Annotated in this window: 50 protein-coding genes (1 of these 50 running past the window's edge); 28 read left to right on the top strand and 22 right to left on the bottom strand. The window is 39.5% G+C overall.

Annotation, left to right across the window (positions count from 1 at the left end):
• Positions 1-68: 68 nt before the first annotated feature.
• The 6 genes from AC21OH_RS00005 to yjgA all read left to right on the top strand — a co-directional run bounded on the left by AC21OH_RS00005 (position 69) and on the right by yjgA (position 5,484).
• Positions 69-959: a hypothetical protein gene (locus AC21OH_RS00005; RefSeq protein ID WP_491139833.1), complete on the top strand. Its 891-nt coding sequence runs from the start codon at positions 69-71 to the stop codon at positions 957-959.
• A gap of 101 nt (positions 960-1,060) precedes the next feature.
• Positions 1,061-1,579, top strand: coding sequence for a 2-amino-4-hydroxy-6-hydroxymethyldihydropteridine diphosphokinase (folK, locus tag AC21OH_RS00010; RefSeq protein WP_487370549.1), 519 nt, complete (start codon positions 1,061-1,063; stop codon positions 1,577-1,579).
• A gap of 286 nt (positions 1,580-1,865) precedes the next feature.
• Positions 1,866-2,678, top strand: a complete 813-nt coding sequence (panB, locus tag AC21OH_RS00015) for a 3-methyl-2-oxobutanoate hydroxymethyltransferase (RefSeq protein WP_486534799.1) — start codon at positions 1,866-1,868, stop codon at positions 2,676-2,678.
• Between the two features lie 78 nt (positions 2,679-2,756).
• Positions 2,757-3,629 carry a pantoate--beta-alanine ligase gene (panC, locus tag AC21OH_RS00020; RefSeq protein WP_487370550.1) on the top strand — a complete coding sequence of 291 codons (873 nt, stop codon included), beginning with the start codon at positions 2,757-2,759 and terminating at the stop codon, positions 3,627-3,629.
• A gap of 302 nt (positions 3,630-3,931) precedes the next feature.
• A complete protein-coding gene (gene rapZ / locus AC21OH_RS00025; RefSeq protein WP_486534797.1) occupies positions 3,932-4,864 on the top strand; it encodes an RNase adapter RapZ in 933 nt (310 codons plus the stop codon).
• Positions 4,865-4,974: 110 nt separating this feature from the next.
• A complete protein-coding gene (yjgA, locus tag AC21OH_RS00030; RefSeq protein ID WP_487370551.1) occupies positions 4,975-5,484 on the top strand; it encodes a ribosome biogenesis factor YjgA in 510 nt (169 codons plus the stop codon).
• Between the two features lie 167 nt (positions 5,485-5,651).
• Here yjgA and cutA read toward each other — a convergent pair whose 3' ends face one another.
• The 4 genes from cutA to dapA form a co-directional block, all read right to left on the bottom strand.
• A complete protein-coding gene (cutA, locus tag AC21OH_RS00035) occupies positions 5,652-5,963 on the bottom strand; it encodes a divalent cation tolerance protein CutA (protein ID WP_487370552.1) in 312 nt (103 codons plus the stop codon).
• A gap of 11 nt (positions 5,964-5,974) precedes the next feature.
• A complete protein-coding gene (gene purC / locus AC21OH_RS00040) occupies positions 5,975-6,691 on the bottom strand; it encodes a phosphoribosylaminoimidazolesuccinocarboxamide synthase (RefSeq protein ID WP_486534794.1) in 717 nt (238 codons plus the stop codon).
• Positions 6,692-6,829: 138 nt separating this feature from the next.
• Entirely contained in the window at positions 6,830-7,213 is a 384-nt protein-coding gene (locus AC21OH_RS00045; RefSeq protein WP_487370553.1) for a hypothetical protein, read from the bottom strand.
• Between the two features lie 118 nt (positions 7,214-7,331).
• Positions 7,332-8,240, bottom strand: coding sequence for a 4-hydroxy-tetrahydrodipicolinate synthase (dapA, locus tag AC21OH_RS00050; RefSeq protein WP_487370554.1), 909 nt, complete (start codon positions 8,238-8,240; stop codon positions 7,332-7,334).
• Between the two features lie 699 nt (positions 8,241-8,939).
• Between dapA and AC21OH_RS00055 the strand changes: the two genes are divergently transcribed.
• Both AC21OH_RS00055 and AC21OH_RS00060 read left to right on the top strand, forming a co-directional pair.
• Positions 8,940-10,232, top strand: a complete 1,293-nt coding sequence (locus AC21OH_RS00055) for a saccharopine dehydrogenase family protein (protein WP_487370555.1) — start codon at positions 8,940-8,942, stop codon at positions 10,230-10,232.
• Positions 10,233-10,859: 627 nt separating this feature from the next.
• A complete protein-coding gene (locus AC21OH_RS00060) occupies positions 10,860-11,003 on the top strand; it encodes a hypothetical protein (protein ID WP_486534790.1) in 144 nt (47 codons plus the stop codon).
• Positions 11,004-11,044: 41 nt separating this feature from the next.
• On the opposite strand, the gene AC21OH_RS00065 is transcribed toward AC21OH_RS00060, so the two are convergent.
• The gene (locus tag AC21OH_RS00065; RefSeq protein ID WP_487370556.1) at positions 11,045-13,552 is read right to left on the bottom strand and encodes a Tex family protein; all 2,508 of its coding nucleotides are present in this window, start codon (positions 13,550-13,552) and stop codon (positions 11,045-11,047) included.
• 361 nt (positions 13,553-13,913) lie between these two features.
• On the opposite strand from AC21OH_RS00065, the gene ompR reads away from it, so the two are divergent.
• Positions 13,914-14,660 (top strand): osmolarity response regulator transcription factor OmpR, encoded by a 747-nt coding sequence (gene ompR, locus AC21OH_RS00070; protein ID WP_486534788.1) that lies wholly within the window; start codon positions 13,914-13,916, stop codon positions 14,658-14,660.
• 83 nt (positions 14,661-14,743) lie between these two features.
• Here ompR and AC21OH_RS00075 read toward each other — a convergent pair whose 3' ends face one another.
• The 4 genes from AC21OH_RS00075 to ubiG form a co-directional block, all read right to left on the bottom strand.
• A complete protein-coding gene (locus tag AC21OH_RS00075) occupies positions 14,744-15,010 on the bottom strand; it encodes a DksA/TraR family C4-type zinc finger protein (RefSeq protein WP_487370558.1) in 267 nt (88 codons plus the stop codon).
• Between the two features lie 311 nt (positions 15,011-15,321).
• Complete coding sequence (locus tag AC21OH_RS00080) at positions 15,322-16,098, bottom strand: YciK family oxidoreductase (RefSeq protein ID WP_487370559.1); 777 nt, start codon at positions 16,096-16,098, stop codon at positions 15,322-15,324.
• A gap of 104 nt (positions 16,099-16,202) precedes the next feature.
• The gene (locus AC21OH_RS00085) at positions 16,203-16,910 is read right to left on the bottom strand and encodes an HAD family hydrolase (RefSeq protein WP_487370560.1); all 708 of its coding nucleotides are present in this window, start codon (positions 16,908-16,910) and stop codon (positions 16,203-16,205) included.
• Between the two features lie 62 nt (positions 16,911-16,972).
• A complete protein-coding gene (gene ubiG, locus AC21OH_RS00090; protein ID WP_487370561.1) occupies positions 16,973-17,854 on the bottom strand; it encodes a bifunctional 2-polyprenyl-6-hydroxyphenol methylase/3-demethylubiquinol 3-O-methyltransferase UbiG in 882 nt (293 codons plus the stop codon).
• 610 nt (positions 17,855-18,464) lie between these two features.
• Here ubiG and AC21OH_RS00095 point away from each other — a divergent pair.
• From AC21OH_RS00095 to AC21OH_RS00115, 5 genes are all read left to right on the top strand, one after another.
• Entirely contained in the window at positions 18,465-19,106 is a 642-nt protein-coding gene (locus tag AC21OH_RS00095) for a thiol:disulfide interchange protein DsbA/DsbL (RefSeq protein ID WP_487370562.1), read from the top strand.
• A 649-nt stretch (positions 19,107-19,755) separates the two neighbouring features.
• Positions 19,756-19,965, top strand: a complete 210-nt coding sequence (locus AC21OH_RS00100; RefSeq protein ID WP_486534782.1) for a (2Fe-2S)-binding protein — start codon at positions 19,756-19,758, stop codon at positions 19,963-19,965.
• Positions 19,966-20,622: 657 nt separating this feature from the next.
• On the top strand, positions 20,623-21,099 hold the full coding sequence (gene bfr / locus AC21OH_RS00105) for a bacterioferritin (RefSeq protein ID WP_486534781.1): 477 nt from the start codon (positions 20,623-20,625) through the stop codon (positions 21,097-21,099).
• 95 nt (positions 21,100-21,194) lie between these two features.
• On the top strand, positions 21,195-21,665 hold the full coding sequence (gene bfr / locus AC21OH_RS00110; RefSeq protein WP_487370563.1) for a bacterioferritin: 471 nt from the start codon (positions 21,195-21,197) through the stop codon (positions 21,663-21,665).
• Between the two features lie 462 nt (positions 21,666-22,127).
• Positions 22,128-23,276, top strand: coding sequence for an aminotransferase class V-fold PLP-dependent enzyme (locus tag AC21OH_RS00115; protein ID WP_487370564.1), 1,149 nt, complete (start codon positions 22,128-22,130; stop codon positions 23,274-23,276).
• Between the two features lie 241 nt (positions 23,277-23,517).
• On the opposite strand, the gene AC21OH_RS00120 is transcribed toward AC21OH_RS00115, so the two are convergent.
• Positions 23,518-25,200, bottom strand: coding sequence for an AMP-binding protein (locus AC21OH_RS00120; protein ID WP_487370565.1), 1,683 nt, complete (start codon positions 25,198-25,200; stop codon positions 23,518-23,520).
• Between the two features lie 403 nt (positions 25,201-25,603).
• Here AC21OH_RS00120 and AC21OH_RS00125 point away from each other — a divergent pair, with 403 nt between their 5' ends.
• The 3 genes from AC21OH_RS00125 to AC21OH_RS00135 all read left to right on the top strand — a co-directional run bounded on the left by AC21OH_RS00125 (position 25,604) and on the right by AC21OH_RS00135 (position 30,811).
• Entirely contained in the window at positions 25,604-27,796 is a 2,193-nt protein-coding gene (locus AC21OH_RS00125; RefSeq protein WP_487370566.1) for a 2,4-dienoyl-CoA reductase FMN-binding domain-containing protein, read from the top strand.
• 181 nt (positions 27,797-27,977) lie between these two features.
• A complete protein-coding gene (locus tag AC21OH_RS00130; RefSeq protein WP_487370568.1) occupies positions 27,978-29,246 on the top strand; it encodes an outer membrane protein transport protein in 1,269 nt (422 codons plus the stop codon).
• Positions 29,247-29,710: 464 nt separating this feature from the next.
• Positions 29,711-30,811 carry an alkene reductase gene (locus tag AC21OH_RS00135; protein ID WP_487370570.1) on the top strand — a complete coding sequence of 367 codons (1,101 nt, stop codon included), beginning with the start codon at positions 29,711-29,713 and terminating at the stop codon, positions 30,809-30,811.
• A gap of 376 nt (positions 30,812-31,187) precedes the next feature.
• Here the strand turns inward: AC21OH_RS00135 and AC21OH_RS00140 are convergent, their stop codons facing one another.
• From AC21OH_RS00140 to AC21OH_RS00160, 5 genes are all read right to left on the bottom strand, one after another.
• Positions 31,188-31,925, bottom strand: coding sequence for a pantothenate kinase (locus AC21OH_RS00140; RefSeq protein ID WP_486534774.1), 738 nt, complete (start codon positions 31,923-31,925; stop codon positions 31,188-31,190).
• A 413-nt stretch (positions 31,926-32,338) separates the two neighbouring features.
• Complete coding sequence (gene rsfS / locus AC21OH_RS00145; RefSeq protein WP_487370586.1) at positions 32,339-32,713, bottom strand: ribosome silencing factor; 375 nt, start codon at positions 32,711-32,713, stop codon at positions 32,339-32,341.
• A 314-nt stretch (positions 32,714-33,027) separates the two neighbouring features.
• Positions 33,028-33,849, bottom strand: coding sequence for a nicotinate-nicotinamide nucleotide adenylyltransferase (locus tag AC21OH_RS00150; protein WP_487370571.1), 822 nt, complete (start codon positions 33,847-33,849; stop codon positions 33,028-33,030).
• 323 nt (positions 33,850-34,172) lie between these two features.
• Positions 34,173-36,320: a phosphate acetyltransferase gene (pta, locus tag AC21OH_RS00155; RefSeq protein ID WP_487370572.1), complete on the bottom strand. Its 2,148-nt coding sequence runs from the start codon at positions 36,318-36,320 to the stop codon at positions 34,173-34,175.
• Positions 36,321-36,570: 250 nt separating this feature from the next.
• On the bottom strand, positions 36,571-37,773 hold the full coding sequence (locus AC21OH_RS00160) for an acetate/propionate family kinase (RefSeq protein ID WP_487370573.1): 1,203 nt from the start codon (positions 37,771-37,773) through the stop codon (positions 36,571-36,573).
• A gap of 561 nt (positions 37,774-38,334) precedes the next feature.
• Here AC21OH_RS00160 and lptM point away from each other — a divergent pair.
• The 4 genes from lptM (at position 38,335) to AC21OH_RS00180 (ending at position 42,156) form a co-directional block, all read left to right on the top strand.
• Entirely contained in the window at positions 38,335-38,625 is a 291-nt protein-coding gene (gene lptM, locus AC21OH_RS00165) for an LPS translocon maturation chaperone LptM (RefSeq protein WP_486534770.1), read from the top strand.
• A 113-nt stretch (positions 38,626-38,738) separates the two neighbouring features.
• Positions 38,739-40,076 carry a diaminopimelate decarboxylase gene (lysA, locus tag AC21OH_RS00170; protein WP_487370574.1) on the top strand — a complete coding sequence of 446 codons (1,338 nt, stop codon included), beginning with the start codon at positions 38,739-38,741 and terminating at the stop codon, positions 40,074-40,076.
• A 201-nt stretch (positions 40,077-40,277) separates the two neighbouring features.
• The gene (gene dapF / locus AC21OH_RS00175) at positions 40,278-41,159 is read left to right on the top strand and encodes a diaminopimelate epimerase (protein ID WP_487370575.1); all 882 of its coding nucleotides are present in this window, start codon (positions 40,278-40,280) and stop codon (positions 41,157-41,159) included.
• Entirely contained in the window at positions 41,152-42,156 is a 1,005-nt protein-coding gene (locus AC21OH_RS00180) for a tyrosine recombinase XerC (protein WP_487370576.1), read from the top strand. The genes dapF and AC21OH_RS00180 overlap by 8 nt, the downstream gene beginning before the upstream one ends.
• Positions 42,157-42,219: 63 nt before the next feature.
• On the opposite strand, the gene AC21OH_RS00185 is transcribed toward AC21OH_RS00180, so the two are convergent.
• Positions 42,220-43,161 (bottom strand): nitrilase-related carbon-nitrogen hydrolase, encoded by a 942-nt coding sequence (locus tag AC21OH_RS00185; protein WP_487370577.1) that lies wholly within the window; start codon positions 43,159-43,161, stop codon positions 42,220-42,222.
• Positions 43,162-43,398: 237 nt separating this feature from the next.
• Between AC21OH_RS00185 and rpoN the strand changes: the two genes are divergently transcribed.
• Both rpoN and hpf read left to right on the top strand, forming a co-directional pair.
• Positions 43,399-45,111: an RNA polymerase factor sigma-54 gene (gene rpoN / locus AC21OH_RS00190; protein ID WP_487370578.1), complete on the top strand. Its 1,713-nt coding sequence runs from the start codon at positions 43,399-43,401 to the stop codon at positions 45,109-45,111.
• A gap of 561 nt (positions 45,112-45,672) precedes the next feature.
• Complete coding sequence (gene hpf, locus AC21OH_RS00195) at positions 45,673-46,062, top strand: ribosome hibernation-promoting factor, HPF/YfiA family (RefSeq protein WP_486534764.1); 390 nt, start codon at positions 45,673-45,675, stop codon at positions 46,060-46,062.
• Positions 46,063-46,314: 252 nt separating this feature from the next.
• Here hpf and AC21OH_RS00200 read toward each other — a convergent pair whose 3' ends face one another.
• From AC21OH_RS00200 to AC21OH_RS00210, 3 genes are all read right to left on the bottom strand, one after another.
• Positions 46,315-46,680, bottom strand: a complete 366-nt coding sequence (locus AC21OH_RS00200; protein ID WP_487370579.1) for a DUF423 domain-containing protein — start codon at positions 46,678-46,680, stop codon at positions 46,315-46,317.
• 491 nt (positions 46,681-47,171) lie between these two features.
• Positions 47,172-48,038 (bottom strand): RNA polymerase sigma factor RpoH, encoded by an 867-nt coding sequence (rpoH, locus tag AC21OH_RS00205; protein WP_486534820.1) that lies wholly within the window; start codon positions 48,036-48,038, stop codon positions 47,172-47,174.
• 341 nt (positions 48,039-48,379) lie between these two features.
• Positions 48,380-48,856, bottom strand: coding sequence for a sulfurtransferase TusA family protein (locus AC21OH_RS00210; protein ID WP_487370580.1), 477 nt, complete (start codon positions 48,854-48,856; stop codon positions 48,380-48,382).
• 384 nt (positions 48,857-49,240) lie between these two features.
• Here AC21OH_RS00210 and AC21OH_RS00215 point away from each other — a divergent pair, with 384 nt between their 5' ends.
• Complete coding sequence (locus tag AC21OH_RS00215) at positions 49,241-51,133, top strand: M48 family metalloprotease (RefSeq protein ID WP_487370588.1); 1,893 nt, start codon at positions 49,241-49,243, stop codon at positions 51,131-51,133.
• A gap of 188 nt (positions 51,134-51,321) precedes the next feature.
• Here AC21OH_RS00215 and AC21OH_RS00220 read toward each other — a convergent pair whose 3' ends face one another.
• The gene (locus tag AC21OH_RS00220) at positions 51,322-51,771 is read right to left on the bottom strand and encodes a GatB/YqeY domain-containing protein (RefSeq protein ID WP_486534760.1); all 450 of its coding nucleotides are present in this window, start codon (positions 51,769-51,771) and stop codon (positions 51,322-51,324) included.
• 313 nt (positions 51,772-52,084) lie between these two features.
• Positions 52,085-52,300 (bottom strand): 30S ribosomal protein S21, encoded by a 216-nt coding sequence (rpsU, locus tag AC21OH_RS00225; RefSeq protein WP_007394316.1) that lies wholly within the window; start codon positions 52,298-52,300, stop codon positions 52,085-52,087.
• Positions 52,301-52,883: 583 nt separating this feature from the next.
• Between rpsU and AC21OH_RS00230 the strand changes: the two genes are divergently transcribed.
• The 3 genes from AC21OH_RS00230 (at position 52,884) to crcB (ending at position 55,358) form a co-directional block, all read left to right on the top strand.
• The gene (locus AC21OH_RS00230) at positions 52,884-53,519 is read left to right on the top strand and encodes a c-type cytochrome (RefSeq protein ID WP_487370581.1); all 636 of its coding nucleotides are present in this window, start codon (positions 52,884-52,886) and stop codon (positions 53,517-53,519) included.
• Between the two features lie 296 nt (positions 53,520-53,815).
• Positions 53,816-54,910: a tRNA (adenosine(37)-N6)-threonylcarbamoyltransferase complex transferase subunit TsaD gene (tsaD, locus tag AC21OH_RS00235; RefSeq protein ID WP_487370582.1), complete on the top strand. Its 1,095-nt coding sequence runs from the start codon at positions 53,816-53,818 to the stop codon at positions 54,908-54,910.
• A 76-nt stretch (positions 54,911-54,986) separates the two neighbouring features.
• Positions 54,987-55,358, top strand: coding sequence for a fluoride efflux transporter CrcB (gene crcB, locus AC21OH_RS00240; RefSeq protein WP_487370583.1), 372 nt, complete (start codon positions 54,987-54,989; stop codon positions 55,356-55,358).
• Between the two features lie 160 nt (positions 55,359-55,518).
• On the opposite strand, the gene AC21OH_RS00245 is transcribed toward crcB, so the two are convergent.
• Positions 55,519-56,451 (bottom strand): LysR family transcriptional regulator, encoded by a 933-nt coding sequence (locus AC21OH_RS00245; RefSeq protein ID WP_487370584.1) that lies wholly within the window; start codon positions 56,449-56,451, stop codon positions 55,519-55,521.
• A 495-nt stretch (positions 56,452-56,946) separates the two neighbouring features.
• On the opposite strand from AC21OH_RS00245, the gene nhaA reads away from it, so the two are divergent.
• Positions 56,947-57,671 carry the 5' portion of a Na+/H+ antiporter NhaA gene (gene nhaA, locus AC21OH_RS00250; protein ID WP_487370585.1) on the top strand. It continues 475 nt past the right edge of the window, so 725 of the gene's 1,200 nt are visible here — the first part of the coding sequence; its start codon is at positions 56,947-56,949; its stop codon lies off the right edge, out of view.

Genomic DNA, 57,671 nt, shown 5'->3' on the forward strand with positions numbered 1-57,671 from the left:
GCCGTAGGCGCAATCGTAGCCGTAATCGTAATACGGACAACAGCTCACCGACCACATCGACCACTGATGTGGCTCAAGTTGGTCTAGATAACGCGCAGTCTACAAAGACGGTAAAGCAGTCAAAAACGTCTCCATCTTCTAAACAGGATAAGCTCACGACAGCTAATGCAAATAACCAATACGCTAAGGAGCGTGCACAGATTGAAAAATTATCTTTAGGTAATCCTGCCGGAGATGATGGCTTTAAGAAACGTCAACCAAGCCCGCTATTCACCATTAGTGCTGATAAAATGGCTAAACAAGTTCCTGGCCAATTAAACAGTCAAATAACAGGCGATGTTGATACTAAAGATAATGCTAATAAGGATAAAAAAGCTGAAAATAAACGCCAGTCTGATTCTTCATCTAATAATGAGGTGACTAAAAAGAACGCTCAGTCTAATGATAACTCTCTGAATCAAAAAAATGTGAGTAAAGCGTCTAAGACTAAAAAGGTAGAGCAACTTGCAAACAACGTTGTTGTTTTACCAAAGTCGGAGCCTGTTCCTAACCAGCGCCGACGCCGGTTACCCTCACAACAATTATCGCAAAATGAGCAGGATAAAGTCGCTTCAATATCCTCAGTTAAGACTGATGGTAGTGATGACGCGCCTCAAACCGCTACTAATACAAAAGCGGGTAAGACAAAAGCTAGTCAGTCAAAAGCTAGTAAGACGACTGGTGCTAAGTCAAAAGCTGATAAGTCAAAAGCTGATAAGTCAAAAGCCGCTAAGTTAAAAGATAGCCAGACAATAGCTTCTAAAGAGGATAATAAGTCTCGTACCAACAAAGGTTCTAAAAAAGGGGTGGTTGCAGCTGAATCTGAACAGAGTCCTGCTACCCGATCAAAGCAAATACCTGCGATAAGGCGGCGTAGGCAACCAAGCTCTTCGTTAAGCGTGAATGAGCGCAATCAATAAGTTTGAGTAAGTATAGATAGCTTGAGATTGACTAGATATAGTTTGGTATCTTACCTTACCTACAATCATGCTTATACGCTTTAGATAGGACATTAAATAAAATGCATGATACCGCTCATAATGATAGTTCATATTATCGTTGTTATCTTGGATTGGGCAGTAACATAACCAATGAATTAGGTACGCCTGAACAGCATATTAATCATGCTATTAATAGTCTTACTGAACACGATGCCATCAGCCATGTGCGTGCTTCGTCGTTATATGTCTCGGCACCGCTAGGACCTCAAGATCAACCTGATTTTATTAATGCGGTAGTAGAGATAGACACCGTTCTCACGCCGCATCAACTATTGGAGTTATGCCAACAGCTTGAACATGACGCTGGGCGCGTACGATTGAGGCGTTGGGGAGAGCGTAGTTTGGATGTAGATATTTTATTGTATGCAGACAAACAGTTGTCATCTGAAGTGTTGACTATACCTCATCGTGGTATAAAAGAACGCAACTTTGTACTGATACCTTTAAAGCAACTAAAACCCTCACTCGTTATTGATGATGTCACAATCTCTGAGCTTGACTTAGCAAATGATTGGCAAGACCTTCATAAATTACCGTAGTTAGTCTGTTCAATGAACCAATATTTAGGGTTTGCTATATAATACCTTATGTTTATTGACTGATGTATATAGACTAATACCTTGCTGCAATCGCAGTGCTTTAAAACGTATCATACGATAGAGCTACGAACGGGTTTAGTTACTTATGTTTCCAATATATTGTATTGGACTTGAATAAGCCTCTCAATTAGACCCTCTTAATAATACAGTGTACGCCCCAACCAGTTAATGACTAATTTTAAAATAACTAATTTTGAATAGTAATAGAATATTAAAGAGCGACCTTATGATTACTTTATCGACATTAAGAAAATTTAAGAAAGAAGGCAGAAGGTTTAGCTGTCTGACTTGTTATGATGCGATGTTTGCAAAAATGATGGAAAATGCCAATGTTGACACTATTTTGATTGGAGATAGCTTAGGCATGGTTGTTCAAGGGCATGACTCTACATTACCCGTGACTATTGAAGATATAGCCTATCATACAAAAAATGTTAGTCGTAGCAATAAACATGCGCTTATATTAGCAGATTTGCCTTTTATGAGTTATGTCACACTTGAAGATGCAATAAGTAACTCTCGTAAAATTATGCAGGCTGGCGCTCATGTGATGAAACTTGAAGGTGGTGACGAGCTTTGCCCCATCGTTTCCGCGTTAACCGCAGCTGGCGCGCCAATATGCGTACATTTGGGTTTAACGCCCCAATCGGTCAACGTATTTGGAGGATATAAAGTACAAGGTAAATCAGATGAGAGTGCCAACAAGCTATTGGCGGATGTTAAAGCAGTGGTGGAAGCTGGCGCGGCTATAATTTTACTTGAATGTGTGCCTGCTCTATTGGCAAAAAAGGTTTCAGAGACTGTAGACGTGCCTGTTATCGGAATTGGTGCAGGCGCAGATACCGATGGTCAAGTTTTGGTAATGCATGACATGCTCGGCGTCACGCATGGCCGTACTGCACGATTTGTGCATGACTTTTTGACCGACCCCCGTAATCAAGAAGGTGAGCATAAGGGCAGTGTTGAAGGGGCGTTTGCCTTGTATCACCAATCTGTTATGGAAGGCAGTTATCCTAAACAGCAGCATCAGTTTAATTAGCCCATCAGTCTTTATACAGCCCCTAATTAGCATTGTCTTTAGAATATATACATTTTTTAAGTTTTTGGAATAGTTTGAATGACCCAAACCTTACCCACTATTAATGCGCTACGTCAAACCTTAGCCTCATATCGAAATAATAATAATCGTAAAACAATTGCTTTAGTTCCAACGATGGGCAATTTACATGATGGACATTTATCTTTAGTTAAGCTTGCGCAGCAACATGCCGATGTTGTGGTTGTCAGCATATTCGTAAATCCAACCCAATTTGGTGTAGGGGAAGATTTAGACAGTTATCCGCGTACCTTAGCTGAAGATACTCAAAAACTAGAAATGGTTGGAACGGATTACATTTTTGTTCCCACCGTTCAAGATATGTATCCTGTTATGCCGCCGCCTACGCAAGTTCTGTCAGGTTCTATCAGCCAAATTTTATGTGGTAAATCTAGACCCACTCATTTTGATGGGGTAGGTATCGTTGTGACAAAACTATTCAACATTGTGCAGCCTGATATAGCCGTATTCGGTCAAAAAGACTATCAGCAATTGGCTATAATACAACAGTTGGTACGTGATTTGAGCTATGATATTACTATATTAGCAGGCCCTATCGTACGTACGCATGATAACCTAGCCTTGTCTTCAAGAAATCAATATTTAACACAAAAACAGCGCCAATTGGCACCTACTCTGAATCTTGAGATTACAAAACTGGCTGATGATTTAAAACAAGGTGCTGCTAAAAATATCAAAGATTTGCAGGGGTTGATTCAGCAAACTATTCGCCGCCTCAACGAGACTGAATTTGAAGTCGATTATCTTGAAGTCCGTAACCAAGATTTAACCGAAGTTAAAGACTTAAATGAGGATAGGCATCTTGTCATTGCGGCTGCTGCTCGATTAGGTAAAGCTCGGCTACTTGATAATCAGCAACTGGTATTGGACTAAAAATATTAAGCCACATAGGGTGGTTAACATTGTAGGAATTTCCTATTAAGGTCAATATTTACTAAAGCTTGGTATAAAGTATGGATATAGTCATTTAATTCAAACTTAATTTGATTTAATATAAAATTTTTACATTAATTCATTCAATATGTAAGTAACATATCATCTAATATAATGAGTTATGTCATCATATATGACAAATCTTATTTGGCTGCAATAATTTTAAATGATTGAAGAGTTTTAATTTTAAAGAATTTTTTAAATTGGAATTTAATTTGATAATGCCTATTAGTGAGACATCTATGCCAAGCATAGAAAATAACCAACAAGGTTGTGTCATGCAATCTGATATTCATATTCTAATTATTTCCGGACGCTCAGGGTCCGGAAAGACCTCTATTTTGAATGCGCTTGAAGACCTAGGCTATCATGCGATTGATAATATGCCGTTATCATTAGTACCTGAAGCCGTGAACAGGTTAATAGATGAAGGCCTTATTAAACGTCTCGCGCTAGGGATTGATATACGAACCTTAATGGCCGATTCCTCAAGTTTTTTAAATATACAACAGACATTAGTAGAGGCGTTTGGTGAAGGTAAGGTGCAAACCCTTTATGCAACTGCTTTAGAGTCTGTATTGGTAGCTCGATATGCCGCAACAAGGCGAGTACATCCGTTGATGACATTAGAGAATGGATCATCGAGTAACCTACCCAAAGCCATTAAAAAAGAGGCTGAAATTCTAGCGCCTATTTCTACTAATGCAGACATGGTTATCGATACCAGTCAACTAAACATACACCAGTTAAAAGAGCGTATACGTGAGTATATTGGTGCGGATAATAGGGTCACTATAAATATTCTATCCTTTGGCTTCAAATATGGGGTACCTATTGATTCAGATTTTGTTTTTGATGTTAGAATTTTGCCCAATCCACATTGGGAAAGAGAGTTAAGACCCAAAACTGGCCTTGATGAAGAAGTCGACACATTTTTTACGAAGTATCCCGAAGTTGCTGAGATGCAAAATGATATTGAGAAATTTTTGTTGCGCTGGTTGCCTGATTTTTTATACAACAACAGGCACACTTTGACTATTTCTATTGGATGTACCGGTGGCAAGCACCGTTCCGTATACATAGCAGAATATCTACATCGCGCACTCAGTACTAATCTCCCCACAGATATGGTCACCTATGTTAAACACCGCGAAAAACCACGTTGGACAATTTAGTTGATAAAGTGATTCGTTTAACTTTTATAAACATTCAACTTTTATAAACATATGGTCTATACAGGCTTTATACTGTGGGTCTTAAAATAAATTAATATATTGAGATTTTTATGATTGATTGGTCCGAGCATGATATGCGGGTGTCGCGTACTGAGCTTAAAAAAGCACATGAGCGACTCCAAAAATTAGCAGTACCTTTGGCTAATATGTCCAAAAAGCAAATAAAAAAACTACCCGTTAGTGAGTTCTTTTTAGATGAGTTAATGGCTTTGACTGATATTACCAGTGCAAATGCCCGTAACCGTCAAATTAAACGAGTAGGTAAACTAATCGGTGAAGAAGATCGGCACGCGTTGGTTCAGCAGCTTTTTGACACTCGTTTTAGTCCAGAACAAGCGGTCAAGATTGAAGGATGGTATACGCGTCTTAATATAAATGACGAGAGTACGTTAAAACAGTTCTGCAAACAGTTTACTGCTGCCGAACGCAATAGTGTCTATCAGCTTTTGTTATGGATAGAGTATGCTAAGCATATGAATGATGATGAGCTTTTAGAAGAGTCCGAAGCGGATTTAAAAAGCTATATAAGAGAAGTAGCCGTATTAACTCAATTGAGCTAATACGGTCATAGCATTTATAGGCTTTATAGTCAGCGAACTACTAAACGGTTACGGTGTTAACCTCGCTCGCCCTACTATAGCAGTACTAGCAATCGGTTGACTTGTATCCATTTTAGATTTCTTTGACTATAGTAAAAATTTTGGGCTAACAACTTAAGCGAATACGGCTAAATACCCGTAACCTTAATGACATCGTACGCAGGCGTTTCATAAGGATGCGCTTGTTTTAAGGCCTCAATAACCGCTTTGATACTATCTTCAGCAACAACCATTTCTACCCGCCATTCGGTGACTTTTTCAATACTATCCTGAGTACCGATATATGGCTGGCTCCCTGCTAAAGGCTTGAACTGACCCGTTCCCTTAACTTGCCAGCAGCAGCTATCGTAGTTGCCAATCTGACCAGCGCCAGCATCAAATAAAGCAAGTTTCACTGGTTCTAGATTATCTTCTGGGATAAATACAGTGAGTTTATACATAATGCATAGCCCTATAAAGGCACACCAATACGCTGAGCGACTTCTTCATAAGATTCTATAACGTCACCAAGGCTTTGACGAAAACGGTCTTTATCCAGTTTCTTCTTAGTCTCTTTATCCCATATGCGGCAACCATCCGGAGAGAATTCATCGCCAAGTACAATACGGTCTTTAAATACGCCAAACTCAAGTTTGAAGTCAACCAACATCAAACCACCTGCATCAAAAAGCTGAGTAAGCACGTCATTAACTTGATAGGTAATCGTCTTCATTGTAGCCAATTGTTCATCGGTCGCCCAGCCTAAAGATACTGATAATGATTCGTTAACCATTGGATCACCAAGCGCATCATCTTTATAAAACAGCTCATAGGTAGAGGGCGATAGAGCTTGGCCTTCTTCTAAACCCAGACGACGCACAAGACTACCCGCTGCAAAGTTACGCACAACACATTCAACAGGTATCATGTCTAACCGTTTTACTAATACTTCGTCATCAGAAAGCTGTTCTTCAAAATGTGTCTCAATACCTGCTTCATCTAATTTTTGCATGATGAACGCATTGAATTTATTATTAACTTGACCTTTACGCCCTAATTGCTCTACACGTTCACCATTAAAGGCTGAGGTGTCATCACGAAAATGAAGAATGAGGTAGTCTGCATTGTCTGTTTCATAGACAGATTTTGCTTTGCCTTTATAAAGTAGGTCTTGTTTTTCTAATTGCATGTTCAACGTCCTATGCACGAAGTTAAGTAACAAATGAGGTTATGTAAAACTGACAGTCAATAAAACCAATCGTTTAAATTATTCAGTAAAAATATGAATCATCAGCGGCTTGAGCACTAACACTTAGTTAGAAGATAATTAGTTAGAAGGTAATTGACGATAAGGTGCTGGTAGTTCATAACGTTTACCAGCTTCATTCTCAAGCTCTAAGGTATTCGCACCAACTGATGGAGTTGGGTATAGAGGAATAAAAGGCGCTGTTTGAGTTTCGACAGGCAACTGCATAGGCTCAAGCTTTTCAGCCTTTTGATAGGCTAAGCTTCCATCTTCCACCTTCCCAAAAAGACTTTTGGTCGTTTGACAACCTGATAATAGCATAAGGCTACTTATACCTATAGCCATTGCTTTTACCACACCACCCCTACGCCTTAATGTGTGAGTTGCTGCATGACTTATTGCGCGTGTTGCGGCATGAGTTATTAAGACCGATGGGTACGCTACTTTTTTAATAGATTGAACCATGAACTGTCCTTTATCGCTTGTAATGACAAAAGTTTAAACGAGGTTAATGCGACTTTGTATTAACACGACATTAAATGAATGCTATTGCGTATGATATATTTTTAGCCTAATGCTAAGTTTAGTCAATTAAGCCTACAGCACGTAAGCCGGCGTCAACTTCATCATGATACTTTTCATCAAGCCAAACCATAGGTAGACGAATGCCTGTGTCTATTTTATCCATTTTGTGGAGTGCGTATTTTACTGGTATTGGACTTGATTCAATAAACATAAGTCTATGAAGTGGCTTGATGGATTCATGCGCTTCATTTGCAGCTTCAAAGTCGCCATTTAAGGCCGCAGAAAAAGCGATGCTCATAGCTTTCGGCACAATATTAGCAGTGACAGAGATATTACCTTTACCGCCAAACTGTATAAGTTCTAAAGCCGTCCCATCATCACCTGATAAGACATTAATACGATCACCAACTGCTTCAATAAGACGCTTACCTCGTTCGACCGAGCCTGTGGCATCTTTGATAGCAACAATGTTTTCAAAATCGGCCAAACGCTCAACGGTTTCCTGAGCAATATCAACCACAGTACGACCGGGTACGTTATATAGCATTTGTGGGATATCCACGGCTTCAGCAATGGCTTTATAATGCTGATACAACCCTTCTTGAGTGGGTTTGTTGTAATAAGGGGCAACAAGTAGCGCACAATCAGCGCCTGCATCCTTAGCTTCAGAAGTTAATTGAATGGCCTCTTTTGTATTATTCGCGCCTGTTCCAGCAATAACAGGAACCCGTCCGTCTACATGCTTCACAAAGTAGCGAATGACGTCACTATGCTCTTGCATAGAAAGCGTGGCAGACTCTCCAGTAGTGCCGACAGCAACCAAGCAATGCGTGCCTTGTTCAATTTGCCAATCGATTAGCTCAGCCAGACGTGGATAATCGACATCACCATTGGGCTGCATAGGCGTTACTAAGGCAACCATAGAACCTTGTAATTGTGATTGAAAGTCAGAATAGCGGTTACTCATAATTATGCCTTGTTATCTTTACTGATATTAGTTTACTAATATAGGTTTACTGGTATTAATATTTGAAATATATGATTACGTTATAGAATGCCCAAAATAGATGTCAAATAAACCTGTTGAAACAAGCTATTTAAACAAAATAGACATCATGGGCTATATATTGCGATTAGTGTAGCACATTCACCCTCACGCAATCATCAGCGTATTTTAGATTTAAATGTAGCTATGTAAATTAAGTTTTAAAAATAGCGCTTATCAGTACCTATTCAGTACCTATTATTAAGGTTTAATAGACTCTATCGCTCTATAAATAGCTTTGATTATTTCAAAGCTAATATGAGTATAAAAAGACTGTCAGTTTTTCCATTATTAATAACAAAGTCGAATGATAAGAAAGACGAATAAAAAATCCAATATTAAGAGACGTGTAACGAGGTTCAAACAAAATTTAGCTCATCAAAGTGGATAGGTATGGTTAAATTTAGACCTAATAGTAATTAATAATAAAAACTGAATTAGGTATCATACTATTAGTTACGAGATAATAAATAGTTACTAGTTAAATAGTTACTAGATTAACTATGAGTTGCTATATAAATTGGCTATTAAATAAGTTAAACAGATAAATAATAGAATATAGATAGAATACATAGAATTTATAACTGGGAACGAAACGTAATATAAAAAGGATGCATGAAGATGAATACTCAAAATAACTACAGTAATTCGAACGACAGTAATTCGAATAGAAAGTTTGATGTGGTTTTATATGGCGCAACAAGTTTTGTTGGCAAATTAACAGCCGAATACTTAAATAACTTTTTATCCAAAGATGAACAGAATAAAGATACTAATAAGATTGAGGTAAAGTGGGCGATAGCTGGACGAAACGCTGACAAGCTAGAACAAGTTAAAAAAGACATTGAAAACGACAACGTACAAGTTATTATTGCGGACAGTGAAGATCCCAAAAGCTTAGAAGAGATGGTTACTCAAACCAAGGTCATTATTACTACCGTTGGGCCATATATGAAATATGGTGAACCTTTGGTTAAAGCCTGTGTTGAAAATGGCACTGATTATGTCGACTTAACCGGGGAAGCCATTTTCATTAAGCAAATGATGGACAAATACCAAGACGCTGCTGAAGAATCAGGAGCACGGATTGTCAACTCGTGTGGATTTGATTCGATACCTTCTGATTTAGGAGTTTTGTTTACTCAAAAATGTGCAGAAGATACATTCGATCAACCCTGTGAAACCATCCATATGCGAGTTAAAGCAGCTAAAGGGGGTTTGTCTGGTGGTACTTTTGCTTCGATTTCAACGATACTTGAAGAAGTGGGAACCAATAAAAAGACACGTAAATTGGTCGCCAACCCATATGTCTTAAATGACGATCCTGAGCGTCCTAATGTGCGCCAAAGCAGTGTAAAAATGCCTGAGTTCGATGAAGAGAATGATCGCTGGCTCGCTCCTTTTATTATGGAGTCGATAAACACACGTATTGTACACCGCAGTAATCAGTTACGTGATTACGAATATGGCAGAGATTTCAAATATGATGAAGCGATGTGGATGCCGTCTGGACTCAAAGGCCGACTAATGAGCTATGGTTTGGTTGCAGGACTTGCTGGATTTTCAGCAGGTATTATATTTGAGCCGACTCGCGACGTCATTAATAATAAGATTTTACCTCAATCTGGTGAAGGCCCTAACAAAGATGAACGTGACAACGGTTATTTCGATGTACGCTTCTTTGGTAAGACCAATCAAGGGGATGAAATACGTACAAAGGTTACAGGTGACAAAGACCCGGGTTATGGTAGTACTTGCCAGATGTTGTCACAAAGTGCGCTATGCTTAGCGCAAGACATATCCAAGGATGATGTAACCGGTGGGTTTTGGACACCGGCGTCTGCTATGGGCACGTCATTACTTGATAGGTTACAGGCGCATGCTGGTATTAAATTTACCAAGCTTTCCTCATAGCTTAATACAGCCCCTGGGGATTAGTTATGCTAGATAGTAATCATAATATGAAGTATTTATTGTACCGCGGGCTAATATTCTAATTCACATTAAAGACTGTTAATTATTTAGCAGTCTTTTTTTATGGCAACTTTGATTAATTATTAGTTTACCTACTACTTCTGTTTTCGTCTTTATTAAATTGAATATAGTTTTAAAAGGGTTTATGCATCGAATGGGTCATTGATTCTAATACGATATTTTATGACATGAATGAGTCATTCAGTTTAAATAATCTTTTAAAATTCCAAACATATGTACATAAAACAACAATTTGTAAGAGTATTAAAACATTCTTATCAAAATGAAACCTTTAATCTATTATTTAGATCTTAAAGATCTTGCTGTGATTGTACGTACAAAATATATCTATAAAAAATATGGTTATAAATTAATCGTAGTACGCTCATTTACAGAGAATATCGCTACTTAGCCTATATTGATTTTATTGCTAGGTTTAATTCAAAGATTCATAGCTGTTGAATTATTCGCTTTAAAGGAGGGGTTACAACAAAGGCATGACACGAGTAGTATGCTTTTTATTCATATAATACCTGCTCTAACGATTAAAACTATAGAGGATTAATTATGAAATTGAATATTTTAACAGCAACAATTTTAGCATCAGGCGCTGCTGTATTTGCAAGCTCTGTCAACGCAGCCGTGACCACTGATAACCATGGTAAAGACAGCTATGAACAAGCTGTCTTTTTTATGCAATTTAACTCTTAGCTGGTATTTACGACCAGCTTAAAGAAGTCAGAATCAAGCACTTAGTTTGTTTTCTTAAGTCCTGCTTCTTTAAGTAGCGCACCCAATGACCCGATTTTATTAGTATCAGTGGTAGGTTTAGCGGATTTATTCTGCTTAGACTTATCTGAACGGGCATTTGATGAGCGTCCACTGCTGCTACGATTTGATGACTTAGGTTTGCCACGGCGTACAGGTTTATCAGTGCGAGTCGCTTGGGGCTTTGGACGCTTTTCAACGGTGCTTTTAACAGCAGCATCTTCTGATTTCATGCGAAATCCAATACGATTGCGCTTCTCATCGATAGAGATGACACGTACATTGACGATATCGCCTGGTTTTACCAAGTTAATTGGATCTTCCACAAAGTCATTAGCCATTTCTGATATGTGGACCAAACCGTCTTGATGAACGCCCACATCAACGAAGCAGCCAAAACCTGTGACATTAGTGACCACACCTTCAAGCTCCATACCTTCTTCTAAATCTTTGATACTGTTTACATCGTCTTTAAATTGAGCAGTCTTGAATTCAGGGCGTGGGTCATGTGCAGGTTTTGCAAGCTCTTGTTTAATCGCTGTAATGCTAATGTTGTCATCATTGGCAGCTTCTAAGTTATCGGTGGGTAATGTATTAATAATACTATCATTGCCCAAAACCTCAGAGATGTCTTTACCAGACTTCTGTAATATCTCCTTCACCAAGTGATAGCTTTCTGGGTGCACCCCTGTAGCATCTAAAGGCTCTTCACCATCGCGAATACGCAAAAATCCAGCGGCTTGTTCAAAGGTTTTGATACCTAATCTTGGTACCCCTTTTAACTGCTCACGGTTGCTAAAAGCACCATGCTCTTTGCGATAATTAACAATTTGTTGTGCAACATTTCGATTTAAACCCGCAATATGCGCCAAAATAGCTGGACTGGCAGTATTTACGTCAACACCTACCGCGTTTACACTATCTTGAGTCACTTTATCTAAACTATCTGACAATTGGGTTTGGTTAACATCGTGTTGATATTGACCAACACCAATGGCTTTTGGTTCTACCTTAACCAGCTCTGATAAGGGGTCTTGTAAGCGTCGAGCGATAGAGACAGCGCCGCGTACAGAAACGTCTAGGTCGGCAAGCTCTTCGCTAGCAAGCTCACTTGCTGAATATACGGAGGCACCAGACTCATTAACCACTACGGCCGTGGCTTTAATGTCCTTATCCTCTGCGATAAGCTCTTTAATCATCGCATCAGTTTCACGACTTGCTGTGCCATTACCGATTGCTACTAGCTCTACATCATAGGTCTTAAGCAGCTCTGAGATAGTTGTTTTGGCCTCATTCATTTTATTATCAGGTGCAAATGGATAGACAGTGGCGGTAACGGCATTGCCTTCGTTATCTTGCATAACATGGCCTTGAGCGTCTATAACAGTAATCTTAACACCATGACGAATACCAGGATCTACCCCAAGTATGACTTTACGGCCAGCAGGTGCTGCCATTAATAGATGTTTCAAGTTGTTTGCGAAGACATCGATAGCATTCGCTTCCGCGGCTAGGCGTTTCTCAGTTAGTAATCGATGTTCTAGATGAGGACGCCACTTGTCTTTCCATAAGCTTCTTGCTGCACCTAATAAAAATTCGCGGCGTGCATCTGGTTGCTTGGCGTCTATTTGCAAGTAGCTGATAATTTTTTCGATAAAAGGCGTATCTTCGCCATCTACTTTGAGTACTAAAACGTTTTCTTGGCGTCCACGCAGCATGGCGAGCAATCGGTGATTAGGAAGGCGTGATAAGTTTTCACTGTGCTCAAAATAATCTGAAAATTTCTCACCCACCTCACGCTTATCTTCATGAGCTAAGCTTGAATTAATAGTGGCTGTTTTAGCAAAGCCTGTGCGTAATGAATCCAAAAGCTCAAGCTGTTGTGTCCAGTTATCAATAATGATCGCTTCAACACCCGCCAGCTGCTTTTCAGTATCTGAAAAATCAACATCAATGACGCTACCAGTTTCATCGGTAATGGTTTCTGGTAATGTGTATTTACTCAGCGCGTCAAGCGGCGTAACTTCATTATCAAGAAGGTCATTAGCGACACTATCCAGACCAGCAGCACGCGCTTTAGCCGATAAAGAGCGACGGCGTGGACGATAAGGAAGATATATGTCTTCAAGCTCAAGCTTAGACGTTGCATTGTCTATACGAGCTTTTAACGCAGCCGTCAAATTGCCTTGGCTTTCAAGTAAGTCCAATATCTTAGCGCGGCGGGTTGCCATATCACGTTCATAATTTAACCCCTTTTCTAGGGCACGTAACTGACTGTCATCCAAACCTTGCGTTTTTTCTTTACGATATCGGGCAATAAACGGCACGGTGGCGCCCTCATCATAAAGCTTCACGAAAGCGTTAACTTGGGCAGGCTTGATGCCTAAATCTTTAGCAAGCTTGTTATGAATGTTAGCGATAACGTCAGCTGTAAGTGCAGAGGTATTTTGGCTAGAAGAAGAGTTTGAGTTATTAGTATCGGTTTGATTCATATCCGCATCGAAAAATTGATAAGTTAGGCTCGCATTATAGCAAAAGCTGGCTTAATAAAAACGATTTTACTGATTAATATGAATTTTATCATCATTAAGCGTATTTATTAACAAACACATACAGCTTTACTATCTAATAAGTATGTTATTTTTCCCACAATCTTATACACTGGAGAGTAGCGATTATGAATTGTTCAGATTGGTTCAGAATGACTCATAAAATTTAAAAGGTTATTTTCAAGTACGACGAATTTTCTAAATTTATATTTTACCTTCCAATCAATTTTATATTTAATTAATGACTTGAAGAGCTAGCGATACAGTGAGTAAGTCAACAACTATAAACGCAATAGGAAAGGATATGTCAGACAATAAAATCAATATTACAGATTCTTTAACCCATCGTATATTAGTGGTCGATGATGATGCACGACTGCGCTCATTGTTGCAGCGTTTTTTAGAAGATGATGGATTCGTCGTGCGCACTGCTCACGATGGCAGTCAGATGGACAAACTGATGCAGCGGGAGCTATTTTCTCTTATCGTCCTTGACCTTATGTTGCCAGGAGAAGATGGGATTAGTATTTGCAAACGCTTACGTGAGGATAATAGTGACATCCCTATTATTATGTTGACGGCTAAGGGTTCAGATAGTGATCGAATTGCAGGACTAGAGGCAGGCGCAGACGATTATTTACCTAAGCCATTTAACCCTAAAGAGCTATTAGCGCGTATCAAAGCGGTTTTACGTCGTCATAGTCGAGAGCTACCTGGTGCGCCCTCTCAGCAAGTTGAAGTGGTCGAATTTGGCCCTTGGACACTAGACTTATCTACCCGCACACTAAAACGTGATGGCAATGTAGTGACGTTAACAACGGGTGAGTTCTCTGTATTAAAAGCATTGGTACAGCACCCTCGCGAGCCATTGACTCGTGATAAATTAATGAATCTTGCACGCGGCCGCGAATGGGGCGCTATGGAGCGTTCAATTGATGTTCAGGTCTCAAGATTGCGCCGTCTTATTGAAGACAACCCATCGCAAGCGCGATATATTCAAACGGTGTGGGGAGTAGGGTATGTATTCGTTCCCGATGAAGAAGATGCTTAGAGCATGAATCTAAGATAGTTAAGTATTTGAACTATAGATTCAAGCAAACCGGCATACATATTATAAGCTATCTAAATTATAAGCTATCTAAGTTGACTGTCTTTACTGCCACGGCGATTAAATAATTCTTGAGCTTGGTTTTCTGCTTCAAGTTCGCTTTGGCAGCCAACACAATGCTGAACGCCGGGCAGAGCTTGTCTGCGTGCTTCTGGAATGCGTTCACCACATTCATCACAAAACTCTAGACTCACACCAGTAGGCAATGCCCGTCGTGCACGCGCCAATCCATCATTGACAGTAGCATCCATCTGTTCATGTTCTGCGCCATCTCGCGCCCATCCACCAGCCATAATATACTCCTTCGATATTTATTTTGCTATCGATTTATTAGTGTGATTCTATATACATTGGGGCTTTGCGAGAGTGTATCAAGGTCGTTAACGAAGTCTCAATAGTTGTATTACTCTATAAGAACAATATTAATTCTTAAAAATAATTTATCATTGTCAAACTCGCTGAATATACTAAGTAGTATTTGCGCGCGTTACCTCGATAGGCTGATTTGAGCTTTGATATAGAATAAATCCGTAAAAAAAGAGCGAAAAGTGTTTAACTTTTTGCTCTTTTTGTTTTCGCTTTTTTTGAATGATATGACGGCTTGCTATTTAGGCTGCAGCGCGATTACTTCACCACGCACACCAATACTTGCGTCACTCATTAAGCAAACATAACCTGACATGATATCTTCGGGCGCTTTTAGACTCATGGGGTTCTCGCCTGGATAGGCATGCGCACGCATATTGGTACGCGTACCTCCTGGGTTAATACAGTTAAAACGTAGGCTGGTAGTCTTATGTGTTTCTTGAGTAAAAATTTCGCTCATTCCTTCTACCGCTTGCTTAGATAATGCATAAGCTCCCCAAAATGCACGAGGCTGTGTGCCAACTGAGCTACTGGTAAATATGATTGACCCATTATCAACGTCTTTAAGTAGCGGCAATAGTACCTGAGTCAACATAAATACAGCGGTTGTGTTTACCTTTATAACTTGTTCAAACGTTATCACATCATACATCTCAAGCGGTGTTAGCGCACCTAAAATGCCTGCATTGTGTAGAACCCCATGCAATTCACCAATTTCAGTTTGAATCAAATTAGCCAGTTGCTGCATATCGCTATAAGTGGCAGTTTCAAAATCCAAAGGCATGATGGCAGGTTGTTTGCCGCCATTGGCTTCAATTTCATCATATACGGCTTCTAATTTACTAAGAGTCTTACCGTGCAGTAAGACGGTAGCACCATATCTTGCATACGTCAGCGCAGCCGTACGTCCTATACCGTCACTGGCGCCAGTGACTAATATGGTTTTTCCGTCAAGACAATTGGGTTCAGGTGAAAAATTGCGAATTTGATCATGAGATAAGGGTGTTTGAGTCATAAGAAGTTTGTCTTAAGATAAATTATAATTATAAATAAGGTTAAATAAGCGAGCGTGCAGCGATAAATAGAGCTATATGCAAATAAGCTTATAGATAATTAGGCTTACAAATAGTCAAAGACGTCAGAGCGCAATAATTTAACCAATTCTTCAGGAGTATGCACAATATAATCTGCACCCCAAGCGTTCAAATCTTCTTTATCTTCAGGCGGAATATAGCCATAACTTGCTAACACAGTGGTCATGCCTGCCGCTGTACCCGCTTGAATATCTCGGATATGATCACCGACATAAATCACACTGCTGGCAATACCACGCGGTAGTTCAAGCTTTTCTAAGGCAAGATGCATAGGTTCTGGGTCAGGTTTGGTATTACGTACATCGTCTGGACATACCAGGACAGAGCAGCGCTCACTTAAGTTTAGAATATCTAACAGCTTTGATGCCAGGTAACGCGGTTTATTAGTGACAATGCCCCACGGCGTATCATTTGCTTCATAAAAACTTAGTAACGGCTCTAATTTATCAAACACACGACTGTCGACACAGATGTTGCCCTCATACTCATCCAAAAACTGCTGACGGTAAGTTTGAACGTTTTCATCCGTGATAGGCTGATTATTAAATTTGAGCATAAGCATAACCATGGCGCCGGCGCCAGCAGATACCTGCTCGCGGATAGCATCATCAGGTGGTACTTGCCACCCATTTTGCTTAGACATTTCATTAATAATTCGAATAAAGTCTACCGCGGTATCAATCAAAGTACCGTCTAAATCGAATAGCACAGCTTTAACGTAGTTTATTGACATAAATATTTACTTAAATTATATATTAGCGAGATAACGAATTTAGGAGATAGCGTATTGAATATTTAGCGTTCTGGTTTAACTACGGCCATCATATAGTTAACGTCTACATTCTGAGCCAACCAATAGCGTTTGGTAATCGGGTTGTAATGTAAGCCGATCAAATCTTGACGTTCAAAACCTGCATTAATAGCCATTTTATCAAGCTCAGCAGGGGTTATGAATTTGGCATAATCATGGGTGCCACGGTCAAGTAGTCTTAATACATATTCTGCGCCTATAATGGCAAAAAGATAAGATTTAGGATTACGGTTGATAGTAGAAAGTACACAAACGCCGCCTGGCTTCAACAAGTCATAACAGGCTTTTACAATCTGACTTGGATCAGGCACATGCTCAAGCATCTCCATACAAGTAACCACATCATAGGTCTCAGGCGTTTGCGCTGCTAGCTTTTCAATCGCAATATGCTTATAGCGAAGTATGTTATCCAAACCACTCTGTTCAGCATGCACAGTGGCAGCTTTTAGGTTCTCGATGCCCAAATCAACACCTGTAGCATTAGCACCACGGCGCGCCATTGACTCAGTTAAAATACCACCGCCGCACCCCACATCTAATACGGTCTTACCCGTAAGGCCACTGTCCATATAACGGGTTACATTCTCTTCAATCCAGTTTAAACGTAGTGGATTAATATGATGTAAGGTTGCAAATGCACCTTGTTTGTCCCACCACTGGTTGGCAAGTTGAGTAAACTTGCCAACTTCACTCATATCTACATTGTCGCCTATATCAGTACTGTCGCTTATATCTAGATTGTTACTAGATACACGATTGTTCTCTTCTTGTGTATCAGTATATTGTTGATGAGTGGTGTTAGATGAAGACAATTGGTGCTCTGCTTTAGAAGTATTCGTGGTTACCTCTGAGTTCGTCATAGCCATGTGCTGTCCTAACTTTTGAATTTGTGATAAAGGTTTAAATAAAAGACGTTAATACATTATGTCTTCAGCAATTATGTTGCAAAAAATGTGTTTACTGGCGTTCTCGTAATTTTTAAGTCTAATATTTAATGTTTAAAATTTAATGATAAGCCTATATTACCACGCATATTGGAGTAGGGCATCTTTGATAATAATTTGCTACGATTGACACAAGATAACTTACGTATCTAATATCAATTTTGGCATGAATAACTGTCAATTGTAGAATAACAATCAGCTTTAGAAGGCATATAGTTCAGTATTAATAGATTGATGACGATTGAAAGATAGATAACGCTTGTTGAACGGTGTGTTAACTTTATAGAAAGGCATACGGTTCACATTATGATATAAAATACGGTATCATTACTCTACATTTTAAATTGTTGATTAAATGACGGTTTGAGTGACAACTTAAATTTACTGATGTGCTATCAAGTTATGGCGTATATAATGTGGCTTATTCATAGATAGCTCTGACTTTAACTATTTATAAATATAGATAATTTATAGACATCAAACAAAAGACATTAAACGAAAGACATCTAACAAATCTTTTAAAGGAAATAAAATGAAGTTCTATTCTAAACGAGGCTTTGCGATAGCCTCCTTAGCTGCGGTCGTAGGTCTGGTTTCACTACCTGCGATGGCAGCAGAGTATACTGCTGGTAAGGATTATGTGGTTCTAGATAATCCTGAAGAAATAAATGGCGATAAAATTATTGTTCGAGAGTTTTTTTGGTATGGATGCCCGCATTGCTACGATCTAAACCCTCATATGCAAAAATGGGCGAAAACAAAAGCTGATGATGTTGTTTTCCTAGAGTCTCCTGCAGCACTAAACCCGACATGGGAAGCAAATGCTCGCGGATTTTATGCGGCTCAACTGATGGGCTATCAAGATCAAACGCATGATAAGTTGTTTGATGCCATTCATAAGGACAACAAGCGTTTGTTTGATCAAAACTCATTGTCAACATGGTACGCAAGCCAAGGTGTTGATCAAGATAAATTTAATAGCTTGTACAACTCCTTTGCAGTAAGCACCAAGATCGGCCGTTCAAAAGCCGGTGCGAAGCGTTATCAATTGACAGGCGTTCCGGCAGTCGTTGTGCATGGTAAATATGTCGTGCAAGGTGAGAGTGCCAAAGTTCCTAAGGTTGTGGACTATTTGGTAAAAGAAGTACGCGCTGATATGAAAGCAGGTCAGTAGTCCCATACTGTTAAACTAGTAGTCGCTACATGTTTACTAAATAAGATGTTAAAAGACCAAGGCCACTTGGTCTTTTTTTTGGGTTCATTTTTTGTGCTCAGAATAAAGATGGCTATGTGCCATTAAGATAGTGAGTGATAGGAGTCGTCGAAATTATGAGTTAAGTTTTTTAGTATTTATTCGTATAAATTTGGCATTCATACGCAAGATTAGGTCTATAAGTCGTCTGCATTGAATAATGTCTAAAATAAAAAAATCCTAACTGTATGAATTTACTAAAAATATTTTATGGTGATATATGCTTATCAACTTTCTATAAAAATCTCTAAAAAAGTTATTGTAAATAAGAACTATTATCGTTATGATAGTTATTACTCCAAAAGAGTCGTTAGGCTGTCCTACTGAACGATATAGCTCAACATAATAGTATAGATAATAGTATAAATGCGCTTATTTATAAGATTGTTCATATTATTGTTGATTGGTAGGCAGCCTGACATTTAATCAATTTACTGTTAAGTCTACTGACGACAAATTTGCTGAAAACTAAATTTCTAACCGTCAATATACTTAATAGCTAATTTAAATGTTCAGCTCACCTCAATTATAAAGTTTTAGCGTGCTGTGACATTCAAAGAGGGATAAGACGATGATAGTCTGCATATGTCATGATGTTAAAGACCGTCAAATTAAGGCGGCGATGGCTTCGGGTTTAGATACGTTGCAAGCATTACAAACGGCGCTTGATGTGACCAATTGCTGCGGATGCTGTGAACCTATGGTGAATGATTTGCTTGAAGAACATCATGCTGATCAGGTGAATACCAGTTTGGTCAACCAGCTCGCCTATGCAGTTTAATTCAAGCCAGTTCAATTAAAGCCAGTATGATTCGCTAATCCTCTTATAAATACTCATTAATATACTTATTAGTAATGCTATTAATTGGTATTACGATCCAAGCCTATGTCCTATTAAGTTTATGCAAAATATTAATTCTATGCTCATTTTAGTTTTACCTATAGTCAGAGAATTATAAAATGGCGTCAAGGTAACCGAGCGCAAGTACTACTCATCAAGAAGTACTCATCAAGAACTACTCATCAAAAACTACTCATCAAAAACTACTCATCAAAAACTACTCATCAAAAACTACTCATGTAGGCATAGCGAGGTTTACGCCATAACCGGTTAGTAGTTCGCTGACAATAACTAAGCCAATTCCTTATTAATCCTTTGTTCGACTCAATATCTTGATGTTTCTAAAATTAATTGTATCTAAAATTAGTTGTTCCTAAAACTTATTAGATCTAAAAATTATTAGCACTAAGATAACTAATATATAAAAACCCTTTAAGTTTCAATACATTAAGTGCTACTGATTCTCATTAGCTATTCACACTTCGTTCTCGGTTCATAAAAGAACATCGTCACCTATAAATATTTGTTACTATATAAGAAATCGCTTCGTGCGACTTTCATACATCAAATTTAACTATATAGATCTGGATGAATATTATGCAAGGTAGTCAAAAAGTTATCGAATATTTAAACTTCTTACTTGGTGGTGAGCTTGCAGCTCGTGATCAATATTTCATTCATTCTGAAATGTACGGTGAATGGAACTACGGTAAGCTATACGAACGTATCCATCATGAGATGCATGACGAGACCCATCATGCACAGGCCATTATTCGTCGTATATTAATGCTAAACGGCACGCCAGATATGACGGTAGATGACATCAATATCGGTGATAATGTGCCGCAAATGCTACAGCTTGATTTAGATCTAGAATATCAGGTCCAAAAGCATTTAAAAGAAGGGATTGCTTTATGTGAGCAAGAGCGAGATTACGTGACGCGCGATATGTTGGTTGAGCAACTTGAAGATACGGAAGAAGATCATGCTCACTGGTTAGAACAACAGCTGCGTTTAATAGACATGGTTGGTCTTCAAAATTACCTACAAAGTCAAATCGGAGATATAGATTAATCGCTATTTGTCAGTGATTTATAGCTTTAATAGGACTTTAACTATAAAGTCTGCAAAGTATACGTAACATTCGATTTAAAGTGTAGGAGACAATTATGCAAGGTGATAAAGAAGTAATACAAGTATTGAATAAGGTGCTCGGGCAGTCATTGATTGCTATTAATCAATACTTTTTGCATGCGCGTATTTCAAAGCATTGGGGCATTGAAGAGCTCAATGATGTTTTTTATAAACAATCTATCCGTGAAATGAAATGGTCAGATGATCTTATTGAGCGTATTTTACTACTTGGTGGTTTACCAAACTTGCAAGACTACGGCAAGCTTATGATTGGTGAAAATGTGGCTGAAATTATCGATTGTGATGATCGTTTAGAAGATAAAAAGTTCGCCACTATAAAAGATGCCATCATGCTTTGTGAAGAATACAAAGATTACGTGTCTCGTAAGTTATTGCTCGATCTTAAAGATGGTAACGAAGAGTATATTGACTGGTTAGATACTCAAAGAGACCTCATCAGAGCAGTTGGTATTGAGAATTATATCCAAGAAAAAATGGATGACTAACAACTCATAAAATCACTCTATTTAAGCTAAAAGATTCTATTCAAGCTAAAAGAGATTTTAAAACCAGCCTAAGGGCTGGTTTTTTTGTGGCTTATAGATGAAATTTATTGTTTCGCATTATCATTATGTTTAATTGCACATTTGAATAAGCAATATTCTAATACGTAATACTATGCCTAACGTTATGTCATATCATCAGGTTAACTCTTTTTACTCTATATACACTTAAGGGTATACTTGGGTATAGTATTATATTGGTATTAGGGCGTGTCCCTATGTGCAAATGAAATAATTTATGGTCTAAAAATGGCTATATTTTCGCCAAACTGAGTCTAATTTGTAGCTAATATGACTATATTATCTTCGGAATTACATGTGTTTGACAAAAATCTATCTCATTTTTAGACTCATAATCCACATAGGGACACGCCCTAATAAATTTTTATAAATTAAGGAGTAGGTATGGCTGCATTACGCCCAGATATTGATCCAGATGGTTTGTTAGAATATTCGGTGGTTTATACCGATCGTGCTTTAAACCACATGTCGAAAGTCTTTCAACAAGTAATGAATGATTTGTCGAGTAATCTAAAGCAAGTCTATGCAGCGGATGCGGTAGCTATTGTTCCCGGTTCAGGTACGTTTGGTATGGAAGCCATTGCCCGTCAACTGGCATCTGATAAAGATTGTATGGTCATACGTAATGGCTGGTTTAGCTATCGATGGACTCAAATTCTTGAAAGAGGCAATATCGCGCGCTCAGTGCCTGTACTTAAAGCACGTCAAGTCGATGAAGGTGAAGGAGAGGACAGTCCAAAGCCATTTGCCCCATTTGCAATCGAAGAGGCTGTGGCTCAAATTAAAAAAAACAAGCCAGCTGTGGTATTTGCGCCGCATGTTGAAACCTCTTCAGGTATGATTTTATCCGAAGATTACATTAAGCAGTTGGCAGATGCTGTACATAGTGTTGATGGCTTATTAGTCATCGATTGTATTGCATCAGGGTGTATATGGCTAGACATGAAAGCTTTGGGAATCGATGTCATCGTTTCTGCACCGCAAAAAGGCTGGAGTAGCACCCCTTGCGCTGGCTTGGTTATGCTAAGTGAAAAAGCTGTTGCTCAAGTAGAAGCGACTGAATCAGATAGCTTTAGTCTAGACTTGAAACAGTGGTTAACCATTATGCGTGCTTATGAAAATGGCGGTCATGCTTATCATGCTACTATGCCAACTGATGGGCTACGTATGTTCCGTGATGTGATGTTAGAAGCCAAAGAGATTGGTTTTGAGACGTTAAGAGAGGCTCAGTGGGAGCTTGGTAATCGCATTCGTGACTTATTAGATGATCGCGGTATACAAAGTGTGGCGGCTGAAGGTTTTGAAGCGCCAGGCGTTGTAGTGTGCTATACCGATGATGATGATATGCATAAGGGTCGTGCATTCGCCGCGCAAGGTATGCAAATTGCAGCAGGTGTTCCACTACAAGTCGGCGAGCCTGATAATTTTAAAACCTTCCGTTTAGGTTTGTTTGGATTAGACAAGCTAACTGACGTTGATGGGGCTGTTGAACGCTTCGAGACTGTATTAGATAAAGTTCAACCTACTAAATAAACATTTAGCTTAACTTTTATATAGCGATAAATATATAGCGATAAATATATAGCAATAAAATAATTCTAAATAAGAACGCCAACGTTATGTTGGCGTTTTTTATTCTTTAGTTTTTATTGATTAGTTTTATTCTAAGTTTTCAGTTTTTTGGCCTGTCAATCATTAGTATACAAAAATTTAGAGTACTGATTTTTTAAAGCACCGATCTTTAAAGCACTGACTAAAGGCACGCCCTAATCTATTAATGCATGACTTTGGTTTCTTCATTGGCCATAGACTGCGCAGCGGTACGTAATTCGAATTTTTGAATTTTACCGGTACTTGTTTTTGGAAGCTCTGCAAAAATGACATGTTTGGGTACTTTAAATTTAGCCAAATTTTGGCGGCAATGCTCTATCACTTGTTCACGAGTTAGCGTGGCGCCTTCGGTTATTTCAATAAAGGCGACAGGAACCTCCCCCCATTTCTCATTAGAGGCGGCGACCACACCGCAGCTACTCACTTGGGGTAATTTATAAAGGGCATTTTCTATCTCAATACTCGAAATGTTCTCGCCACCTGAGATGATGATGTCTTTTAATCGGTCCATTATTTTGATATAACCATCAGGATATTTTACCCCCAGATCACCTGTGCGGAACCACCCGCCAGCGAAGGCTTCCTCTGTAGCTTTAGGATTCTTAAGATAGCCTTTCATCACCATATTGCCTTTAAGCGCAAGCTCTCCCATCTCATTACCATCGGCTGCTACCGGCTCATTAGTGCCTTGCTGTAATACCTCAAAGCCATCCATTAAGTGGGATACCGTGCCTTGACGAGACTTTTTGGATGCCCGCTCCGCCACGGACAGCTCCTGCCAGTCTTTATGCTCCGCACAGATGGTGACAGGTCCGTAGACTTCGGTCAAACCGTAAACATGAGTAATGTTAAAGTTCATGGCTTCCATCTTCTCAAGCATGGCTTCTGATGGAGGCGCACCGGCGACAAAGCCATTCACAGTGTGATGAATTAAAGCTTTTAACTCCTCTTTACCAGATGCAATCATATTGTGGACAATAGGCGCTGCACAGTAATGAGTGATGTCGTATTTGGCGATTAATTTTAAAATTAGGTCGGGGTCAATTTGACGCAAACATATATTAATACCCGCACGCTCGGCAATAGTCCAAGGAAAACACCAACCATTACAATGAAATAAAGGTAATGTCCATAGATAAGGCACATGTTTTGGCATATCCCAATCTAAGATATTCGATACTGCATTTAACGTCGCACCGCGGTGATGATAAACCACACCTTTTGGTCTGCCTGTCGTACCAGAGGTATAGTTTAAGGCAATAGCATCCCATTCATCGCTTGGATACATCTTTTTTTCAAACTGTTCAAGCGGATAGCTCGTGTCAAATTCACCTGATTGAATCAGCTCTTCATAATTCATGGTGCCAAAAGCTTCCACATTGGGTAGCGCTGCATCTGTCGAATGAATGACCATCAAATTAGGAAAAGCTTCGGCAATCAATTCGGCATGATCTGAAAACTCGCTGTCTAATATTAATAGCTTGGCTTCTGAGTGCTGTAAACAAAAGGTTAAAGCATTAATATCCAAACGCGTATTTAAAGTACAAAGCACCCCTTGCGACATGGGTACGCCAAAAGCGGCTTCTACCATGGCTGGTGTATTTGGTGCCATTATGGCGACAGTATCATCTTTTTTTATACCAAGTTTGCGTAAGGCATTGGCAAGCTTGCAGCAGCGCTCGTAGGTTTGTGACCAAGTATAGACAATAGGAGTTTGCTGCAAATCATCATAAATAATCGACGTATTATTAGGGTAGACACTAGCCGCACGAGATATGAACTGTATTGGCGTTAAAGGTTGATGATTGGCAGGGTTTTTAGTTAGACCAGTATTAAAATCAGTCATAATAGATAATCCTTTATCTAGAAAGTAATGAGTAGGGGTATGATGGTTTATGAATAAAAGTAGCCTATGTATGTAATGTTAAAATGCCGAGACGGTCACAGCATAGTTTTGCATGACTTAATCTATTCATCTTATGATACGATGCTATTATTCATCTATATTCAGTGAGTATATGTTAACTGAATTTAAAAGGTCAATAATAAACCTATAATTTTTTAAATGGTTTTAAGTGTCTTTTAGTTTTAACAAGTTCTCAATAATTTGTATATAAAAAACCTGCATTTAGAAGCGTGCGTTTAATTAAATAATGTATGAGTAACTAGTATGTCAGCAAATTAGTTATTCATGAGTTAGTTTTAAGTTCTAATCAACAATACATCATCTTTTAATAAGGATATTTCTTATGGCAGCCGCAGCTACCTCGAATGACCAAAGCACACAAAATAATGAAAACAATCAAGAAATTCCCGCGACAACCATCCCTTATCCCCATATTTTTGAACCGCTAAACTTAGGTCATACCACGTTAAAAAACCGTATTGTCATGGGCTCAATGCATACCGGGCTTGAAGATCGCTTTTATAACTATGGTAAGCTTGCCGCCTATTTTGAGGAGCGAGCAAAGGGCGGCGTCGCCATGATGATTACGGGGGGTATCTCACCTAATCGTGAAGGATGGTTGTTACCTGCCGGCGGTACCATGAATAATAAAGGCGATGTATTCAACCATCAACGCGTGACGCGTGCTGTACATCGTCATGACAGTAAAATCATCATGCAGATTCTGCACAGTGGACGTTATGGTTATCATCCCTTTGTGGTGTCTGCAAGCCCAATAAAATCTCCTATTTCACCCTTTAAACCGCGTCAAATGAGTATCTCTAATATAGAGAGTACCATTGAAGACTATGCGCGTTCTGCTGTGCTGGCTAAGCAAGCAGGTTATGATGGGGTGGAGATCATGGGCTCTGAAGGCTATCTTCTAAACCAATTTTTATCACGTCATGTCAATCAGCGTACAGATGAATACGGCGGTGATATTTATGGACGTATGCGCTTTCCAATCGCGGTGGTTAATGCCGTTCGTGAAGCGGTCGGTGAAGATTTTATAATTATATTTCGCTTGTCTATGATTGATTTGGTAAAAGACGGTAACGTCATGGATGAGGTCATAACCGTGGCCAAAGCGCTTGAAGACAATGGCGTTAGTATCATTAATACAGGTATTGGCTGGCATGAAGCACGCGTGCCTACCATTGTTACTAGTGTGCCGCGCGCCACATTTGTTGACTATACTGCAGAAGTCAAAAAGCATGTCAACGTACCAGTGATGGCGTCTAACCGTATTAACATGCCTGAGACAGCAGAGAGTATTTTGGCTTCAGATCAAGCTGATCTCATCCAGATGGCGCGCCCCTTTCTTGCAGATCCTGATTGGGTTAATAAAGCCCGTGATGGTAAGAGTGACTTAATTAATACTTGTATCGCTTGTAACCAAGCTTGTCTGGATCATACCTTTGAAAACAAACGCTCAACATGCCTTGTCAATCCGCGCGCATGCTATGAAACTGAGCTGATTTATGAGCCAACAAAGAATCCTAAAAAGATTGCGGTTGTGGGTGGCGGTGTCGCAGGTATGTCTGCTGCTACCATAGCTGCTAAACGTGGCCATGACGTAACGCTTTATGAGGCCAGAGACATCCTAGGCGGTCAGTTTAATTATGCAAAAGTGGTTCCAGGTAAAGAAGAGTTTTTTGAGACGACACGCTATTACCTCAATGAGCTTAACCATCAAGACGTCAAGATTGTACTGAACACCAAAGTCACTAGTGAGTTGCTTGATGACGCTGATTATGATCATGTCGTCGTTGCAACAGGCGTAGTACCCCGTAGCTTAGAAGGTAAGCTTGAGGGTGCGGACAATCCAAAGGTCATTAGCTATGCTGAGTTATTATCAGGTCAAAAAGCTGTTGGCGATACCGTAGCAGTCATTGGCGCAGGCGGTATTGGATTTGATGTGAGTGAGTATCTAACAGCGCGGCATGGACAACCGCTGCACGAGTTAGGCCCTGAAACTTTAAAAGACCCAGGCTATCGCCCTGAACCGCAGTCTATTGAAGAGTGGATGGAGGAGTGGGGTGTGAATGAAGATGTCAACTATCAAACCGATGGCGGCTTGCAAAAACCAGAAGGCATCACACCCATACGACAGGTTTATTTAATGCAGCGTAGTGGTGGGCGGCTCGGTAGTGGACTCAATAAAACAACTGGGTGGGTGCATCGAGCCCATGTTAAGTCGCATGGTGTCATGCAATTGCCAGGCGTCACTTATGACAAAGTGACAAATGAAGGACTATGGATAACAACCCCACAGGGTCATAGTCAGCTACTGCGAGTTGATAACATTGTCGTTTGTGCAGGTCAAGAATCAGTTAATGATTTAATGCCCCAGTTAGAGGACTATAAACGTGATCAGAATAAAAAAGTCAAAAAGCTAGGGACTCAATATCACATTATCGGGGGTGCAAAGTTAGCGGCGGAGCTTGATGCTAAGCGCGCGATACGAGATGGTGCTGAATTGGCGGCTAAACTATAGTAGTAAGATTATCCTACTATAAGCCAGTCATTATTTTCCCATTAAAAGAGCTGTTTATAACAGCTCTTTTTTAGTTCAGTTTAATTTAACTCTACATTTCGTTGACAAATCAGCAATATAGGTATTTACTTTAGAGGTGATCTAAAAGGGAATTTGTTTAATAAATTAAAAAGGGATTTTTATGTATAAAGCACATCTTCACACTGCGATCAAATTAGCAATAGGGTCAAGTATTGCATTCACCACGGCTTCAAATGCAGCCGGCCTAGAGTATACCAAACAATCAATATTGCCTTTTTTTGAAGCGGGTAACTATGCTGAAGCAACCTATGCTTATGTTGATATTGAGATTGAAGGTACCGATGTTGCTGGCGGGATAGGTAACCCAGCAGCAAATCAAAAGATTGATGACATGATGGATGACTTTGATATTCTTGGCGCTGCGGTTAAAGTTGCGCCTACGCCAAATACTGCTTTAGCATTGATATATGATGAGCCTTTTGGTGTGGATACCATTTATCAGTCTGGTAGTGAATTTAGTAATAATATGGGCACCACAGAAGCTCGAGTAGATACGCGCAGCTTAACTTTATTAGGCGGCGGTAAGATAAACAATAATTTCTGGATCTATGGAGGTATGGAGTACCAAGAAGCGGAAGGTTCAGTTGAACTGGCTCAGAACTTTGATGGTAATCCCATATTCTATGATTTAGAAATCAAAAAAAAAAGTGATACTCAAATACCCGTCGTAGGCTTTGCTTACGAAAGGCCTGAGATTATGTTGAGAGCGGCGGTTACTTGGCGCGGTGAGGGTGAGCATAGTTTGCAAGCTCACGAAAGCTTATTGGTAGATAACGCTTTACTTAATCCACTTGCACCGACGAATTACAACGACATACCTTCTGATATTAAGGGTTTTATAGGTCTACCAGACATACAATTTGGAGACACCAGCTTAACCTTTAAAACACCGCAATCTGTTAATCTTGATTTTCAAACGGGTCTAAGTGAAAAGTATCAGCTATTAGGTATGTTAAACGCGCGCTGGGCTGAATGGACAGCGTTTAATATTGCACCCGCTGGCATTACTGAGGTAGTGGGCGAGCCATTAGCCGAGTATAAAGATGATGCTTATGGTATTGAAATCGCTTTAGGCAAGCAGTTTACCCCAGAGTTTGCTGGCGAGATTAGAGCGGGGTATGATTCTGGCACTGCAGAACCACTGAGCTTACTAGGCCCTTATGATTCGGTCAAAACATTAGCAATTGGCGGCAGCTATGACGTTTCTGATAGTTTAACCATTTCAGCAGGTGGGCAATATCTGTGGTTTGAAGGTGGTACTGCTTATTCAAAACTACCTATTGATCAAAGCTTATCTGAAAGAACACTAGCAAAATTTGATGACGGCACAGGGTATGCGCTAGGCGTTAAACTTGGCTATAACTTCTAATCTAATTTATTACTAAATTTAAAAACGAATTTGACTCTTGATTAAACCACAGTCAAGCTTACCAGACTTAAATCAAAGCTTACTAAGATTTTATAATATCAATTAAACCCACATGCTGTGGGTTTTTTATTATGGGTTAATTACGTATTGTAATTAGATTAAGTCTTGTCCTTTTATTATTAAAGATGTGCCACATAATATATAGTCAGCGAACTACCAAACGGTTACGGCGTTGACCTCTCTAGGCCTACATGAGTAGTACTTGATGGGTAGTACTTAATGAGTAGTACTTGAACTCGGTTGCCTTGTTACCATTTTAGACTTCTTGACTATAGCTACCATTCATTAATATGGCCTAAAAAAAAGCCCAAAAAATGTCTTGACCCATCAAAGCTAACGACATAATTGTAAGAGCTATCAACGTAATAAAAGACATGGCTGATAACTTAAAATAAGGAAAAATTATGGCATACGAAAGATTATTTAAAACCATTAAAGTCGGTGAAAATACCCTTAAAAACAGAATATTTATGGCGCCCCTTACGCGCCTTCGTGCTGTTGAACCAGGTGACGTACCGACCGCATTAGCTGCAGAGTATTACTCACAGCGAGCAGGTGCAGGCCTCATCATTGCAGAAGCGACTCAAGTCTCGTTTCAAGCTAAAGGCTATGCAGGCGCACCCGGCGTACATACTCAAGATCAAATCACAGCTTGGAAGGTTGTCACCGATGCGGTACATGCCAAAGGCGGCAAAATTGTACTACAGCTTTGGCATACTGGTCTTGTTGCCCACAATAGTGTGCAGCCGGAAAATAAAGCGCCGATATCCGCATCAAACATCGAAGTGGGTGTTCGCACCACCTTACGTGATGATAATGGTATGCCTATTCGTGTTGACGCTACCAAACCGCGTCCTGCAACGATAGAGGAGATACATCAAGTCATTGCTGATTTTGGACAAGCAACTAAGAACGCTAAAGAAGCGGGTTTTGATGGTGTTGAAATACATGGCGCGCATGGCTATTTATTACATCAGTTTTGGGCTGAGCATACCAACAAACGTACGGATGAATACGGTGGTAGCCGCGAGAAACGTGCTCGTTTAATACTTGAGGTCATTGATGCTTGTATTGAAGCATGGGATAACAACCATGTGGGTATTCGTATCTCTCCAATGGGTACGTTCAATAATGTAGAAGCAGGCTATGATGAAGAAGAAGCCGTTTGGTTTGTTAAACAAATTAACAAAAAGAATGTAATGTATTTACATCTATCAGAGCCAGATTGGGCAGGTGGTACGCCTTATTCTAATGAATTTAGAACCAAACTACGTTCAGCATTTGACAATACTATCGTTGCCGCAGGCGGATACACAGCTGATAAAGCAGAAAAAATGATTGAAGATGGTTATATTGATGCTGTTGCTTTTGGACGCGACTATATTGCCAATCCAGACTTAGCAGAACGGATACAAAAAGGCGCTGAACTCAATGAGCAGCATCCACAAACGTTCTACGGTGGTGGGGCTAAAGGGTATACGGATTATCCCTATATGAATAAATAATTTATAAACAAATTGTTTATAAACGATAATTCTTAAATAAGAGCCATACTATAGTTTTAATTAAAGACATAAGTCATAAGCATGAATGCTAATCATCAGTGATAAATATAAGTGGCGGCATTAAGCGTGTTGAGCTAATGTTATTCTTACTTGCACTCAATTGCTTTGTCTATCAATGCTGATTACGACTATATTGTTAAGTATGGCTCTTTTTTTTATAGAAATAGATTATTTATATCGTCTACTTACAAACGATAGGAGAGTCTAAAAACGTATAAACGTTCTTAATCTGTGGATTCCAATAACTGACCTTTGAAAACTTGCATAAACTTTGAGTACTCATCTTCGATAGTTATTTCATTGAAGAACTATTGAATCAATCAGCTGCACACTGTTGCTCAAAATACCGCATAAGCCCATTAAGCAGTAAGTTCTCACGTATATGAATGGGATGCGCTAGATGCTGCGCTAAGATAGGGGCATCACCGCCCGTCAAAATAAATTCATAATTTAAGTGACGACGACCAATCTCATTAATAGCGCCTACTATCGATAATAAGATACCGCGATGCACGGCATCTGACGTGGTTGTGCCTTGAATAATACTATCAAATACGCCAGGTGCGATACTTATCTGCTTGGTACCTGACATAAGCGCTTCACGCTGCAAATAAATACTGGGGAAGATGTAACCGCCAGCATGGTGTGCATTATCGACCAGATCTATCGTTAAAGCAGTACCACAGCCCACGATACATTGTCTCTTTTTTCTATCTACGCCGCCTAAAATCTGTAACCAGCGGTCAACGCCCAATTGGGATGCGTCATAATCACTTGTCAATAAGTGATGCTCTGCATCTACATGTACGAATTCAAAAGGAACATCTAAGCTGGCTAGAGATTCAGCAACCTCTGCATTGAGGTGTTGACCAAGTACGGATGAGACTCCAATAAATTCTGGTGCAAGGTTATGAAATCTATCCGTCAAACCGATTAATAATTCATCGGGGGCTTGGAGATGCTGTTTGGCATCACTGGTGATAATCTGGCCCACATCATCCGTTAGCCAATATTTTAATCGAGTGTTACCTAAGTCGAGCCAAAGCTTTGCCATGAACGCTCCTTGTCTATAGTAAAAATACCCTAATGTCTCACATTTAAAACAGCCAATTATTGAAACAACCAATTATTGAAACAACCAATTATTGAAACAATTAATCTTCGTCAAACTCGCTAAACTTGCTACAAGTCGCATTTGCACTCGATTGCCTTGTAACTATCCTAGACTTATTTAACTATTGAATGATAATTAAAATTATAGGAAACAAATAGAGCAAAATAGTACGGTTCTAAAAAAAGACACCTTATAAAGGCGTCTTAATTTTTTTAAATAGCAATTTATAAGAGTAGCGGTTCATAAATATGAATAACTGATACGCTATATGAGCTACTAATGATTTATAAATGGATTAACCAAATTGCCTTATTAAATGCTCAATTAGCAATTAGCGTTTCATTAATGCGAAATTAACGCTCACTAAGATCACGAGCCACTAACTTTTTAAGTTCTTCAGGCGATGACCATAGACCTTCAAGATCATAAAACTCGCGCGCTTGCTTTGTCATAATGTGAACGACAACACCGCCTAGATCTACCAGCGTCCAATCGCTGTCTTTTTCACCTTCACGCCCAAGGGGCATAAACCCTGCTTTTTTAGCAGTGGCGCCGACTTCATCAGCGACTGCATTTACATGACGTTTGGATGTGCCTTCTGCGATGACCATATATTCCATCACGTCGGTTAATTCCTCGACATTCATCACTGTGATATTTCTAGCTTTCATATCACTGAGTGCGCCTTGAACCACTTCAAGGCAATACTGTAATCTTTCATCTGTCATTGATTCATTTGAACTGTTTTCTTGGTTCATAATTGTCCTATAAAATATGGATATGTCTGATTTAATAGTATCGTGGTTTTAATAAAATTTATATTATGGGGCTGTATAGAATTTATTGAGGCCGATAATAGTGCCTATTCAATCAGCGCTGCGTTATTAATTGGGCGCATATTGGGCGTATGAAACGGGCTTAAGCTTACTATTGCTAAAGTTTACTATAAATAAGGGCAATTAATTAAAAAACAAGGGTAATCAGCAAGGCCAATTAGTAAGTTAATTAGTAAGTTAATTAGTAAATTAATGAAGATCGACAGCTATCTAGGCAGATATAATTTATGTTCTTTAATATAATCATAAACTATCGATGGTAGCATATATTGTATAGTATTTGACCTGCACTGTGCTATTGCATGACGTATTGCACTGCTAGAGATGCTCGGAACACTATAAGTATCGATATAAATACTACCATACTGTTTATGCATCAGCGGCTTAGGCGAGGATGTAACCTGACACTTTAGACGTTCAGGTAGCAAATTTAGAATCTCACCTTGCGACTGAAGATGATTACGCGGCATTACCCATAGATGGGCATGTTCTGTGAGTTTATCACCCTCTTTCCATTTAGGAAGACTGGCAATATTATCTGCCCCGATAATGAAAATCACACTACTTTTAGGATGGCATTTTTGCAAATGTTTTAATGTATCTATGCTATAGATCGGTGGCTCTTGCCACAGTTCATATTCGCACACCTCAAAGATAGCCTTAGGCACAGTATCGTTTACTAAACTGTGTGTGAAATTAGGACTATCTTGATGCATATCACAACGATTATTGATAAGACTGGTGACCAGCTTTAGCATGGCTAAGCGGTGTTCGGGACTGGTTGTCTTCTGCTTTAAAGGCGAGCGGGCAGTCGGCAAAAAACAAGCTTGTATTTTAGCGGCTTGATTATAACTTCGCCCAGTCTCTGCTAATGACTGATTTAGTACGGTATAAACATGCGTGAGCATCTCAATGTGACTAAAATGAACTGGATCAAACGATCCACCCAAATACAAACGCATGGGTAAAAAGCAATCATTAGGATTGTTATGCAATGTAGACTTAGTGTGTGGTAAGGCGTTTGTCATTCTCTTTTCTATCAATATATATCAATAAAGTGTGATGCTGTATTAAACAGCTATTGTCATTTTTTAATAATACCTTTTCTGAACAATAATTTTTTGTCAAACTCGCTCAACTCAATACTTGTAGCGTTTTCAAGCGTTTTAAACGACATTTTAAGTTCCAGATTTGGAATAAACTAAAAAGACTGACGAAACTGCCAGCCTTTATTATCAGTCTTAAAATGCTAATTTCTAAATATCAGTCTTAAATATCAGACAATATACGATAGCCTATAAAGACATGTATATGTAGATACGGATGACCTATTTACCACTAAACTGTCGTATTAAACGTCTGGGCTACTGGCCTGTATCGCTGTTAGCGCAATGGTGTAAACAATATCATCTACCAATGCGCCGCGAGATAAATCATTTACAGGTTTATTAAGCCCTTGTAGCATTGGGCCAACACTCACGACGTTAGCACTACGCTGAACCGCCTTATAAGTGGTATTGCCCGTATTCAAATCTGGAAAGATAAATACATTGGCTTGACCTGCCACAGGGGAATCCGGTGCTTTTTGTTTACCTACACTAAGCACAGAAGCAGCATCGTATTGAAGCGGGCCATCTACCAATAAGTTTGGTGCACGCTCGCGTACAATACGTGTGGCTTCTTTCACTTTTTCTACATCCTCACCGGTGCCCGATGCGCCAGTAGAGTAACTTATCATAGCAACTTTAGGCTCGATGCCAAAGGCTTTGGCTGACGCCGCAGATTGAATTGCAATCTCTGCTAATTGCTCAGCATTTGGGTCTGGATTGATGGCGCAGTCACCATACACAACCACTTGTTCAGGTAATAACATGAAAAAGACAGAAGAGACCAAAGAGTATTCTGGCGCGGTCTTGATTAACTGAAAGGCTGGACGAACTGTATTGGCAGTCGTATGGATAGCGCCCGATACCAGACCGTCCACTTCGTCAAGATGCAACATGGTAGTACCAAGAACGACATTATCCTCCATCTCTTCGGTGGCTCTTTGTTCTGTCGCCTTACCTTTACGGCGCTCTACAAAAGCATCTATGTATTTTTGGCGATCTACAGTAGCAGGATCAATGATTTCAATATCGTCAGGTAGCTCGACGCCTCGGTTTTTGGCCACTTGCGCCACTTCATCTGGATTACCAATTAGGACACACTGGGCAATGTTACGGCTTTGACAAATTGCAGCCGCCTCAATAGTACGCGGCTCTTCACCCTCAGGTAAGACCACACGCATTTTGTCGCCTTGTGCTTTTTTAACCACTTGATGGCGAAACGCGGATGGTGATAGGCGTGGCTTGTAGTCTCGATCAAAGTACGCTTTTAGCCAGTCTAGATCCAAATGCGCCGCAACAAAGCGGGTAACCGTTTCAGCGCGTTCAATATCATCTTTAGGGATTTCATTGGTGATATTGGCCAGATCTGTCACTGTTTCTAAGCTATTGGTTTTGACGCTCATGACTGGCATTCCAGTACGTAGCGCTGGTTGACACAGCTGAATCACAGTATCATTTGGAGTAATACCGCCAGTGAGAACAATACCCGCCATAGGTATATCATTCATGGTGGCCATTGCCGCTGCCAGTAATAAATCATCGCGATCACCTGGCGTCACAATCAAAGTACCTCTTTTGAATACCTCACCAACACGAGAGATGGTACGGGCAGTTAAGCTAGTAGTTAACACGCGGCGTTGTTTGGCATCACCTTCATTGAGCCAAATGGCATTTAACTCTTTGGCAATATCCCAAGTACGGGGTACGGATAAGGTATTACTGAACGGTACCACGCCAATTAAGTGATAGTTATCTGTTGCAAAACTTGGCGAGTATGATTGCATGGCCTTTATAAAGTCTTCATCAAGCTCAAGATTGGCTTCCCCGGGAGCTACAGGCTGAGTGTCAAACGTATTAGTAACATTTTTTGCGCGCATTAAGATACTGCCCAATGTACGCTCGCCCGTTAGTCCGCCGAAGATACGCGCATGGACATCTAATTTATCAGCCAATTGTTTCGGGTTTTCAAGATCGGCCATGCTAACAAATATGACTTTGGCATCAAGTGCTGTGGCTAACGCAAAGTTTACCGCGGAGGCATAGCTCACCTCTTCCGTGGCTACCAATCCTTCGCAAATAACCACACTGTAGTCGTTATCTAACTTATCAAAGTTGTTAACCACCATTTCCATCAAGTCATCAACGTTACCATCCGTCATCATCCGCTCAACTTTTTCACGCGGTATAGATTCTGGTGGGTTCAAATTAAATGCTTGGCGGGCAAGCTCGCTTGAGCTGTCTAAAGTATGTTGTGAGTCATTAGAGTCATCTTGCAAAAAAGGCTTCATAAAGCCAGCTTTCATACCCAAGTAATCAAATGCTTTGATAAGACCAAGTCCAGCAGAAGTCAGACCGATACCGCGACTAGTGGGTACGAGTAATATGGTTTGCATAAATGATTCCTTATTTTATTGGATGAATGAGTCTAATGATTAAATGAGTCTAATGATTATATAAGTCTAATGGTTAAATGAGCCTAATAATTGCGCCACTAGGCTGTAATGAATTAGCAACAGTATAAAAAATACATATTCAAAATGTATGACAGTCACTTAAATGCCAACTATGAATTTGTCGATCAAAATTGAATTGGTTAATCAAGTCTAAGAACTCAATAATAACTTTTGTTATTTGAACCTTAGATTATAAACCCAAAACCTCTCTGGCTTCTTGAGCGATACGAAATTCTTCATCGGTTGGAATGACCCAAAGTTCATACTGACTAGACTCAGTATGAAAGCTGCCCTCAGCGCCGCCATACAAGGTGTTATTTTTATCTGCATCGATATCTAGGTTGAAGTGGCGCATGACGTCTAAAATGCCATTACGAATTGATGCTGAGTTCTCACCTATCCCTCCCGAAAACACAATACCTGTCAACACTGGTAGAGCACAAGATAGGGACGCTAAGTACTTACCCGCACGATAGCAGAACATCTCTACAGCAAGCTTCGCATCTTGTTGATCAGGATGTGTATCATCATTAGCAATGGATTCTACTGTGCGCATGTCGTTTGAGACGCCAGATACGCCAAGCAGACCACTTTCTTTATTTAGCATGGTGTCGATTTGTTCTAAGTTTAACCCTAAGGTACGTTTTAGATGAATGTGTAAACTTGGGTCAACATCGCCACTACGCGTTCCCATCATCAGCCCTTCTAGTGGCGTTAAGCCCATACTGGTATCTAAGCTTTGACCCTCATAGATAGCAGCAACCGAACTGCCGTTGCCTAAATGAGCGACTAACCATCCATGCGGCTCTTTAGTGTTTGTGAGCTGACTTGCGCGGTTCGATAAATACGCGTGCGATGTACCATGAAAACCATAGCTGCGAATAAAGTGTTTTTCATACATCTCTTTTGGAATCGCATAGCGATAGGCTTTAGGGGGCATAGTCTGATGGAATGCGGTATCAAATACTGCTACTTGCGGTAAATCGGGGTGAATGGATTGAACGGCTTCAATGCCAGTGGCATTTGCAGGGTTATGCAAAGGTGCTAAGGCTTTTAGACGTCTCACTTCATCGATGATGTGCGGCGTCACCTTTACGGCAGAACTAAATTCTCGTCCACCATGCACAACGCGGTGTCCAACTGCAATAGGGGATTGATCACCCAATAAAGACATAATTTTTATAAGAGCCGCTTTATGGTTGGCACCTGGGACACTTACTTCTGTCTTCTCACCGTCTAAGTCTTTATGCACAATGCGCGCATTATTAAGCCCAAGGTTTTCTGCCAATCCAGTAATACGATTTTGATTGTCTTGACTAATAAGTGCATATTTAATAGAAGAAGAACCACAATTAACAACCAAAGTTGGCTTTGTGATAATAGTATTGCTCATATTAGCGTCCTTAATACTGTATTGTAATAAATAAGTAGGTTGTAATAATAAGTAGAATGAGAGTTATACCAAATTTATAAATAAACTATCTTTGTAAAAACGCTAAACCTGCTATTTGTAGCGTTTGCACTTGTTTTTATTAATATGTTAATTTTCAGACTTGGTACTATAATGAATTCACTATATGCGATGTAAGCTGAGCTATGGGGCATATAGTATAAATTTAATTTTTGCCGGTTTTTAATTGTGCTTGTTTCTGGCTTTTATTATTTTTGAATGTTAAGCAAACCCTAAATAGATCCTAGAAAAATTCTCGGTTTCATATAAGAAAAAAATCCATAAAAGATTTTTTATAACATGAATGCATATGTCTAATTTTAAATAGGTTTCAAAGCAAAATATATATAAGAATAGTATCAAAATATCCCAAAGGCTACCTAGGGTTTTAAAATAAAATTAATCGAGTTTTGGGATACAGTTAATTAGGTAATCAAGCATAATTTTGCTACCATAGCGGCAACTTTGTATTAAGATAGAAAGTTATAAAACAGGAAGCTATACATGCCAAACTATCGCACTCAACACCTGCTTACTGAGCACTTAAGCAAAGTTAATGACACTTCAATATTAATCATGCGGATTAACGCGCGATTGATACTAGGTTTAGTATGTGTATTGCTTGGTACAGTATCACTTACCGCTTGTGGGCAAAAAAATGACTTGTATCTTCCTAAAGATGCGCCAGACAACACAAGGTTCATCATTTATGGTGGCACTAATTCGCCTAGTATTGAAATTGATGAAGAGGCGTTAAAAAATATGGAGCCAGATCCCGATCCCGAGAATTACTAACCACATTCCTTATTTATTCATACAGATCCTTGTTTATTCATACCAATTAGTAGCAGTCTATCTATTAGTATCAGTCTATTTTAGCGATTACAGTTTTTGGAACCGTACAAATTATGAGCAACATAACAAATTTACCACCTATAGCAGAGCGTACAGATGATGGCCTACGCATTAACCCTGAAAGCTTGGTGCTTAAGCTACCTGCTTTAGCATATCAAGAGAGTGCATTAAGAATCGAATCAGTGCGCGCCGATGAATTGATCAAAACGTACGGCTCCCCTTTATATGTCTATTCTAAAAAAGCAATTTTAGACGCGTATCATGCCTATAGCGATAGCTTTTCTACAATTGAGCATCAAATTTGCTTTGCAGTTAAAGCGAATTCAAATCTTGCAGTGCTCGACGTGCTTGCCAAAGCAGGAGCAGGGTTCGATTTGGTGTCAGGCGGTGAGCTTGCTCGAGTCTTGGCAGTTGGTGCAGACCCAAAAACTATTGTATTTTCTGGGGTTGGAAAAAGCGCCTCTGATATCAAAGCAGGATTGAGTGCGGGTATCGGATGTTTTAATGTTGAGTCTTTAAGCGAGCTTGATACGATCAATGCTATTGCATTAGATATGGGCAAAAAAGCGCCGATTTCTATTCGGGTAAACCCAAATGTAGATGCCAAAACCCATCCTTATATCTCAACAGGCTTGAGGGAAAATAAATTTGGTATTGATAGCGCAATTGCAGTGGAAGCGTATGAATATGCTGCCAGTTTAGACGGTTTAGATGTCATCGGTATAGATTGCCATATTGGTTCACAGCTTACTGAAATTGATCCATTTGTAGCGGCATTAGACAAGCTTCTTGAATTGATAGAGGCGCTAAAAGCCGTTCATATTGAGCTTAAGCATATTGATTTAGGCGGCGGCCTTGGGGTCATGTATATTGATGAAGAAGTGGATGAAATCAGTAAGTTTGCAAACGCTTTATTACCCAAACTTAAGCAATTAGGATTAAAGGTTTTCTTTGAGCCAGGCCGCAGTATTGTAGCAAATGCAGGCGTGCTATTGACCACAGTTGAGGTGTTAAAACCCACTGCTCACAAAAACTTTGCCATCGTTGATGCTGCTATGAACGATTTGATTCGTCCTGCATTGTATCAGGCGCAAATGGCGGTGATACCAGCTAAGTACCCAAGTGATGCAGTTGAAAAAAGCTGGGACATAGTCGGTGCGATCTGTGAAACAGGTGATTTTCTAGCAAAGCGGCGTCTATTGTCACTAGAAGTAGGTGATATTTTAGGCATTACGGGTGCTGGTGCTTATGGGTTTGTCATGACGAGTAACTATAATTCGCGTCCGCGCCCTGCTGAAATTATGGTATCCAACGAGCAGCATCAGGTAGTACGTGAGCGTGAAACGGTTAACAGTCTATTTGAAACTGAATCGTTATGGCAAAAAGATTAGAAATTAAATAATCCGTTTTTAAGTTATCTAGCCTACAACAATCTTGTAGGCTTTTTTTATCTATAAAATAATGACACGCTTGGGATAAATGCAGCATATTCAATAACTTATTAAATCAATAATAGTATCAACTTGTTTAGATTATCATTGTCATAATGTGCATGTTAAGATAGTAGTATAATAATATTTAAGGAAAATGACATGCTAATAGAGTTTACAAAAATGCATGGGTTAGGCAATGATTTTATGGTCATTGACTTAGTTACCCAGCGATTAGAATTAACTACTGAATTAATTACACTATTGGCTGATCGTCATTTAGGCGTTGGGTTTGATCAGCTATTAATTGTTGAACCACCGATGCGTCCAGATGTTGATTTTAGGTATCGTATCTTTAACTCAGATGGCAGCGAAGTTGAGCAGTGTGGTAATGGAGCACGGTGTTTTGCTCGTTTTGTGCAAGCCCGCAAACTGTCTTATAAACAGCGCATTCGAGTTGAAACCAAATCGGGCATATTAACTCTATCTACCGATGACTACGGATGGGTAGAGGTGGATATGGGCAAGCCTAAATTTGAACCGGCAGAAATACCCTTTACACCAAAAGCAATCACTAAAATTCAAAATGCTTATCACCTAAATGTAGAGGGTGAACCTGTGCGTCTTTATGTCGCTAATATGGGCAATCCTCATGCCGTCATTCAGGTGGATGATATATTAACCGCCGAGGTTGAAAAACTAGGCAAAGCAATCGAATCACATCCTGCATTTCCAGACCGCGTGAACGTTGGGTTTGTTCAGGTAATGAACCAACGTCATATCCGCCTGCGGGTGTATGAACGCGGCGTGGGTGAGACGCAAGCTTGTGGTACAGGAGCGTGCGCCGCAGTGGCCACAGCAGTGCGCGAAGGTTGGCTTGATGAGGGTGAAGAGATTAGAGCGCAGTTATATGGTGGCAGCCTATTGATCAGGTGGTCTCCAGGATATTCTGTTAAGATGACCGGACCTACCGCATTTGTTTATGAAGGGGTTTTCAGCCCAGACGGTATCATGGCGCAAGCGGGTATAAAACCTAATGCATGATAGTGAAGCGTCAATTAAGCCTCAAGCCTCAGAGCAGCTCGAGGCTTTACTAGCGCCTGTTGAACAGTGGCTCGCTGAGCTTAATGTGCGTCAGCTGTCAAGCCATACTATCGACGCGTACTATGCAGCGCTGTATCAGCTTGCCAGTTTTTTGGAAGCCAATCATTTAAGCTGGACACGTTGTGATAAACGAAAGCTTGCAAAACATATTGGTAAGCGTCTTGATGTTGATGCCCTTTCAATATCCAGTGTGCAGCAAGAGCTATCTGCCATCCGCCATTTTTATAGCTGGATGGTAGAACAAGGCAGAGCACGTATCAATCCGACCACAGGCTACCAGCTAAAACGTGCACCCAGGCCCCTTCCAAGTATCGCGGACGGCGACCTAATTGCCCAATTACTTGAGCAGCCGCTACCAGATACCCCAGAACAAGCAAGGCTTTGGATACGTGATAAAGCTATGTTTGAGCTGTTATACAGTAGCGGTCTTCGAGTGGGCGAGCTTGTCGGATTGAATGTGGCGGACTTACGTATTGATACCACAAGTGAACGCGGTGAGGTACGCGTTACGGGTAAGGGGAATAAAACCCGATTAGTGCCCGTAGGCCGGCAAGCACTAAAGGCCATCACGATTTACCTACCTCATCGACATTTATGGGAAGAAAATAACGATACCGCATTGTTCATTAGCGAAAAGCTAGGGACGCGGCTAACCACACGAGCGGTACAACATCGTCTAAAACTGGCTGCCCAGCGCGCAGGTATTGCACAAAATATATATCCGCATTTATTACGGCACTGCTTTGCCTCTCATATGCTCTCGGGTAGCGGCGACTTACGCGCCGTCCAAGAAATGCTAGGGCATAGTGATATTAGTACCACTCAAATATACACGCACGTTGATTTTGCTAAACTGACTCAAGTTTATGACAAATCGCATCCTAGAGCCGCCCACGATAGAGCATTGAACAAAGTAGACCATGATAGGGTTGAATAAAAAAATAAAACCTAGTTTAAATCCTGTTTATGTCTAGATTTTTGTCATGATTCAATAGACACACTAACCCAGTCTATGACAGCGATTAATAGGTAGATTATTACGCCAGATTTGTTGCTGATCTAGGTCTAAGGTAGAAGTAATTAAGGCAAACTTATCTGTTTCAAGTGAAGTAAGACCACTATCCGCAATTAACTCTCCATTAGCATTGGCTATCATACTATGACCCCACGTGTCTCTACTGGAGTGTTTGGTATAATGAGTACCGCCTTGAGCTGATCCTACTACCATACATTGTGAATCGAGCGCTCTTGCTTTTAATAATAGCTCCCAATGCGCTTTACCGGTTTGATAAGTAAATGCTGAAGGTGCGCTTAATATATTTGCGCCAGATTGCCGTAAACGCTGAGCAAGGGCAGGAAAACGTAAATCAAAGCAAATCATCATCCCAAGCAATAAGGTTTGCCTTTTATTATGACCTTTATACTTTTCACCTTTATACTTTTTGTCTTTATACGCTTCATCCTTATATAAAGAGATATCTAATAAACTTGCCATATCACACTCGGCGACCACCATCTTATCTCCTGGTTCGAAGGTACGCGATTCGTCATAACTGCCCGTGCTGTCTGCCACGTCAGCTCTAAATAGGTGAATTTTATCGTAACGTGCACCCCGTTTGCCATCTGGCGCAAAGAGTTGACTCACTTGTCTAACACGGTTGCCAGAGACAGGTGTACCATCAGGACGATAAGGGCAAGGGAGTGTTCCTGCGACGATATACATTTGGTGTTCAAAAGCTAGATTGGCATACCAATCAGAAATAGCATCAAAGCGCTCACTTAATTCCTGCTGACCACCCATGCGACATGCATTTTCGGGTAATACCAGCAGATGAGTACCCGCTTCACTAGCGGCATGTACAGAACGTTCAATAGTTGCTAAGTTATCCTCAATATTAAACTGACTGTTCAGCTGTACACAGCCAATAATTGGTGAAGTCATGATTATTAAGCCTTAATAAAAAGTGTGGGTTTGGCGCTAAATCGACGTTATTAAATTCATTGCTATCCTTACTATATTAAATTATTTACTAAATAAACAGGTTAAGGTATGTTTAATAAACGCATATGCCAAACTTAAATAAGAATCTTACCGCAAATGTGTGGCAGTATAGTGAGCTGAAAAATAACCTATATATAAATACGTTTCAAACCAAATAACTGGAATTTACACCTACTTATGATTAGCCCTGCATATAACTTAGGTATAAACCTATCTAATTCACAGAAACTAACGCCGCAGATGCAGCAAGCCATCAAGCTGCTGCAACTCTCAAGTATAGAGCTTGAACAAGAAGTACAAGCAAAACTTGATAGCAATCCGCTACTTGAGCGAGTAGAAGAAGAGAGTATCGATGCTGAAGATTTTAACAGCATTGAGGAATTAACACGCCAAGAGTTAAACGAGTCGCAAGATGATGAACTATATAATCCTTATGATGAAGAGTACCCAAGCGATTATGATAATGGTGGCCCTGATACGAATGATTTAGGCTTAACCAATGACTATGAAGATACTGACTATCTAGATACTCCCTCGACAGAAGCCACTGCCAATAATGAGGTATATGAAACTTATGAGACGACAGGTATCGACAGTGATAGCAGCATTAATGACAGTAGTGAACGTATTGTTGAAAACACCCTAGAATTAACCATTGATACAGATTGGAGCGATGTGTACACCCATGCGCCAACCTCTATGGCGGCACCAGACACTCAAAGTATGACCGATTATCAAGGTGCAACTGAGGTCAGCTTACAAGATCATATACGTTGGCAGCTTAATTTTAATGATTTATCCGAAACGGATAATCTCATAGCAGATTATCTTATTGATGCGATGGATGAATATGGATTTATACATATTGATATCGATGAGCTAAAAGCAAACTTTGACGAAACTGCTAGTTTTTATCAATGGGATAATAAAATCGAACGCTCCCAAATTAAACGTATTATTAGCATTATTCAGCAATGTGAGCCTTTAGGGGTGGGGGCAACAAGCCTCGCTGAATGCTTGCAGATACAGCTTCGTACCCTGGATCCTAATACGCCTTACCTCAAACAGTCTTTAAAGATTTTAGATGAGCATGAATTACTTGTCAGCAATAATATCAAAGAGCTGGTACAAAGAACGGGCGTTAAAAATACTGAAATTAGGGACTGTATATCCTTGATTAGAACCTTAAATCCAGCCCCAGGTCTGGCTTTTTCAAGCGCTCAACCTGATTATGGTGTCAAGCCTGAAACCTTTGATATACCTGATGTCTTAGTCAGCTTAGTCCATGACAAAGAGAGTTCAGCACCCGTATGGAAAGTAGAGCTTAACCCAGAGACACTGCCAAAGCTTAAGGTGAATACCGAGTACGCCAACTTGATTAAACGGGGCGATAATAGTCCGGATAATGTATATCTGAAAGACAGCTTAATTGACGCGCGCTTATTTATAAGAAGTATAGAGGAGCGAAATCATAACTTACTTAAGGTGTCTATTTGTATTATCCAGCGTCAGCAGCGTTTCTTACTAGAAGGGCCAACTGCAATGCAGCCTATGATATTAAAGGATGTGGCAGATGAGGTAGGGTTACATGAGTCAACGGTTTCAAGACTTACCACCAGTAAAAGTATATTGACCCCGCAAGGGTTGTTTTCACTGAAGTATTTTTTCTCATCGCATGTATCCAGTGATAATGGTGACATTTCTTCAACGGCTATAAGTGCCATGATTCAAGAGTTTATTGCCAATGAAGATACTAAAAAGCCGTTGTCAGACAGTACGATTCAGCAGCTGCTTGAAGAAAAAGGTATCAATATTGCGCGGCGTACCATTGCTAAATATAGAGAAGGGTTGAATATACCCTCATCGACCCAGCGTAAGGTCAAATTTTAATACCCTTGAATTAAAAATAATTAAAATAAATTAGTCAGTTTCTATCGATAGCTTTGAAAACTGAAATAAGATAAATGAACTACAGCAACAAATGAAATTACCAAAAGTAATGTAAAAGTTACTTCTTAGAAAGAATACTTTTAGCATTCGGGTTTGTATTTGAGTTAAGGTAACTGAATGCTTGAATAAGAAAAGGATTGAAGTTTTTTGGTTTGTTTTATTTTTTGAAAAAATTTCAGATTATATAGTGTTTTGATTAACGTATCGGTATTTCTTACACTTTCTTACAATTTGAGTTCTTGTGTATTTGTAATATTCATGTCAAATTAAAGATGTTCCAAACCAAATTGTTTAGTTAATTGATGTTTTTGGAATAGTTATTTTAATAAGGAAATTAGAATAGCGCTTAGAGCAAATCTAAGATTTCTAGCAGTAAAAAATGTTTATTAATCAAAGATATGCGAACGACTCCTAACAGTGGACGAAACTGGCAACATTGTTATATTAAGGGTCTAATTGAGCCAGCACAGCTACTCAAATAATATTAAGGATGTAAGAATTATGAATATTTCAATCACTGGCCATCACATCACTATTACCGATGCAATGAAAGAGACAGTCATGGACAAGCTTTCAAAAGTAGAGCGTCATTTTGATCAAATTCAAAGCATAAAAGTAATTCTCTCGCTTGATAATAATAACTCTGAATCAAGCCATAGCGGTAAAAATAATCATAAAGCAGAAGCTATTTTGAGGGTTTCAGGCCAAGAAATGTTTGTACAATCTTATGATGATGATATGTATAAAGCGATACATGAAATGGCAGATAAGCTTGATCGCCAAGTTCGCAAGTACAAAACTCGTATGGAACGTAAAACGCGCTCATCCAAACGTCAAGATCGTTTTGCCCCGAGCGCGACTGATTCAGATGACTCTGCTCTTGCCTACTAATAACCAACTGGCTTATGCGCAAAGCATGAATCAAGGTTATGCTAAGCAATTCTAAAACTATTAGCCTAAAATTGTTAGCTTAATATAGTTAAATAGTTATTATTTTTAAAGTTAGCTTAGCGCAGCCCCTACTGGTCTAGTAGGGGCTTTTTTATTTGCTATTTAGAAAATAGAGTTAAGATAATAAAGCTATGAGTTGTATAGGACAACTATAGATGGTTTGACTAAAAGAGAGTCGTGTTGAGTTAGTAGTTAGCTCACAGTTAACTTATATGTACTGACTGCAAGCCAAATCCAGCCAAGAATCATCAATATACCACCAATCGGAGTGATAGCTCCAAACCAACGAGGCGCACCCAATGTCATCGCAAACAAACTGCCTGCAAATATAATTACACCAATTTGTAATAACCAAGCGGTTGTGCGAGTGGTATAACCGAGTTTGATAAGAATAGCAACCAATAGTAGCCCAAGCGCATGATAGAAAAAGTACTGTGAACCAGTATGCCACCATGCCAGCTGCTGCGGTGTAGCAAAAGACTTAATACCATGTGCACCGAATGCGCCCAATCCGACCGCCGCGGCTAAATTAATCGCTGCAATGCTAATCCAGTTCATGCGCTACTGCCTTACTTTTAAAGAACTTGCTTATAAAGACCTTATTTTTAAAAGCCTTGTATCTAAATAAAGATTGCCCAAGTTTATAACGCTTATAACGTATAACTAGGGTCTGTTGAACATTCAAATATCAGGACTGCTGATAGCTAAAATTGTTCCAAACTAGGCATAAACCGACGATAATGTCTAGACCTTAGCTAGGTTTATAACAACGTTTGGGGCAATTTTAGCATCAGCCCTACGGGGCGGGTCTATTTTTTGTCAATATATTGTGAAATTTTCTAACTTAGAATAACTAAGTGTCTAAAATTTCCCTGCATATTGCCTAAAAAATAACCGCCGCCAGTTCCATATTTGAATGTTCAACAGACCCTAAATTTATAATATAAAATAGATTAGAATTCATAAAATGTAATGGCTTTATAAGCCTAAGTCTAAGTAATTTATAAATTCAATAGCTTAAAAACTAATAGGCATTATAAAAGTAATCATTATGACTGAGTTTCAGTAGGCATTATGACACTTTCAATCGTCATGGCTTCACGAATCTTATCCATGGCATTCTTTTCAATCTGACGCACACGCTCGGCAGAAATATCGTATACCGCAGCTAATTCATGCAAGGTTGACTTTTGCTCAGATAACCAGCGCTGCTCGACAATATCACGTGAACGATCATCAAGGGCATCCATAGCTGTCATAAGTGCATTGGTATTGTTGTCTTCCCAATCTGCATCTTCAACCATTTCGGCAGGATCTGCGCCGTCTTCTAAAAATAACTGCGGCGCATAGTGTCCATCATCATCATCTGAGGATTGAGCTTCAAATGAAGCATCATAAGAGGTCAGGCGCGATTCCATTTCCAGTACTTGTTTGCGCGTGACATTAAGATCGGCAGCAATAGCATCCGCTTCTTCAAGCGTTAGCTGATTGTTGGTTTTTTTTAAGCTTCGTAAATTAAAGAATAGTTTACGATGTGCCTTAGTGGTTGCAACTTTTACAATACGCCAATTACGTATCACAAACTCATGAATCTCAGCTTTAATCCAGTGCACAGCAAATGATACCAAACGTACGCCCTTATTAGGATCAAAGCGTTTCACAGCTTTCATAAGCCCAAGGTTGCCTTCTTGAATCAAATCCGCTTGAGGTAGACCGTATCCTGAATAGCTACGCGCGATATGGATGACGAAGCGCAAGTGCGACATCACTAATAAACGAGCAGCTTCTACATCATCCTCGTCATAATAGCGGTGTGCAAGTTCCCGTTCTTGTTCAGGCGTTAATATAGGTATTTGATGTACTGAGTTGATGTATGCGCCTAAGTTGACACCAGGGGCTGATAAATTAACGGGCATCGCAGGCACTAAATCACGCGTACTGGTATCTGGGTGCTTGCTTACCCATACTGGCTGCTCTTCTTGATCGTCTGAATTTTGTTCAGCTTTCAACGATTCTGATACCTGTTTAGGCACTTCTTCAGAGTCGATATCATTGCCAACATCATCGTTATTCTCATTCAATATCACATCAGCTTCTGCCTCTAAATCGGCTGACGTTGGTTTAGAAATAGTCTTTGAAGCGACGCCTTTTGAAACTGAGTTGTTTGTATTTTGACTTTTAATATTCTTAGAATTAGCCATATATTAACCTTGCAATTAATAATTTTATTGAGAACTATTGTAAAGGATAGCGTTCGCTAGTTGCCATGTGTTTTAGTAATAATGAGGTGAAAGATTGTATCGAGTTTTTTAATACTATTGTTATTATCAAGGTTATTAGGCATTTTTGATTCAGGTGTTTTAGTTTCGATTGCTTTTGATTCAAGTACTATAGATTCAGAAATTTGGGATTCAGAAATTTGGGATTCAGTGCTTAATACTAAGGTTAAATCTGATTGTTTACAAAAAGATGCTATGTCAGTTTTGGAATTTGGATCCGTTGCGAGCACATAAACACCATCATTTTGTGTAACAGATCTTAGCGCCACTTTGGTTTTCAAAAGAGGCATCGGGCATGCCAGTCCTCTGCCATCTACCATTTGTGTTATCTGATGGGTTGTATGAGAATTTCTAAATGCATGTTCTATCGTCTTTTGCTCATCGATTGTTAATGTTTTAATCATTGATTCGATAAACTTATTTTGAGCGTCATTTTCAAGGTTGATATAAGTCATAGATAATTTTTAATAAATAAAGAAATAAAAGGCGTTGATACAGACCCTAATAGTAACTGTGCGCTAAGATATAAAACATTACATCAAAGATAGGATGTCATAAGATTAGATGGTTAAAATAAAAATTGATCAATACTCAACATAGCTACGCCATAAATAGTTACGCTTTACCACACTTCATTAAGCATGAACTATAAGCGTCTAATGGTAACAAGGTTCACCGTTTTATCTATTCAAGATGTGTCAAATATTGTAAAAATATATATTATATGAGTAGGATGCTACTTACTATTCAAACCTATCAAATATCGTCATCTAAAAAAGTAATGAATAATTACTAATCTACAAGTATTAACAGCAACTAAGGAAGACCACTTGCGAGCTATGACTTACAAAACCAAATTATTACCAGCTGTAGCTATTATGTCAAATATCCTATATAGCGGGCTTTTGATAGGGTGGTCTACTGCCATTCAAGCTCGAAATTTCGAGAATAACACGGATATTCAACTTACGAATAGTGAGTCAACTGCTTACGATTATCCAAAATATTCTTCAAAAAACTCTTTCAATAACTCTTCAAGTAAGCTTTTAAGTAATGTTTCTAAAAGTCCTTCTAACAGTCCTTCACATAGTCCTTTACTTAATCTTTCAACCAATCCAGCATACAACGCTGCTTATAACAAGCCATACAACACGACCTTTAATACCTCAAGGCGTGCCAACTTGAATGATTCGGTCTTACCTAACTTGCCAGATTTAGGTAGTGGGGGTGGGCGCTTTGAGTCCAATCAGCACAAAGCAATAGGCGAGTGGTCTCTTCAACAGCTGAGCAAATCTGCACCTTTGTTAAATGATCCGTGGAGCCAAGAGCAACTTGAAACAATAGCTTGGCATATTAATGCGCAAGCGCGAAATCAAGCGCCACTTGCTTTGATGGTAATTAATAATGGTTCAATAAATGCATTCGCTATTCCAGGTGGGGTAATGGGTATTCATACTGGAACGGTAACCTCTGCAAAAAGTATGGATGAAGTCGCCAGTGTTGTCGCGCACGAAGTTGCACATCTCAGTCAGCGCCACTATGAGCATAGCTCCGATGCCAGTACCAAAGCAATGATGCTAAAGATTGGTGGCGTTCTGGCTGCAATCGCTGCAAGCGCCGTAGATGGCGATGCGGCCACTGCTATCATGATGGGAAGTCAAACTGCCGCTTTAAATAGTCAGATGGCGTTTAGCCGAAGTAATGAGAGAGAAGCGGACCGTATTGGCATGCAGCTAATGTTTAAAGCGGGGTACAATCCACATGCAATGCCAAGTTTTTTTGCGACTTTAAATCAAAAGACCCAACTAAATATGAACAATCAAAGCTATTTACCAAGCTTTGTTATGACCCATCCATTAAGCTCTGAGCGTTTAAGCGATGCACAAAGCCGAGCCAATAGCTATCAACAGACTAAAATAACAAATCAGCGCGATGAGTTAACCTTTGATTTACTCAAATGGCGATTAAAACTACTGTCTAATCAAGTAACTAGGGGCGAGATGCAGCAAGCAGCACCAAATAGTCAAGGAGCAGCTTTGGCCTTAGCAAAGTGGTATGCTGACCAAGGCCAATTTCAATCTGCTAATGATTTAATTGAAACATTAAAGCAGTTTCCAGCCCCTAAATCATATCGTGATAAAACATCCTTTGATGTATTGACGGCTCTTACACAGGCAGATATCGCAGGTATGCAAAATAAATGGCATGAAGCAGAACAGCACTTACTACCTTATTTTAACTTATACCCTGAGCGGCGCGACATAAGTTTGGCCTTGGCCACTGTCCGGTTGCATCTAGATAAGCCTGCAAAAATAATCCAAACCATAAAACCTATTATTCAAAAACGTCCTTACGATTTAGAAGCGTTATTTATCATGCAGCGCGCATATGAAGTGATGGCAACAAATACAAATAGCCAAACGGATACTAATAACGCCTTGAGCTCAAACACCCATGCAGGCGATTACGGCGTAAATATGAATGCTATAAATACTCCAAAAAATGACGACGCTTTATCAATTATAGCTAGCGTTCATGCGTTAAGGTATCGTGCTAAAGGGGAGTTATGGCGGGCGAAATATGATAAAGCATTGATTTCATTACAACTAGCTAAAAATGTATTGGCTGACTCAAATAATCCAAGTGACATTCAATTGAATACACAGCCTTTAATGGCTTCAATCAATAAAGAAATAGCAGATGTTAAATCCGCTAAGAACTTTGAGCCCTAGTGTTTTTTTGCGGGAGTGCTTCTTTTGCGGGTAAGCTCAAGCTTTAGGCAAATAATAAGAGCCTCTACAGATTGAATCGGTAGAAGCCCTAGATTTGCTGAACTCAATAACATGTACAGGGCGATATAAGTATACAAGGTTACAGCGTAAAGCAGTTCACAGTAACCAACAGCCACTATAAAAAAGCGTTAGTTTGATAATGCTTTTCTAACCAATTGAGAGATCACAGAAGGATCAGCACGTCCTGCCGTTTTAGATTTCAGCACACCCATGACTTTTCCCATGTCTTGCATAGAGGTTGCACCTTGTTCGCTTATCTCAGCATTCACTAAAGCAGCCAGCTCCTCTTCGCTCATTTGCTGCGGCATAAATGTATTGATAATATCAATCTCGAACTGCTCTTTTTGCGCCAAATCATCACGACCATTGTCTTGAAACACGTGCAAAGACTCTTGGCGCTGTTTTAATTGTTTTTGAAGAATCTCTAGGACAGCAGCGTCATCAAGCTCAACACGTCTATCTATTTCTATTTGTTTGATTACCGACTGAATGTTACGCAGTACTTTGACCTTTTCAAGCTCACGCGCTTTCATTGAAGTTTTTACTTGATTGGTAATAGTATCCTTTATTGTACTCATATAATTCTCCTATTATTCTTATACTGATTGTATTTTATGACATTTGCGGTATTAATTAACGGTATGAAACAGGGATTTTATTAAGTGCTTATCAATAGTTTATTTATCATATAATCACTTGAGCATATTGATTACTATCTCAAAAATTATCAGAAGCTATCTTTTACCCATAAGCTCATAGTAGATATATATTAAAAGTTTAGCACAAAAAAACCACTTGTCTATCGACGCATACTTGGATAAAACAAGATGCTACGAACAAGTGGTTATTACCGCTATTAAAACAATCTATCTACAGATAGATTATTCTCAATTAGTACATACGAGTGGTACGAATTGATTCGCGCTGTAATTTCTTTTTGTAGCGTTTAACTGCTGCTGCCTTTTTACGCTTACGCTCTTGCGTTGGCTTTTCATAAAACTCGCGCTTACGTACATCAGACAAAACACCAGCTTTTTCGCACGCACGCTTGAAGCGACGGATAGCGATATCTACAGGTTCGTTTTCTTTAACCTTAACTGAAGGCATGCAGACTCCTTAATAAATAGTAGGAAAATTGAGACGTTGACATTAACAATGCTGTAAATTTAGTATTAGCCACAATGTCTCTTTAACTTATGGCATCAGCTATTGTTAGAAAAAATACTAAATCCTTATACTGGTATAAGAATTAAGAGCGAGAATATACTATGTAATCAGTATCTTGTCAAGTATATTAGAGCAACCCCTGACGCAATAATTATATAGTTTATTTTTTTCGTTTGTGTAATTATAAATAGTGAGATAAACCCATATTAAATTTAAGCTTTTGATATATGGCTTTAACAATATAATATTATCAATTTATTATTGATACCTTTATTATCTTGAGGGATTGTGAATAGGGGTGCTCTTAAGATTATTCAACCATACAGCCATTAATTTATACGTTTAATCGTCATTTATTGATAAGTTTAACCAGTTAGTTTAATAAAAATTAAGCTCATGTAATAAGCTTACCTAAAAGTAAATAAAAAAAGAGAATAAAAAAGAGCGATTAAACGAAAACGTAAAATGCTATTCAAATCAATATATTTACATACCGAATTATTTAATTATAAGGGAGCCAGTTATGTCCAATACTAACCAGCAACATCCATTTAATTCTGCAAGTCATAAAACATCATCATGTACGTTAGGCGTTAGCGCTTTGTTATTAGGCGCAGCCCTATCGTTGTCTGCCTGTGGTGGTAACGATCATCATGAAGTTAAAGCGGTGGATAAAGTAGATGAAGCGGCAGAGCTTGCTCAGAAGAACGCCCCTGAAGCTGAGGTTGTCGTGGTAGTAGAAAGCACGACAACTCAGCCTACTGGCGAAGACATGGCAACTACCGAAGATATGGCGACTGCTGAAACGGCGACAGAAGATGCTGCTGATGCAGAAGCCGTTGATGCTGATGCAGAATTAAACTCAGATGCTGAGGTTGAAGAAGCCGCTGCCCAAGTTGGTGCGGGTGCTAAGCTTTCAGCTTCTGCGGGTAAAGAATTATATGAAGCAAAATGTAAAGTCTGTCATGAAACAGGACTATTGGAAGCGCCTAAGTTTGGCAACAGCGTCGATTGGGCTCCCCGTTTAACGCAGGATAGAGAGACATTAGTTACGCACTCTGCTGAAGGTTATAAACAAATGCCTGCTCAAGCTGTTGGTGATGTGACTAAAGAGCAAGTTGCCGCTGCTGTGGATTATATGATTGAACACTCTTCATAAGATGAATAAGCATAATGTGCTCTAGCTATACTTATATTAAATACTATATCTAGAAAATGCAAAATACGCTTAGACCCGATTCAATATGCTTAAACCCGCTTGATTATTTGCTTAACTAACGCCATAAATGACTATATTATGGCGTTTTTTATTTGTTTAAAACAATAGTATCCATATATAGTGATGAATAACAAGTGGCGATGAGTGTCTATACGCGTACCTATTCGATTACAGATATGCATAACTGTAAATATTCAACGCGTATTAAATTCTTAGCATATTGAAGAAGGTGAAACTTGAAAGTATTGGGCTTAGAAACATCATGCGACGAGACCGGGCTGGCTATTTTTGATAGTGAGTACCTAAACTATGATACTGTTGATGGCATGGATAGTGTTGATAGCACGGATAATAAGTGTGAAAGTAGTAACGGTATAGTTGGTCAGGTTTTGTATTCTCAGATTGAATTGCACGCTAATTACGGCGGCGTCGTACCTGAGCTTGCGAGTCGTGACCATATACGCAAGCTAGTCCCTCTATTAGATCAGCTATTAGAACAATGTGGACTCACTAAGAACGATATCGATGCGATAGCGTATACCAAAGGTCCTGGTCTAATCGGGGCGTTAATGACAGGCGCTTTGTTCGGTCGTAGCTTAGCCTATGGTTTGGATGTTCCTGCTATTGGTATCCATCACATGGAAGGTCATCTATTGTCACCTTTGTTGGGTGCCAATCCTCCAAGCTTTCCCTTTGTATCTCTATTGGTATCAGGGGGGCATACCCTATTAGTAGCTGCTCACGGTATTGGCAACTATGAGATATTGGGGGAAAGTATTGACGATGCCGCTGGCGAATGTTTTGATAAAGCGGCAAAAATGCTAGATTTGCCGTATCCAGGGGGGCCTAATGTGGCAAAACTAGCCCAAAATGGCGATCCCACTACTTATAATTTACCTAGGCCGATGCTGCATCGAGGTCTGGATTTCTCCTTTAGTGGTATGAAAACTGCCGTCCACAACTTGATTAAAGATACCAACGGCTCAGATGATGATCCGGTTGTACGCGCTAATATAGCGGCAAGTTTTCAACACGCGGTTGTAGATACTTTGGTAAAAAAGTGTGTTAAAGCGCTAAAACAAACGGGAATGCATCAACTGGTTATTGCAGGGGGTGTCAGTGCAAATATCCATCTACGTAATACACTCGAGCAAGAACTGGCTAAAATAAATGCGACTGTCCACTATGCGCCGCTTGAATTATGTACAGATAATGGGGCGATGATTGCTTATGCTGGCTATCAGCGCTTACAGGCTGGTCAGCAAGATGACTTAGCGGTGAGCTGTGTGCCCCGATGGGATATTAGTGAGCTACCATCTATTGCCTCTTAACTTAAAGGCCAGCAATTAAAACCATATTCATTAACTAAATCTAGATTAATCACTATTATTAAATTCAGGAGGCGATATGCAGTGGCTGGCCATTGGGTTAGGAGCAGGACTGGGAGCTTGTTTGCGTGCATTATTGGCCCGCTTAAATCCACTGCATGCTTGGATACCATTTGGTACTCTGGGCGCGAATATATTGGGTGGTTTTCTGATAGGAATCGCTATGGTTGTTTTTCTACGCATGGGATCAGACTGGAGTCCAAATGTAAAATTATTTGTGATTACTGGTTTTTTAGGGGGTTTGACTACCTTTAGTACTTTTAGCAGTGAAGTGTTCGGGTTGCTTAATTCTGGAAAGGTTGCGGCGGGTCTTAGTTTAGTAGGGTTACATGTTGTTTTTACGTTATTTGCCACAGCAATTGGCTATTATTTGACTCGAACTTTAATTTAGGCTCAAGTGTCTGACTTTATCCTATTATCTTTCAACTCAATATTAATTTATCAAACATAACTTTAAAATGGTTTATCATAACTACCTAAAACATACTTTGAATCTACTCGTTATCTTATTTCATACTACCTCACCTTTAATTATCTCATTTCATACTATCTCAAGGTTTGACCATCTCTTCTAATAGGCGCGCAAATCCTTGCATATATGCAATGTCTTGGCTACTTTGGCGAGTAGCTGCAAATAGTTGGCAATATACCCCCTGATTTTTAGTCGGTGAAACTATGGTTTTGTCCTCAATTGATGCGATATTCAACGGTCGTGTCACAACCCATCCTTTCTTCTCATATTCAGCAGCGACCCAATCAGGTAAAGCTGCTACCCCGCGTTCACTGGCTACTAACTGAATTAGCATTGCTGTCAGCTCAGTCGTTCTTATCTTAGCAAAGCTCATATTTGCTGGCGCCATAAACTTATCAATGATATCAAGCCGTTTGGTTTCCACAGGATAAGCGATTAAGGTTTGGTCCACTAAGTCAGCCGGTTCAATACTGTCTTTACTGGCTAATGAATGTGTGGGAGATAGCACCAAACGGCTTTCATAGGTAAATAAAGGCTGATAACAAATACCCTCGATAGCTAGATCACTGGTTGTGATTAATAAATCTATATCACCTTCACTAAGCAGATGGTGCGGCTCGGGCTCAAACCCAGTGGCGAAATCAAGCTCAACATCAGACCATTCTTTACGAAATTGATTTAATATTGGCATCAACCAATCAAAACAACTGTGGCATTCAGACGCTATTCTTAAACGGCCGGCCTGACCATGGGCCAATCTTTTTAAATTATTTTTTGTTCGTACCACTTGTGGCAAAATATTATCTGCAAGCTTTAAGACGACATTTCCAGCTGGTGTAAATGATAGGGGACGTGTACGACGATTAACAAGCTTCAGACCATAATAGCTTTCAATTTCTTTTAGCTGGTGAGAGACGGCAGATGCAGTAACATGAAGCTCCTCTGCAGCGGCTGCAAGAGACCCATGCGCACGAAGGGCAGTCAGTGTTTGAAGATGTCTTAGCTCAAGCATAAGTATTTATCGTTTTAATTATGAATAGTAGAATGTGGTTTAAGTGACGACCGTTGTCTCTATTTTAACGCATTATGTTTATAATATTCATATGTTTATTTAGCTGTTTGTTCGACTGTTTATTTACTTATTCGTCTGTTAGCTACATGTTCGACTATTTATCTACTAAGCACATTTATTTAACAGGCACTTTTATTTACTAGGAACTTTTATTTAACAGGCACTTTTATTTACTAGGAACTTATATTTACTAGGAACTTAAATTAAAAGTCACTTTTATTCATAGGTCTGTCTATTGCTTGTATAAATTAATACTAACGTACTATCTATACCGACATTGAATTTAGGTTATTTAACGTTGATTTGTCTATTGATATAATTTTAATATAGAAATAGGTGTCTTTTCTGCTACCATAAATAATAATATCTTAGCTAACTAAAAAACTTTAAAATAATTTAGGGCAGTCAAAGGCTACCTAAAGATAGAGAGGGTGCATGGTTTTACAGAAAATACAGAGGTTTTTAGCATATGAAGCTGCAGGAGGTATTGTGCTTGCCATAGCAGCTATCCTAGCCATGATTATTGCTAATTCACCCTTATATGGCTGGTATGAGTCATTTATTCATGCACCAGTAGTGGTTCAAGTAGGTGATCTGATCATCAGTAAAGATGCTCATCATTGGATTAATGATGGCTTAATGGCGGTATTCTTTTTCTTGGTAGGACTTGAGCTTAAACGAGAAGTATTAATAGGTGAATTGTCTAATATTAAACAAATCATACTACCAGCGGCAGCAGCGGTAGGCGGTATGTTGGTTCCTGCGCTTGTTTATGTTGCATTTAACTACTCAAATCCTGAGTACTTAAAAGGTTGGGCTATTCCCGCGGCAACAGATATTGCGTTTGCCATTGGTATTTTGAGCTTACTAGGAAGCCGCGTACCAAATGCTCTCAAAATATTCTTAGTCTCTATCGCTATCTTCGACGACATAGGTGCTATTTTAATTATCGCATTATTTTACACCAGCGATCTGTCATTACAGGCACTAGCAATAGCGGCATTGTGCTTGCCTTTTTTGTATATCCTCAATCGCCGCAACGTAACAGCGATTACGCCTTATTTGTTCTTTGGCGTTATTATGTGGATTGCAGTACTTAAGTCCGGCGTTCACGCCACGCTCGCTGGTGTGCTCTTGGCTCTATTTATACCTATGGTAGA

This window comes from Psychrobacter sp. CX10 (genome assembly GCF_057621575.2).

Bases quoted from the DNA above. Each gene is read 5' to 3' on its own strand.
- AC21OH_RS00055 (WP_487370555.1), top strand. From the start codon at position 8,940: ATGAATACTCAAAATAACTACAGTAATTCGAACGACAGTAATTCGAAT.
- AC21OH_RS00130 (WP_487370568.1), top strand. From the start codon at position 27,978: ATGTATAAAGCACATCTTCACACTGCGATCAAATTAGCAATAGGGTCA.
- AC21OH_RS00065 (WP_487370556.1), bottom strand. From the start codon at position 13,552: ATGAATCAAACCGATACTAATAACTCAAACTCTTCTTCTAGCCAAAAT.
- AC21OH_RS00245 (WP_487370584.1), bottom strand. From the start codon at position 56,451: ATGCTTGAGCTAAGACATCTTCAAACACTGACTGCCCTTCGTGCGCAT.
- AC21OH_RS00135 (WP_487370570.1), top strand. From the start codon at position 29,711: ATGGCATACGAAAGATTATTTAAAACCATTAAAGTCGGTGAAAATACC.
- AC21OH_RS00080 (WP_487370559.1), bottom strand. From the start codon at position 16,098: ATGACTCAAACACCCTTATCTCATGATCAAATTCGCAATTTTTCACCT.
- AC21OH_RS00045 (WP_487370553.1), bottom strand. From the start codon at position 7,213: ATGGTTCAATCTATTAAAAAAGTAGCGTACCCATCGGTCTTAATAACT.
- AC21OH_RS00115 (WP_487370564.1), top strand. From the start codon at position 22,128: ATGGCTGCATTACGCCCAGATATTGATCCAGATGGTTTGTTAGAATAT.
- AC21OH_RS00150 (WP_487370571.1), bottom strand. From the start codon at position 33,849: ATGACAAACGCCTTACCACACACTAAGTCTACATTGCATAACAATCCT.
- ompR (WP_486534788.1), top strand. From the start codon at position 13,914: ATGTCAGACAATAAAATCAATATTACAGATTCTTTAACCCATCGTATA.
- AC21OH_RS00060 (WP_486534790.1), top strand. From the start codon at position 10,860: ATGAAATTGAATATTTTAACAGCAACAATTTTAGCATCAGGCGCTGCT.
- bfr (WP_486534781.1), top strand. From the start codon at position 20,623: ATGCAAGGTAGTCAAAAAGTTATCGAATATTTAAACTTCTTACTTGGT.
- AC21OH_RS00140 (WP_486534774.1), bottom strand. From the start codon at position 31,925: ATGGCAAAGCTTTGGCTCGACTTAGGTAACACTCGATTAAAATATTGG.
- AC21OH_RS00120 (WP_487370565.1), bottom strand. From the start codon at position 25,200: ATGACTGATTTTAATACTGGTCTAACTAAAAACCCTGCCAATCATCAA.
- AC21OH_RS00095 (WP_487370562.1), top strand. From the start codon at position 18,465: ATGAAGTTCTATTCTAAACGAGGCTTTGCGATAGCCTCCTTAGCTGCG.
- bfr (WP_487370563.1), top strand. From the start codon at position 21,195: ATGCAAGGTGATAAAGAAGTAATACAAGTATTGAATAAGGTGCTCGGG.
- AC21OH_RS00085 (WP_487370560.1), bottom strand. From the start codon at position 16,910: ATGTCAATAAACTACGTTAAAGCTGTGCTATTCGATTTAGACGGTACT.
- AC21OH_RS00210 (WP_487370580.1), bottom strand. From the start codon at position 48,856: ATGACTTATATCAACCTTGAAAATGACGCTCAAAATAAGTTTATCGAA.
- AC21OH_RS00200 (WP_487370579.1), bottom strand. From the start codon at position 46,680: ATGAACTGGATTAGCATTGCAGCGATTAATTTAGCCGCGGCGGTCGGA.
- AC21OH_RS00180 (WP_487370576.1), top strand. From the start codon at position 41,152: ATGCATGATAGTGAAGCGTCAATTAAGCCTCAAGCCTCAGAGCAGCTC.
- AC21OH_RS00160 (WP_487370573.1), bottom strand. From the start codon at position 37,773: ATGAGCAATACTATTATCACAAAGCCAACTTTGGTTGTTAATTGTGGT.
- AC21OH_RS00230 (WP_487370581.1), top strand. From the start codon at position 52,884: ATGTCCAATACTAACCAGCAACATCCATTTAATTCTGCAAGTCATAAA.
- AC21OH_RS00125 (WP_487370566.1), top strand. From the start codon at position 25,604: ATGGCAGCCGCAGCTACCTCGAATGACCAAAGCACACAAAATAATGAA.
- cutA (WP_487370552.1), bottom strand. From the start codon at position 5,963: ATGTATAAACTCACTGTATTTATCCCAGAAGATAATCTAGAACCAGTG.
- rpoN (WP_487370578.1), top strand. From the start codon at position 43,399: ATGATTAGCCCTGCATATAACTTAGGTATAAACCTATCTAATTCACAG.
- dapA (WP_487370554.1), bottom strand. From the start codon at position 8,240: ATGAGTAACCGCTATTCTGACTTTCAATCACAATTACAAGGTTCTATG.
- AC21OH_RS00185 (WP_487370577.1), bottom strand. From the start codon at position 43,161: ATGACTTCACCAATTATTGGCTGTGTACAGCTGAACAGTCAGTTTAAT.
- AC21OH_RS00075 (WP_487370558.1), bottom strand. From the start codon at position 15,010: ATGGCTGGTGGATGGGCGCGAGATGGCGCAGAACATGAACAGATGGAT.
- hpf (WP_486534764.1), top strand. From the start codon at position 45,673: ATGAATATTTCAATCACTGGCCATCACATCACTATTACCGATGCAATG.
- AC21OH_RS00220 (WP_486534760.1), bottom strand. From the start codon at position 51,771: ATGAGTACAATAAAGGATACTATTACCAATCAAGTAAAAACTTCAATG.
- dapF (WP_487370575.1), top strand. From the start codon at position 40,278: ATGCTAATAGAGTTTACAAAAATGCATGGGTTAGGCAATGATTTTATG.
- rsfS (WP_487370586.1), bottom strand. From the start codon at position 32,713: ATGACAGATGAAAGATTACAGTATTGCCTTGAAGTGGTTCAAGGCGCA.
- folK (WP_487370549.1), top strand. From the start codon at position 1,061: ATGCATGATACCGCTCATAATGATAGTTCATATTATCGTTGTTATCTT.
- rapZ (WP_486534797.1), top strand. From the start codon at position 3,932: ATGCCAAGCATAGAAAATAACCAACAAGGTTGTGTCATGCAATCTGAT.
- panC (WP_487370550.1), top strand. From the start codon at position 2,757: ATGACCCAAACCTTACCCACTATTAATGCGCTACGTCAAACCTTAGCC.
- AC21OH_RS00100 (WP_486534782.1), top strand. From the start codon at position 19,756: ATGATAGTCTGCATATGTCATGATGTTAAAGACCGTCAAATTAAGGCG.
- crcB (WP_487370583.1), top strand. From the start codon at position 54,987: ATGCAGTGGCTGGCCATTGGGTTAGGAGCAGGACTGGGAGCTTGTTTG.
- lysA (WP_487370574.1), top strand. From the start codon at position 38,739: ATGAGCAACATAACAAATTTACCACCTATAGCAGAGCGTACAGATGAT.
- rpoH (WP_486534820.1), bottom strand. From the start codon at position 48,038: ATGCCCGTTAATTTATCAGCCCCTGGTGTCAACTTAGGCGCATACATC.
- lptM (WP_486534770.1), top strand. From the start codon at position 38,335: ATGCCAAACTATCGCACTCAACACCTGCTTACTGAGCACTTAAGCAAA.
- panB (WP_486534799.1), top strand. From the start codon at position 1,866: ATGATTACTTTATCGACATTAAGAAAATTTAAGAAAGAAGGCAGAAGG.
- purC (WP_486534794.1), bottom strand. From the start codon at position 6,691: ATGCAATTAGAAAAACAAGACCTACTTTATAAAGGCAAAGCAAAATCT.
- pta (WP_487370572.1), bottom strand. From the start codon at position 36,320: ATGCAAACCATATTACTCGTACCCACTAGTCGCGGTATCGGTCTGACT.
- ubiG (WP_487370561.1), bottom strand. From the start codon at position 17,854: ATGGCTATGACGAACTCAGAGGTAACCACGAATACTTCTAAAGCAGAG.
- rpsU (WP_007394316.1), bottom strand. From the start codon at position 52,300: ATGCCTTCAGTTAAGGTTAAAGAAAACGAACCTGTAGATATCGCTATC.
- yjgA (WP_487370551.1), top strand. From the start codon at position 4,975: ATGATTGATTGGTCCGAGCATGATATGCGGGTGTCGCGTACTGAGCTT.
- AC21OH_RS00215 (WP_487370588.1), top strand. From the start codon at position 49,241: ATGACTTACAAAACCAAATTATTACCAGCTGTAGCTATTATGTCAAAT.